The organism is Actinophytocola sp. (genome assembly GCF_009379765.1).
Classification (GTDB): Bacteria; Actinomycetota; Actinomycetes; order Mycobacteriales; family Pseudonocardiaceae; genus Actinophytocola.
This window is the reverse complement of record NZ_WHTD01000018.1, coordinates 1-57,671: the sequence shown is the minus strand read 5'-3', so window position 1 is coordinate 57,671 and position 57,671 is coordinate 1. Positions and strand designations below refer to the sequence as shown.

Sequence of the window (57,671 nt, the reverse complement as noted above, 5' to 3'; positions counted from 1 at the left end):
CCAGCGCCTCGTCGCCCGGGCGGATGTGGTTCATCGCCAGCTCGCAGGCGGCCAGCACACCGTGGCGCGGCGGGCGGTTCAGCCGCGACAGCTCGTGCGCGAACAGCGGGCCGTCGGCCAGCTCCAGCCGGGAGAACATCGCGTTCGTCGGCTCGTGCTCGCCGTGCGCGGCCAAGTGCGCGATCGACGCGTCGTCGAGGGCCTCGCGCACCGCGGCGACCGTCGCGCCGTCGCCGGTGAGGTGCACGGCGGTCGGGTAGATCTCCCGCAGCTCGTCCTCCTCGGCGATCGCCTCGGCGAGCAGCGGGCCGCGGGCGATCACCACGTGGTCGGCCTCCCCCGCGGCACGCTCCGCGGACAGCCACGCGGTCGCCGACGGCGCCACCACCACCGCCCGCCCGCGCAGCGACGGCAGGCTCCCCCACGGCACCGCGTACAGCGCGCCGGTCGGCACGATGACCAGCTCACGCCCGCCGGCGAACGCCGACAGCGGCTCGATCAGCAGCGCGTCGAGCACGTCGGCGCTGCGCCGGGCCGACTCGGTGACCACCGTGACGATCGGCGCGGCCAGGCCGTCCGGGGCCAGCGCGTCCAGGTCGGCGTGCAGCCGGTGCGCCCACTCCGCGGCCTCCGACGCCGACCCGAGCCGGGCCAGCCGGGTCCGCCCGCCCGCGACGACGACGGCGACCAGCGCGTCGCCGGACACCGCGAACGTCACCAGCGCCCGCTCCCCCAGCGCCGGGCCCACCTCCGCGAGCGTGGCGACCGGGCGCGGCCGGCCCCACGGGGTCGTGTACCAGCCCTGCCGCAGCACCTCCCGCTCCAGCGCCGCGGCCTGCTTCTCCTGCCGCCGCGCAGGCCGCCCGGCGACCCGCTCCAGCTGCACGGCCCGGCGCAGCGACCGCAGCGCGGTGACCTTCTCCGCGAGCACCGGGTCGTCGATCGCCGGCATCGGCTCATAGCGGTACACCTGCGCCCTGGTCCGCTCCAGCCAGCCGAACAGCTGCCGCGCGGAGCGGCGCGGCCCGTTCAGCACCAGGTCCACGGCCAGCTCGCCGAGCTGCTGGCCGTGGATCGCGGTGCCGCACACCAGCTCCAGCCCACCCATCCGGTCCCGCGCGCGGCCGAGCTCGACCAGCCCGCCGCGGGCCTCGGCCAGCGCCCGCCGCCGGTCGCCGCGGGCCACCGCGAGCTCGGCGCGGCACAGCCGCAGCAGCATCACGTGGTCCAGCGGGGTGGTCGCGCGCTGCCGGGGCAGCTGGTCGAGCAGCAGATCGGCGGCGGCCGGGCAACCGCGACGCAGCTTGAGGCGGACCGCGAGCATCAGCGCGAGCCCGGTCTCGTCCTCCAGCATGAGCGCGCGCAACGTCTCCGCGAGCTTGACCGCCCGCTCCGGCAACCGGGCCGGGATCCGCCCCGACGTCAGCGCGGCCGCGGTCTCCGCCCGCATCGCGACGAGTGCCGCCACCGCCGCCCAACGCGTGTTCCCGCGCCGCGTGAAGCTGCGCTCGGCCGCGCGCGCCCGCCGCCGGGCGTCGCGGACGTGCCCGTCCAGCAGCGCCGCGGCCGCTCGGGCCACCTCGGCCTCGGCCAGGTCCTGCCCGGCGCCCTGCTCGCGCAGCCTCGGGATGGCGTCGTCGAGCTGGCGCGCCGCGTCGGTGGCGAGGCCGGCCGCGAGCAGCGCCCGCGCGCGGTCCAGCTGCAACGCCGGCAGCATCCCCGTGCTCAGCTCCCGGTAGCTGCCCTCGGCCTCGTCGTAGTGGCGCAGCGCCGTCGGCAGGTCGCCGGTCATGTAGGCGACGTAGCCGAGGTTGTGCCGGGCCTTGGCGGCGAGCAGCGGGAGGTCGTACCGGTCGCACACCTCGATGCAGCGCGCGAAGTCGTCGGCGGCGAGCCCGACCTGGACCAGGAAGATGTAGGACGTACCCCGGTTCAGGTAGCCGCCGGCGAGCACGGTCGGGTCCCCGTTGCCGCTGCGCAGCCCACGCTTGAGCGCCGGGATGGCGTCGTCGAACACCTCCAGGCCTTCGGCGACCCGGCCCGCCCGGTGCAGCAGCAGCGCCCGGTGCGCGAGCACCAGACCCTCCAGCTCGGACTTCAGCGCGTCGCCGGGCAGCGGTCTCGCCCACCGCTCCGCCTCGTCCAGGCCGGCCAGCCCGGTGGCCACCGAGTCCGTCTCGGCGGCCACGTAAGCCAGGCTGACGAGGATCCGGACCCGGAGCACGGTCGCCGCGACGGCCGGATCCGCGGCCCGGTCCAGCAGCCGCAGGGCGTCGCGGAGCAACGTCCTGCCGCGGGCGAACCGGTACGCGCCCAGAGCTTCACGCGCACGGAGGTGGAGCTCCTGGGCGCGGTTGTGAATGGCGGTCAGGGTCCGAACCTTAGCGCCATCCACGGTCCGTCAGCCGCAGATCGGTGAGCTTCAGCGCGCGTCGCGCCCGCTCCGCGTCGAACGACGTGCCGGTCTCCGGGTCCGTGGCGAGCGACTCCGCCACGAGACCGGCGACCACCGGCGTGGCGAAGGACGTGCCCGCCCACACCGCGAAACCGGTACGCAGGTCGTCCGGGTCCGGCGCGGTCCGCCAGCGCGGTCCGACACCCCCGCCGTCGAGCTTGCCGAGACCGGGGAAGGCCGAACCCTCCCACTTCGGAACGGTGCTGATCAGCGCGTTGCCCGGGGCCCACCGCCAGACCCACGGGCCGTGGTTGCTGAACGCGGCGGTGGTGAAACCGGACGCGTTGAGCGCGCCCACAGCGGCCAGCAGCGGGTTGCCGGTGGTGCCGGCGGCGTCCTGGCCGAACGCGGCCGGCAGGAACGGCCGCATGGTGGCGTCGTTGCCGGCGGCCGCGACCACCAGCACGCCGAGGTCGGTGAGCCGCTCGATCGCGTCGGCGACCTGCGCCACCTCGCCGGGCTGCGCGGTCTCCGGGTAGAAGCCGAGCGACAGCGACACCACGTCGACGAGCTCGTCCGGGGTGCCGTTGGCGATGGCGTCCACCACCCGCCGGCGCAGCCAATCGAGCGCGAACAGCACCGAGCCCTCGGTGGAGAACCCGTCGGACTGCAGCACCCGCAGCGAAAGGACCCGCGCGTCGGGGCACATCTGGTGGATCAGGCCCGTCACGAACGTGCCGTGCCCGAAGTGCGAGTCGGTGATCCCCAACAACGGCTGGATCTCGTCGGCCTGGTCGTCGGGCGAGGCCAGCGGGTGCGGGCTGCCGAACGCGGGCTCGTGGGCGGCGAGTGCGGTCTGGAAGTCCTGCGACACCTCGACCACGGGGTCCGCCGAGAGCGGGCCGACGGTCAGCCAGTCGTGCTCGCCGATGCCCGTGTCCAGCACCGCGATCACCGGACGCCGGCCACCCACGAGCTCGGCCGCGGGCCGGCGCACGGGCGGCCTGCCGACCATCGCGACCGGGTTGCGGCTGCCGGTGTACAGCGCGACCCGGCCGTCGCCGCCGACCCCGCCGCCGTGGTTCACCGGGGCGCCGTCGACGTTGCCGCCGTGGTTGACCGGAGCCCCCTCGACGGTGACCGAGGCGGAGGCCACCAGGTGGTTCAGGCCGATCTTGGCGCCGCGCGCGTCCGAGCCGAAGGCGCGGCGCAGCCTCACCAGCGCGGCCCACGGGTCCGGCGGCCGGTCGGTGACCGTGTCCCCCCTGGTCAGCAGCGGGACCGGCACCGGGAGATCCGGGTGGAGCCGGCTCAGGTGCTCCCGCCAGCCACCGTTGTCCGGCGGTCTGAGCTCGACACCGAGCCCCTCGAGCGCCGTGTTGTAGTCGTTGGGCTCCTCCGGGAGCAGGGTCTGTGCCTCGCGCACCGGCAGGAGCAGGCTGTCCGCGCGGTAAGCGGTGGGCAGCGGCCACGTGCCGTCGTGCGCCCGCACGGCGGTCGACGGCTCCAGCAGTCTGGCGCGGTGGCGGGCCAGGGTTCCTGGCGCAAGGCTGATCACCTCGGGGAACCTGGTACCTCGGTCGCTCGGCCGATCGGGGGTCCCCGCGCCGCCGTTCGAGCTCGCGCTGGTCATGAATCACCTCAGCTGAGTGGGTTTGGTCGCGCACAACATACGTCGACCTTCCACCCCTTGGCGTAACACTCTGGGCCGATCGGGAAGGCCCGCTTGCCGTCAGGAGCGGGTGAGCGCGATGGTAGCGCTGCCGAGCACCACGTCACCGCCGAGATCCTCGTTGTAGAGCACGACCGCCTGGCCAGGCGCGACCCCGCGCAGCTCGCCGTCCAGCCGCACCACCAGCTCACCGTCCACAACGGACGCACGGGCGGCGGCGGTGCCGCCGTGCGCGCGGACCTGCGCGACGCAGCGGTTCTCGCCGGCCAGCGGCGTGCCGGACGGCCAGACCGGCCGACGGGCCACGATCTCGCGGACCGCGAGCTTCTCGGCCGAGCCGACCCGCACCGAACCGGACACCGGCTCGAGCGAGAGCACGTAGCGCGGCCTGCCGTCCGCGGCCGGCACCCGCAGGCCGAGGCCGTGGCGCTGGCCGACGGTGAAGCCGTGCACGCCCGCGTGCGCGCCGAGCACCGCGCCCGTCTCGTCGTCGACCAGCTCCCCCGGCCGCTCGCCGAGCCGGCGGGTGAGGAACGCCCGCGTGTCGCCGTCCGGGATGAAGCAGATGTCGTGGCTGTCCGGCTTCTCGGCCACCGCGAGACCGAGTTCGGCCGCCTCCGCGCGCACGTCGCCCTTCACCGATCCACCGAGCGGGAACATCGCGTGCCGCAGCTGGTCCGGGATGAGCGAGGCGAGCACGTAGGACTGGTCCTTGCCGTGGTCGGCGCTGCGGCGCAACGTCACCCGGCCACCGGCCTGGGACAGCCGGGCGTAGTGGCCGGTGCACACCGCGTCGAAGCCGAGCGCGACCGACTTGTCCAGCAACGCGGCGAACTTGATCCGCTCGTTGCACCTGAGGCACGGGTTGGGGGTTCGGCCCGCGGCGTACTCGGCGACGAAGTCCTCGACCACGTCCTCGGTGAACCGCTCGGCAAAGTCCCATACGTAGAAGGGGATGCCGAGGATGTCGGCGACCCGGCGGGCGTCGTGCGCGTCCTCGACCGTGCAGCAGCCGCGCGCGCCGGTGCGCAGCGTCCCCGGCCGCGCCGACAGCGCGAGGTGCACGCCGACGACGTCGTGCCCGGCGGCCACCGCCCGGGCGGCCGCCACGGCGAGTCGACCCCACCACTCATCGCCGCGAGCACTCTCATAGCTCAGACTTCCACGTGTGCCTGGGCGGCGGCCGACCGGCGCAACCCGACCAGGCCGGCGTTGCGGGCCCGGGCCACGACCGGCCCGATGGCCTCGGCGAGGGTGTGGACGTCGGCCCGGGTGGAGGTGTGGCCGAGGGAGAACCGCAGCGATCCGCGGGCCAGCGCAGGGTCGACGCCCATCGCGAGCAGCACGTGGCTGGGCTGCGCGACCCCCGCGGTGCAGGCCGAGCCGGTGGAGCACTCGATGCCCCGGGCGTCGAGCAGCATCAGCAGGCTGTCACCGGCGCAGCCGGGAAAGGTGAAGTGCGCGTTGCCCGGCAGCCGCGAGGGTGCGTCGTCCACATCGGACTGACCGGGGTCGCCGTTGAGCACGGCGTCCGGCACCGCGGCCAGGACGGCCCCGATGAGCTCGTCGCGCAGGCCCGACAGGAAGTAGGCCAGCTCCGCGGAGTTGGCCACGGCCGTGCGGACCGCGGCGGCCATCGCGGCGATCGCCGGCACGTCGAGGGTGCCCGAGCGGACCTCGCGCTCCTGCCCGCCGCCGTGCAGCACGGGCGTGCACGGCACGTCCCGGCCCAGCAGCAGCGCGCCGACGCCGAACGGGCCGCCGATCTTGTGCGAGGTGATCGTCATGGCGCTGGCGCGCGAGCCGGTGAAGTCGACCGGGATGGCACCGAGCGCCTGCACGGCGTCGGTGTGGAACGGGATGCCGTGCTCGGCGCAGGTGGTGGCGAGCTCCTTGACCGGGTTGACCGTGCCGACCTCGTTGTTGGCCCACATCACGGTGACCAGCGCGACCGAGTCGGGGTCGCCCGCGATGGCCGCGCGCAGCGTGTCGTCGTGCACCCGGCCGAACCCGTCGACCTCGAGCAGGGTCATCTCGGCGCCCTGGTGCTCGGCCAGCCACTCGACGGCGTCCAGCACGGCGTGATGCTCCACCGAGGACACGAGGATGCGTCTGCGCCGAGGGTCCTCCTGGTGCCGGGCCCAGTAGATGCCCTTGACCGCCAGGTTGTCGCTCTCCGTGCCGCCGCCGGTGAAGATCACCTCGGACGGCCGGGCACCCAGCGCCGCGGCGATCTCCTCGCGTGCCTCCTCGACCATCCGCCGGGCGCGGCGGCCGGAGGTGTGCAGCGAGGACGCGTTACCCCGGGCGGGCCGCGCTTGTGTCAGGTGCGCGGTCATCGCCGCTACCGCCTCGGGCAGCATGGGCGTGGTGGCCGCGTGGTCGAGATAGGTCATTACGCCACGAGGGTAGTCCTCGGCCGGCGACAAAAGGTCAGTGAGCGAGCTTGCGAGCGAATCGATGTCACAGGGCGACCGCGAGCGGCGACACCGAGCCTGCGAGGGGTCGTCATGAGCTTGCCCGCTCGGGCCGGAACACGAGGGCGCCCAGCAGGGCCACACCGGCGAGCAGCAGGTCGAGCGGCACGATCGCGGCGGTTGGGTGCGAGGTGGAGGCGAACGTGGTCAACATCACTCCGCCGAGGCCGACCATGATCGCCGCCATCGTCATGTCGCTGACCTGCAGCGCCGAGGAGACGAAGCCGCGGTCGCGCGGGGCGGCGTAGTCGAGGCTGAGCACGCTGATCGACGGGTAGGCCAGGCCCATCGAGCACCCGGCGACCAGCCAGAACGGCAGCACGAGCCAGGCGAGGCCCCAGTCCGGGCCGATCAGCGCGATGCCGGCGAGGCCGAGTCCGAGTGTGCCGAGGCCGAGGCGGATCAGCCGGTCGCGGGGGATGTCGACGTGCCGGCCCTGCCAGTGCGACGCGGCCGCCCAGCCGCAGGCCCCGACGGTCAGCGGCAACCCGGCCAGCGCCGGGGAGAAGCCGTGTACGGCGGTCAGCGTCAGCGGGACGTAGGCCTCGACGCCGAAGAACGCGCCGGCCAGCACACCCCTGGCCAGCACGGTCGCCGGCAGGCCGGGGCGGGCGGCGAACGTGCCGCGCGGCAGCAGCACGCGCAGTGCGGGGACCAGCGCGGCGAGTCCGGCGAGGCCGAGCCAGAGCGTGCCGAGCGAGGGATGCTGCGCGGCCCAGGACAGGGCCGAGATGCCGAACGCGGTGGCCACCGCGGCGGGCGCGACGCCGCGGCGGACCGTGCTCGGGGCGCCCTCGGCCGCCGGCAGCGTGCGGATCGTGGGCAGCAGCAGGAGCACGCCCAGCACCGCGAACGGCGCGATGCCGAGGAACACCCAGCGCCAGCCGACGTGCTCGGTGACCAGCCCGGCCGCGGTCGGCCCGACCAGCGACGGGACCACCCAAGCCCGAGTACTACGAGCTGATGTGGCAGGGCCTGAAGACCCACGAGTTCCGCCGCCGCTACCTCATAGGCCAGCCGCCACCTGGTACGTGTACCTGACCGCGCCGGTCTCGAAGCTGATCGCAGTGACCGACCTGGACGAGGCCGTAGTCGACCCCCCACGATCGCTCGCCAACATTGCCGAACGCGCCAACCCAGGTAACGGCGAGTCCGTCTACGCCTACCTCCAAGACGTCGAACTGGCCCACGCGATGCCGATTCGCACGATCCGCGAGTACCCCGGCTTCACCGCTGATGAGCTGGCGACGATGCTGGACGGGTTCCAGCCGCCACAGGGCTACACACTCATCGACAGGCACGAAGACTGGGCGCGCGTGTGCGACCAGCTCCCCGGGGCGCCGGTCGTGCGCGAGCTCGTCGTGCAGCATCCTGCCCAGCTATCCTGACTCGCCTACGCAGGACTCCCAAAGCTGTGGTGAGCTGCAAGGTAGGTGCCTGTGATCGCGGCCGAGGCGGTCGGTGCGGGAGGCCGAAGATCGGGCGGGTGCCCTGGTCGAACCTGGGTGGTTGGTCAGGCGACGGCGTGGACCCGGCGGGCCAGTGCGGGCAGGCCGGGCATCGTGGCCTGCTTGGGCGAGTCCATCAGGACGGTCACCAGTCGCCGGACGGCGTTGCGGGTACGGACCTCACCGGGCGCGGTGCGCTCGGCCGCGAGCAGGGTTCGGTACGCCTGGCCGGGTTTATCCCACTGCGCCCACGCCTGCGCGGTGTCCACGAGCAGGCGGGCGCGGCGTTCGGTGGTGGGGATCGCCGCCAGGGGCAGGCTGCGGGCGTGCGCGAGCGCGGTGCCGGCGTCACCGAGTACGTAGGCCGCGGACACCTTGTGGCTGACCAGGTTCGCGACCAGGGCACGGTGCCGGTCGTGGTCGTCGGCCAACCGGTTCGCGGTGGCCTCGGCCTCGGCGAGCAAGTCACCCGCTCGCTCGCGGTCGCCAGCGCGGGCGGCGGCGTAGGCGGCCGACAGGTGCAGCGTGCTGTACATCGCCAGGTGCTCGGGTGCCGGTCGCAGCCTGGCGACGTCCAGGTGGGACGCGGCGGCCAAGGTCAGGGCTTGCGCGCGGTCGTGGTGGCCGGCGCGGCGGGCGACCGAGGCGACCAGCCGCTGCGCCTCGACCAGCGTGAGCGAGTCTTCGGCGATGCGGGCGGCGTGCAGGGCGCGGTCGGCCGATAGCCATTCCAGGCCGGAGGCTTCCAGCTTGATCAGCGCTCGGGTGGCGAGGTTGTAGGACTCGGCGAGCACCCGCTGCACCTGCGGGTCGACCCGCTGGGCGGCGGTGGCCTCGGCGGCGGTGATCAGCGCAGGCAGCCGCGAGGCGAGCGGGAGGTAGCGGCAGGCGGTGAACTCCTGCCGGGCCACGGTCAGGGCCTCGGCCAGCACACCCGCCGGGGCCGGCGCGCCGGACTGCGCGGGACCCAGCAGCACGTCACCGAGCTGACCGGCAAGCGCCGCGGCAGGGTCGACCTCGGTGGCGCCTGCCGTCGCCGGCCAGGCGAACGTGCTGCCGGTGAGGGCGGCGAGCTGGAGGAACGCGCGTCGGCGCACCGGGTCGTCCTCCTCCGTGGGCGGGGTCGTGACCCGGCCCACCCTATGCCCCGTCGTGGTGGCTGTCCGGGAAGCCCGCTCGGTCGTGTCGCCCAGCCCGAACACCGCCGGTGGCAGGGCGAGCACGTCAGCCAACGTGCGCAGCAGCTCCACGTCCCGCAGCGGCAGCCGGCCGGTTTCCCAGCGGGAGACCTGGCTGGCCGAGTAGCCACAGCGGCGGCCCAGCTCGGCCTGGCTCCAGTTCAGCGCGGTGCGGGCGACCCGGACCACCGTGCCGGGCTCGGGACGCCGATGCAGCAAAGCCACGACCACTTCGCCGTGTGCGGTCGGTGACATGACGGCGCCTCCTCGTGAAGCGACCAGCCTTCCCACCGTAGCGGTTTCCGCCCTGGTGACCAGAGAGTTTGCAGGATCTGCACACCGTGTGCCGGACCGGCACGAACATCTGCCCGCCCGGGACGATCACCGGTTGCGTGGCAGGAGCCCCCAGCACGTCCGACCGACACGAAGGGCTCCAGTGCCGATGTATGCCTCGACCTTCCCGTCCACCCCCGCCACCGACGCCTACCTACGCTCCGGGCGGATCACCGAACTCGGCGAGACCGGCCAGGACATGGTGAACCGGATCGTCACCGCCCTGGCCGACGCCGACGCCCACTTCGACCCAGCCGGGGTGGAGAGGTTCGCGGAGCGGCTCGGGTGGGCGATGGACACCGCCCGGATTGTGTTCTCCACCCCGATCATGACCAACGCCGGTCGCTACCCGGACCGACCGTTGGCGGCATGCGCGGTGCCGCCGGTGGACCTGCGCGGCGACCTGGCCGCGGTGAAGACCGTGGTGGACGACTACCACCGGGCCGGGATGGGCACCGGGTTCAACCTCGACGACCTGGCCGACCCGGTGGGCGTGCTGCGCTACCTCAACGACATCGCCGTGGCCGGAGCCAACTCTGGGATCGAGGACCGGCCGGTCGGCAACATGGCCATCCTGTCCCTCGCGCACCCGGCGGTCGAGGAGTTCATCGGTTGCAAGGTCGGCGCCGACGCTCGCGGGGAGGAGTGGAAGTTCAACATCTCCCTGCACGTCACCGACGCCGAGATGCGCGCCGCCATCATCATGAACGGTCGGGAACGCAAGCTGCTGACCGCCGCGGCCGAGTCCGCGCACGCCTGCGCCGACCCCGGTCTACTGTTCGCCGACCGGATGAACGAGGCCAACCCCACCCCCGCCGTAGGCGAGTACGTCTCGACCGCGCCATGTGCCGAGGTAGGGCTGGTGGCCGGGGAAACCTGTCAGTTCGGCTATGTCAACCTCGGCCGCTTCCACACCGGCACTGGCGACGTCCCGGTGGACCTGGACGCCCTCGCCGACACCGTGCACATCCTGGTGCGAGCGCTGGACGATGCGATCGAGGCCAGCCTCGCCCACTACCCCAACCCGCTGTCCGCACAGGTGATGGGCGTCAAACGCAAGATCGGCGTCGGCGTGTGCGGCCTGGCGGACCTGCTGCTGGCCGCCGGCCTGCCCTACGACAGCGCCGATGGACGGCAGCTCGCCACGGAAGTGCTGGCGTTCGTCAACTACACCTCCAAGCTCGCCTCGATGCGGCTCGCCCGCACCCGCGGCGCCGCCCCAGCCGTCCACAGCGGACTGTCCCGGTACGCCGATCCTGGCTTCCTCAAGAGGTTCGCCGCGCTCCCGGTCCGCTCCGTGACGACCGGAGAGTGGGGCGCGCTCGCGCACGAGATCGCCACAACTGGGATGCTGCGCAACTCCTCCACCATCGCCGTGCCGCCGACCGGGCGCAGTGCCCCGGTCGTGGGCGCCTCGACGGGGATCGAACCGCTGTTCCGGCTCACCGACCCGCACCTGCCCGGCCACCTGCACCCCGCCGCCCGCGCCACTCTGGAAGCGGCGAACCGCACCGACCTGCTCGGCCACGTCATGAGCCACGGGCGGCTGCCCGACAACGCCGACGTCTCCCCGTACCTGGCCGCAGTACTGGCCACCGCCACTCAGATCGCCCCAGGCGGGCACCTGGCGATGGCCGCCGCCGTGCAGGCGTGCGTGGACGAAGCCGTGTCCAAGACGGTGAACCTGCCCGTCACGGCCGCGGTCACCGAGGTGTACGACACCTACGTGGCGGCGTGGGAGGCCGGATGCAAGGGCATTACCGTCTACGTGGACGGCTCCCGCCAGGTCCAGCCCAAAGCACTGTGATCGGCGGTTCGACGGATCTCCCCGAGGTGACCATGACACAGACGACCCAACAGGCCGAGCAGGAGTACGTGTTCGACACCAAGCACGACCGCTACCCGGTAGCCGTGCACGTCATCCTCACCCGGCCCACCGACGAGCGAGTGCTGCTCATGCGCCGAACCGGGTCCGGCTACGCCGATGGACAGCTCGGCCTGCCAGCCGGGCACGTCGACCTCGGGGAGACCCCCACCGCCTGTGCCGTCCGGGAGATCGCCGAGGAGTTGGGCGTCCAGCTCGACCCCAGCGCTCTGGAGCCGGGCGGCACGATGTTCCGCCGCTCCCTGGAGCCGCGGGTGGACATCTTCTTTGTCGCCCATGCCTGGACCGGCACCCCCCGGATCCGCGAACCGCACAAGTGCACCGAACTCGTGTGGGCCGACCCCGACGATCTGCCCACGGACGCGCTGGACTTCATCGGCGTCGCCATCACCAACGCCCGCACTGGGCGCCATTTCCACGAGCACGGCTGGGAAACAGCGACCGTGTAGATCCACCGGGGTGATCAGCCCGGAGCCCGACCGCGCGAAACGGAACCGCTGGCGGCACGCATCCGGCCAGGTCAACGTGGCGGAGCCGTGCCGGCGGTCAGCGGCGATGGGGTGACCAGCATCCGCGGCCGTCTACGAACAGGACCACTGCTGCCTCCGCTGCCACGGCCCGGCCGACACGCATCCCGGCGGAAGACTCGGGGAGCATTCACCGTCGGCACTCGACACAAAGATGATCGGGCACGTTCCCGACAGCTCGATTGCCGACCCCACACGAGTGGCACGGCGAATGGAACTACACCATCAGCCCGACCGACACACCCAGTTGAGCGTGTTGTTCATTTCCAAGCCCTAACCATGACACGTCGATGAACTGTGGCTGACGGTTCAGCCCTTGCGCTTCGCGGCTTCCTCGGTGAGCTGCGGCGCGACCTTGAACAGGTCGCCGACGACACCGAAGTCGGCGATCTCGAAGATCGGCGCCTCGGGGTCCTTGTTCACCGCCACGATCGTCTTCGAGGTCTGCATGCCGGCGCGGTGCTGGATGGCCCCGGAGATGCCCAGCGCGATGTACAGCTGCGGCGAGACCGTCTTGCCGGTCTGGCCGACCTGGAACTGCGCCGGGTAGTAGCCGGAGTCGACCGCGGCACGCGAGGCGCCCACGGCCGCGCCGAGCGCGTCGGCGAGCTTCTCGATGACCTCGAAGCTCTCCGCGCTGCCCACACCGCGACCGCCGGAGACGACCACGGACGCCTCGGTGAGCTCGGGCCGGTCACCGCCGACGGCCGACTCGCGGCCGGTGACCCTGGCCGCCTTGGCCGGGTCGACCGCCGGGACCTCGACGGCCTCCTCGACGGCCGCGCCCTGCGCCTGCTCGGCCTCCAGCCCACCCGGGCGGACCGAGACGACCGGGGTGCCCTTGGCGACCTTGGACTTCACGACGAACGCGCCACCGAAGATGGACTGCGTGGCGGTGACGTCACTTCCGGAGCCCTCCAGGCCGACCGCGTCGACCAGCAGGCCGCCGCCGATCCGCGCGGCCAGCCGACCGGAGACCTCCTTGCCCTCCGCGGTGGCGGCGACCAGCACGGCCGCCGGGGACGCGGAGCCGACGAGCGCCGCGAGCACGTCGACCTTGGGGGTGACGAGATAGCCGGCGGTGTCCTCGGACTCGGCGACGTAGACCTTCTCGGCGCCGTAGGAACCCAGCGCCTCCTTGAGCTTGGCGGCGTCGCCGGGCGAGCCGACCACGACCGCGCTCGGCTCGCCGAGCACGCGGGCCGCGGTGAGCAGCTCGAACGTGACCTTCTTGACCTCGCCGTCCAGGTGATCGACGAGGACCAGGACCTCAGTCATTGGTTTCCCTCTCTCAGATCAGCTTCTGGGCAACGAGGTACTCGGCGATCTGCACGCCGCCGGCGCCGCCGTCCTCGACGCGCTGGCCGGCCCCGCGCGGCGGCTTGGGCGCCGCCTCGACGACCGTGGACCACGCGTTGGCCAGGCCCACCTCACCCGCGTCGATGCCGAGGTCGGCGATGCCGAGGGTCTCGACCGGCTTCTTCTTGGCGGCCATGATGCCCTTGAACGACGGGTAGCGCGGCTCGTTGATCTTCTCGCCGACGCTGACCACCGCGGGCAGGCTCGCCTCGAGGTGGGTCAGGCCCTCGTCGGTCTCCCGGGTGACCTTGATGGTCGAGCCGTCGACGGTGACCTCGCGGGCGTGGGTCAGCTGGGGGTAGCCGAGGAGCTCGGCCAGGATCGCGGGGATCGCGCCGCCGCCGCCGTCACTCGCCTCGTTGCCCGCGATGACCAGGTCGACGTCCTCGACCGTGCCGATGGCGGCGGCGAGAACCTTGGCGGTCTGCAGGATGTCGGCGCCGTGCAGCGCGTCGTCGACGACGTGCACCGCCTTGTCGGCACCCATCGAGAGCGCCTTGCGGATGGCGTCCGCGGCCCGGGCGGGACCGACGGACAGGACGGTCACCTCACCGTCGTGCGCCTCCTTGATCTGGAGCGCCTCCTCGATGGCGCGCTCGTTGATCTCGTCCAGCACCGCGTCGGCGGAGTCCCGGTCCAGGGTGTGATCCCCGTCGCTCAGCTTGCGCTCCGAATAGGTGTCCGGCACTTGTTTCACCAGCACGACGATGTTTGGCATGGGTCTGCTCCGACCTCCCGATGACGAGCCCATTCGCTTTGCGCGACCAGAGAATACGAGGTTGGCCCGACCCTGCCACGCCGGCCGCGCCGTGGCACGGTGTGATTGGCCACCAACATGTTACTAACCAGTAGCTTAGCGGTCCCGTCATTGTGATCCAGGTGGAGGTGACCGCGCTCACCCGAATGGGTGAGTTACCGTGTATACATGCCTGGCCGTGTTGGTTTGGTGACCGACTCGACCTCGAGCATCCCTGCGGCGTTGGCGGCACAGTGGGGAATCACTGTCGTCCCGATGCAGATACAGATCGGCGAACATGTGCGGGCCGAGCACGTCGTGCCCAAGGATTTGCTGGTCAGGGCGCTCCAGGAAGACGTGAAGGTCACCACCGCTCCCCCTGACCCGGCGGGATTCCTGTGGGCGTACCAGGATCACGCCAACCGCGGTGTGGACGAGGTCGTGTCCGTGCACATCTCGGGCCGCCAGTCGGAGACCGTCGAGGTTGCCCGGCAGGCGGCCGCGCAGGCGCGCATCCCGGCCCACGTCGTCGACTCGGGCACGACCGGGATGAGCCTGGGGTACGCGGTGCTCGCCGCGGCCAGGGTCGCGGGCGCCGGCGGCGGCCCGCGCCGGGTGATGGACTCGCTCGCGCGCCGGCTCGACTCCAGCTCGGAGCTGATCTACGTCGACACCCTCGAGTACCTGCGCAAGGGCGGCCGGATCGGCGCGGCGACGGCGATGCTCGGCAGCGCGCTGTCGCTGAAGCCGCTCCTCACGATGGTCAACGGCCAGGTGGCGCCGCTGGAGAAGGTGCTCGGCGGGGAGCGCGCGCTGCGCCGGTTGGTGGAGGCCGCGGTCCGCAAGGCCGCCGGGCGCCAGGTGGACATCGCCATCGAGCACTTCGGCGCGCACGCCAAGGCGAGCAAGGTCCTGTCCCGGCTGCGGGGTCGCATCCCGGAGGCGCGCGAGATCACGTTCACCGAGGTCAGCTCCACGATCGGGGTGCACGTGGGCCCAGGCGCGGTCGGCATCACCATCTCACCGACCTAACGTGATTCCTACCCCGTAGTAACCTGCCTCGGTGGTATCCGAGCCCGTCGTCGCGCAGCTGCCCCTCACCGGTGAGCGGACCGTGCCCGGGATCGTCGAGGAGAACTACTGGTTTCGCCGGCACGAGGCGGCCTACCTGGCACTGCGCCGGTACTGCGCGGCCGCCGTCGTGCTCGAGGCCGGATGCGGGGAGGGGTACGGGGCCGACCTGCTCGCGGCCGGCGCGCGGCTCGTGGTCGGGCTCGACTACGACGTGCTGACCGCCGCGCACGTCGCCCGGGCCTACCCGTCGGTGCGGGCGGTGCGCGGAAACCTCGCCACGCTGCCGCTGCGGGAGTCCACTGTGGACGCCGTGGCCAACCTGCAGGTGATCGAGCACCTGTGGGACCAGGCCGGGTTCCTGCGGGAGTGCTCGCGGGTGCTGCGACCCGGCGGCCGGTTGCTGATCACCACACCCAACCGGATCACGTTCTCGCCGGGGCGGGACACGCCACTCAACCCGTTCCACACCAGGGAGCTCGCACCGTCCGAGATGGACGAGCTGCTGCGCGGGGCCGGCTTCACCGTCGAGTACCTCGGCGGGCTGCGGCACGGGCCCCGGCTGCGGGAGCTCGACGCCGCGCAGGGCGGCTCGATCATCGACGCGCAGGTTCGGGTCGCGGTCGACGGGACGCCGTGGCCCGACGCGCTGCGGGACGCCGTCGCGTCGGTGCGTGCCGCCGACTTCGTCCTCGGGACCGAGGACCTGGAGTCCTGTTTGGACATCGTCGCCGTGGCGGGCCGCGCATGACGGCGCCGGAGGGCTCGTTCTGCCTCGTACTCCACAGCCACCTGCCCTGGCTCCCCAACCACGGCACCTGGCCGGTCGGCGAGGAATGGCTCTACCAGGCCTGGGCGCACTCCTACCTCCCCGTGGTCGACCTCGCCCGCAGGCTCGGCGCCGAGGGGCACCGCGACGTCCTCACCCTCGGCGTGACCCCGGTGCTCGCCGCGCAGCTCGACGACCCGTACGCGCTCCGGGCGGCGCACGACTGGCTCGGCAACTGGCAGCTGCGGGCCCAGTACGCGGCGACCCGTTGGCAGGGCGACGATCCGCTGCTGCGCGACCTCGCCGCCGCCGAGTACCGGGCCGCGGGTGCGGCGCTCGCCGAGTTCGAGACGAGGTGGCGGCACGGGTTCTCCCCCGTGCTGCGCCCGCTGGTCGACGACGGCGTCGTCGAGCTCCTCGGCGGGCCGGCCACGCACCCGTTCCAGCCACTGCTGCGCGAACCGGTGCGCCGGTTCGCGCTGCGGGCCGGGCTCGACGACACCGCGCGGCGGATCGGCCGGGCACCGCACGGCATCTGGGCGCCCGAGTGCGGCTACGCGCCCGGGATGGAGCACGGCTATGCGGCCGCGGGCGTGCGGCGGTTCCTGGTCGACGGCCCCGCGCTGCACGGCGACACGCACGCGGCCCACCCGGTCGGCGACTCCGACGTCGTCTGCTTCGGCCGCGACCTCGAGGTGACCTACCGGGTCTGGTCGCCGAAGGCCGGCTACCCGGGCGACCCCGCCTACCGCGACTTCCACACCTTCGACCACCCGAGCGGGCTGAAACCGTCGCGGGTCACCGGAAAGCACGTGCCGCCGGACCGGAAACGGCCGTACGACCCGGTACTCGCGGCCGCCGCGGTCGCCCGGCACGCGGACGACTTCGTCGCCGCGGTGCTCGCCCGGCTGCGCTCGCTGCGCGCGCGGCACGGCACGCCGGGGCTCGTGGTCGCCGCCTACGACACCGAGCTGTTCGGCCACTGGTGGCACGAGGGGCCGGCCTGGCTGGAGGCCGTGCTGCGCGGGCTGCCGGGTGCCGGGGTCCGAGTCACGACCCTGCGCGGCGCGCTGGCGGCCGGGCACGTCGGCGCGCCGGTCGAGCTGCCGGCGTCGTCGTGGGGCTCGGGCAAGGACTGGCGGGTGTGGGACGGCGAGCAGGTGTCCGACCTGGTGGCGGCGGGCGCGGCGGTGCAGGACGAGCTGCTCGCGCTGCCCGCCCAGGACCCCGCGTTCCGCGATCCGGCACGCGACCAGCTCGTGCGCGAGGCGTTGCTGGCGCTGTCGAGCGACTGGGCGTTCATGGTCACGAAGGACTCGGCGGCCGACTACGCGCGGCGTCGCGCGAAGGTGCACGGCGACCGGTTCGGCGAGTTGGCGAGCCTGGTCCGGGCGGACCAGCGGTCCCGGGCGCTGTGGCGGGCCGGCGAGCTGCGGGCCGAGGACGGACTGTTCGGACACCTGGACGCTCGGGAGCTAGTGTCGCGTGACCCTGAAACCTTTACGCCGCTGCGGCCAACGCGGCCCCTGGCCGCGTTGGAGAAAAGCCCAAGTACATCCAGTACGAGCGACTTTCCTCCACCTTGCCAGGAACCACGTGGATCCACAGCGGACGCAAAGGAACAGGATCACGCGACACTAGTGTCCCCCGCCAGGAGTTCGTCACTCGATTCGCCGGCCCAGCTTCCTGCTGGCGGCGTTGCCGGTCCGCCCGAGTACAACCCGGTACGAGGACGAACCGGCGCCTTGCCAGCAGAAACCTGGACTCACCGACTCAAGCAACAGACTCCCGGCGGAGGGCACTAGCATGCGCGTGCTGATGTTGTCGTGGGAGTACCCGCCGGTGGTGGTCGGGGGGCTCGGGCGGCACGTGCACGCCCTGGCCCGGCACCTCACCGCGCTGGGGCACGAGGTCGTCGTGCTGTGCCGGCACGAGTCGGGCACCGACGCGGTCACCCACCCGACGGCGGACACCGTGGTCGACGGCGTGCGGGTGATCCGGGTCGCCGAGGACCCGACGCACCTGCTGTTCGAGAAGGACCTCGTGGCGTGGACGCTCGCGATGGGTCACGGGATGATCCGCGCGGGCCTCGCGCTGCTGGACGGCTGGCGGCCGGCCGTCGTCCACGCGCACGACTGGCTCGTCACGCACCCGGCCATCACCCTGGCCGAGCACGCGGGCGTGCCGCTGGTCGCGACGATGCACGCCACCGAGGCCGGCCGGCACAGCGGGTGGCTGTCGCAGCGGCTGAACCAGCAGGTGCACTCGGTGGAGTGGTGGCTCGCCAACCGCGCGGACGCGCTGATCACCTGCTCGTCGGCGATGCAGGCCGAGGTCGCCCACCTGTTCGAGCTGGAGCCCGCCGAGATCGCGGTGATCCACAACGGCATCGAGCCGCGTGGCTGGCGGGTGTCGGCGGCGGCGGTTCGGGCCGCCCGGGCCCGGCACAGCCCCGACGGCGCGCCGCTGGTGCTGTACTTCGGCCGGCTGGAGTGGGAGAAGGGCGTGCACGACCTGCTCGCCGCGCTGCCCCGGCTGCGCCGTGCCCATCCCGGTGCGCGGCTGGTGGTGGCCGGGCAGGGCGTGCAGGCCGCCGCGCTGGTGGAGCAGGCGCGCAAGCTGCGGATACGGCGGTCGGTGGACTTCGTCGGCCACCTGCCGGACCGCTCGCTGGTGGCGTTGCTCGCGGCGGCCGACGTGGTGGTGCTGCCGAGCCGCTACGAGCCGTTCGGCATCGTCGCCCTGGAGGCGGCCGCGGCGGGCGCTCCCCTGGTGGCCTCGACCGCGGGCGGTCTGGCCGAGCTGGTCGTGCACGGTGAGACGGGCCTGTCCGTCGAACCCGGCGACGTCGACGGCATCGTGTCGGGCGTGTGCACCGTCCTGGCCGACCCGACCGCGGCGGCCCGCAGGGCCCGCGCCGCGAAGGCCCGCCTGGGCACGCAGTTCAGCTGGGCGGGCATCGCCGAGACGACGGCGTCGGTGTACCGCGCGGCCTCTGTGCGCGAGCATCCCGTGCTCGGTCGCCCGAAGATCGCCACGGGCAACGCCTTCCACGGCTAGAACCGACCGAAGCCGGGTCCCCGGAACGCCATTCGCCGCTGGAGTCCGGGTTGATCTCGGGGGATACCTGATGGCCCAGCTGACTGCCCCGAACGACGCGCTCGGGGCAGTCACCGTCCCGAGCGCGTCGTTCGAGGCATCGGGCACCAGCGGTGGGTCAGCGGCTCTCGAGGGTCTTGCGCAGCGCCGCCGCGGCCTTGCGGGACATGTCAGCCACCGCCGCGCGGCGCTGGGCGTCGGCCTCGTAGTCGGTCCGCCGGTCGCGCACGACCTTCGCCGGGATGCCGGCCGCCACCGCGTAGTCCGGCACGTCATCCTTCACCACCGCGTGCGCGCCGATCACCGCGCCGCGGCCGATGCGGGTGCCCTTGGTGACCGTGACCTTGGTGCACAGCCACGTGTCCGGCCCGATCCGCACCGGCGCCTTCACGATGCCCTGGTCCTTGATCGGCTGGTGGATGTCCGACGTGACGTGGTCGAAGTCGCAGATATAGACCCAGTCGGCGACCAGCGCGGCGTCGCCCAGCTCGATGTCCAGATAGCAGTTGACCACGTTCTGCCGCCCGAACACCGCCTTGTCACCGATGCGCAGCGAGCCCTCGTGACACCGGATGGCGTTGCCGTCGCCGATGTGCACCCAGCGGCCGATCTCCATCCGGCCGTAGCCGGGCCGGCAGTGGACGTCGAGGTCCTTGCCGAGGAACACCATGCCGCGCAGCACGATGTGCGGGTTGGCGAGCCGGAACCTCAGCAGCCGCCAGTACCGCACCAGGTACCACGGCGACCACGCCCGGTTGCGGACCACCCAGCGCAGCGAGTCGATCGTGAGGAACCTCGCCTGGTCGGGATCCCGGCGGGACCGCCACCACCCGCGAACCCGGTCCGCCACCGGCGCGCCCCACATCGACGTCATAGCCGGTGACCGTACCTTGCTGACATGACCGAGCCCACCGAGACCTCGGAGCCGGCCGACCGGCATGCCAGCTGGCTGGAGCTGTTCTTCGACCTCGTCGTGGTGGTCGCGGTGAACCAGCTCGCCCACCTCGTGCACGGGAGCGACGACGGCACTGCGCACCATGGTCCGGATGCCCTGCACATCACCACGTTCTTCGCGCTGTACCTGGCGATATGGCTCGTGTGGACCACGTTCACGCTGTACTCCAACGTGGTCGCCGACCGGGTCCGGGTGCGCTCGATGTTCCTCGGCATGGCCGGCATCGCCACGATGGCCGCCACCATCTCCGAGAGCATGGGCGACCGCGCCAACCTGTTCGCCGCCGCATACCTGGTCACCAGCGGCCTCGGCGCCGCCAGCTTCAGCCGCTCGGGGCAGATCCTGCTGTCCTGGGGCGCGGCGACGCGCAACGCCGGGCTCGTCCCGTGGGTCGTCTCGTTCTGGGTGGACCACCCGTGGTGGAAGCTGTCGCTGTGGATGCTCGGCCTCGCGATGTCGCTGTGGTTCAGCGTGTTCGCCGGCCGCGGCGACGGCGAGCAGCTGCTGGCTCGGCTCAACGAGCAGCTCGCCCGGCGCAGCAGGCGCGAGCGGGAACGGCGCGCGCCGCAGGGCCGGCCGGCGCCGGACCGGCCGACGCTCGTGGCCGCCCGGGTCGACGCCGCGCACCTGGGCGAGCGGCTCGGACTGTTCGTGATCATCGTGCTCGGCGAGGCGATGCTGCAGCTCGTCGGCGCGGTGTCGGAGATCGAGGACTGGGCGCCGGGCGGCGGCCTCGGCTGGCTGCTGGTACTCGCGGCGGCGTCCGGGTTCGGGCTGATGATCGCGTTGTGGTCGCTGAACGTGCGCTACGGCTTCGCCGAGGAGACCCGGCTCCCGCCCCGGCTCGTGCTGCCGGCGCACTTCGTGGCGATCGCGGCGATCACCACGGTCGCCGCCGGGCTCGGCTCGGTGGCGGCCGCGTTCGACGAGCACCTGCCGGGCACGACGGTGTGGCTGCTGTGCTCGGGGGTGTCCGGGTACCTGCTGGTGATCACGCTGCTGACCAGGTCGACCCGGCGCTGGCCGGTGAGCGCGGCGGCGGTCGTGCTGCCGCTGGTGGTCGCGGTGCTCGCGGGCCTGCTGCCCGCGGCGGTCGTGGCGGCGGCGCTGTTCGTGGCGGCCGCCGGGCAGGTCTGGAACCTGCGCGGGGCGCTAACGTCAGGTGCATGACCGCACTGATCATCGACACCGACCCCGGCGTGGACGACGCCTTCGCGATCGCGTTGGCGTGCTCGAGCCCGGAGGTGGACCTGCTGGGCGTGACGACCGTGTTCGGCAACGTCGGGCTGGCGATGACCACGCGCAACGCGTTGCGGCTGCTGGCGTTGTACGGCCGCGAGGACGTGCCGGTGGCGGCGGGCGCGGACCGGCCGCTCGTGTTCCCGCACCCGCACCGGGCCCGGTACGTGCACGGCGAGGACGGGCTGTCGGGGCTCTCGGACTCGCTGCCGGCGCGGGCGACGGGCCTGGCCTCGACCGACGCGGTGTCGCTGCTGGCCGCGCTGCTCGACCGCGCGGCCGAGCCGGTGACGATCGTCCCGATCGGACCGTTGACGAACATCGCGCTGCTGCTGGCCGTGCACCCGAGCCTCACCGGCAAGATCGCCCGGATCGTGATCATGGGCGGGGCGATGGCCGGCGGCAACGTCACGGCGGGCGCGGAGTTCAACATCTGGAGCGATCCGGAGGCGGCGCGGCGGGTGCTCACCGAGGAGGAGGTGCCCACGGTGCTGGTCCCGATGGACCTGACCGTCCGGTGCGCGGTGGACCAGGCGTGGCTGGACCGGCTCGCGGCGAGCGGGGAGCGCGGTCGCACGCTCGTCGACCTGACCGCGGTCTACCGGGCGCACTACCGCAAGTCGCTCGGCCGCGACGGCACCGTCCTGCACGACGCGGTGGCCATGGCGGAGGCGATCAGCCCGGGCATCCTGAAGACGACGCCGCTGCCGCTGGAGGTCGAGTGCGGCCAGGGCCCCGGCCGCGGCATGGTGATCGCCGACCGCCGCACGACGGCCGCCCGCGAGGCCTCCGGCGAGCGCGGCGGCCGCAGGGTGGACGTGGCACTGGACGCGGACCTGGACGGGGTTCGGGAGCACATGATCACCCAGCTGATCGGTTGACCATTCGCGGCCCGAGGCTGGCCACCGGCAAAAGTGCGAAATTCGAGTTATAACACAATAGCTATATATACAATAGGCACGCAGGATGCGCGCCTATCACGCTTCGATTCTTTAGGTTTTAGTCTGGTATTCAGTCCTTTTGCGGTGCTTCGACCACTGCTACGCTCGGTGAGCGCAATGCTACGAGTGGCACGCTGGAGGCCCGCCTTATGTCCACCCGCAGCAAGACCGGCCTGCTCCTTCCGCTCCTGCTCGTCGGTGGTGCCGTGCTGTACTTCGGCGGTGGCGAGGTCAAGGACGCCGTAGGTGGTCTGTTCGCCAGCGATCCGGTCATCGTGGGCTCCGGGGACGCACAGTTGCTGGTGGCTGATGGTGCCGAGACCGAGGTGGAGCAGTGTTCGGCCGCCGTGGTGCTGGCGGAACGTCAGTGCGGCGATCTCAAGGTCGTCATCATGGACGCCGCCAAGATGCCCTACATCACCCGCAACATCGCCCTGGCCTGGGGCGAAGGCTATGACTACATCCTCACCAAGGACGCCAAGAGTCGCGCGGCTAACTACAACCGGTCCTGCCGTAAGACGTTCGTGAAGAAGTACGCCGATGGCTCGTGCGATGAGTACGAGTTCGCCTCAACGGTCCAGGGTGGGAACGGTGCCAGGACAGAGGAAGTACCCAGTCGCGAGCAGGCCTGCCAGGGTGGCACGCTGAGTACGGCGTATCGCTATCAGGCCATCGCCGATGGCGACGATTTTCTCGTCGTGATCAGCAATCCGGGTAGCATCGCCACCGCGCCATACCAGGGACAAGACACCGCCGAGGACAAGACATCATGTGGCAGCTAGCCGAAAAGTACTCCTGGGCCGACAAGGACCCGGACTTCGTCTGCACCATCGCCGTGGTGACGGACATCTCGGCCAGCGACCTGGTACGCATTTACGGCGGCGACACCGACGACGTCACGCTCTTAGCTTTCAACGACGCATGGCCGGCGCAAGCAGACTTCGGCACTCGCTTCAATGTCCAGGTGTTCACCGACGACACGTTCACGGTGGCGATTGAGCCGAACGGCTGGACCGGAGATGTGCCGGAAATTGCACGGCGTGCGTCGGCGCACGGCCACTTCGTCAGCGCCTACTGGAGCATGTCCGGCGGCTCGCGCATCACCGAGGCCACGACTGGAAAGGTGACCGCCCACTTCGATCCGTTCGCCGTTGGCTATCCGGGCGGCATGGGTGACCTTCAGCCGAACTGGGTGGAAGATGCCCCCTTCGACCTTGACCGGCCGAACGCTTCCTGCCTGGCGGCTGTCGAGCTGCGTACCGGACTCGAAATCAAGGCAGAGTGGTTCGGCCGCGAGCTACCGACCTACCGCATCCCGGACCCTGACACTCTCTTGAAGGACGTGGCGAATGCCAGGCTGCCATAACAGGTGAAGGCCGCCTACTCCAACCCCCGTAGTCCGTCACGCACTCGTCGTAGCACCTCCGGATCAAGGTCAGGCTAGAACCGACATGATTGTCGATGCCGTGATGAGTCATCCGCGACAGATGGATGTGCCCTCCTGGGTCAGAAGCTCAACTACTGTCAGCCCCTCCTGCGCTACTGTTCGTAACGCTACCCACCGTGAGCAGTGTGCTACGACCCGCGTCATCCGCGAGTTCGGCCGGACCACAACGAGCGCACGGTCAGCCTGCGCATGGAACGGCAACGCCGGCTGTTCGCCGCCGACCGCCCGCTGCGACTTGCGGCCATGCTCGAAGAAGTCGTACTCGACCGCCCGATCGGCGGCAGTGACGTCATGCGTGGCCAGCTCGAACACGTCCTCCAACTCGTCGAACACGAGAACATCGAGGTCAGGGTGTTGCCGACGGCGATCGGTTCTCATGAGGCGCTGGTCGGGCCGTTCACGGTGCTCGACTTCCCCGAAGCGCAGAGCATCGCGTACGTCGAGCAGGTCAACGGCGCAATCTACGTTCAGGATCAAGATCAGGTGAACGGGTACACTAGAACCGTCAACCGGCTGCGTGAGGTCGCGCTGTCGCCGGAGCAGACCGTGGACATCATCCACTCGCGCCTCACGACGTAGACCCGATCACGGAGGAAGCCATGTCCACCCCAGGCCGCCGCGATGGGTGGCGGAAGTCGTCGTTCTCGGACACGGGCAACGGCTGCGTCGAGATCGCCTGCACGCTGAGTGCGGTGCGCGACTCCAAGAACCCCGAGGGGCCCCAACTAGGGCTTGACGTCCGGGCGCTGGTAGGCGCGGTCAAGGCGTGGCGCTACCAGGGCTGATCCTCAAGACACGCCAAGACAGCCCGCCGATACGAGCGGGGCTGTCTTGGTCGAGCGGCGCACCGTCCAGTTATCGAGGAAGCGTTGCTTGATCGGCCGGTCGGTGGTCAGGACATCCTCCGGGGTCAGCTGAAGCACGTCTTGGATCTCGTTGAACGGGAGAACGTCGAGGTCAGGGTGCTTCCCACAGGCATCGGCTACCACGAGGCGCTGATCGGGCCGTTCACCGTGCTGGACTTCGCCAAAGCGCAGAGCGTCGCCTACGTCGAGTTGGTCAACGGAGCCGTCTACGTCCAGGATCAAGATCAGGTTAACGGGTACAATCGAACTGTCGACCGGCTGCGTGAGGTTGCGCTGTCGCCGCAGGAGAGCGCGGAGGTCATCCACTCGCGCCTCCCGACGTAGACCTGATCACGGAGGAGCCATGTCCACCACAGACCGCCGCGACGAGTGGCGAAAGTCATCGTTCTCGGACCAGGGCAACGGCTGCGTCGAGGTCGTCCGCACGCTGGGTGCGGTACGCGACTCCAAGAACCCCGAGGGGCCGCGGCTGGCTCTCGACGTACAGGCTCTGGTGAGTCTGATCAAGGACGGGCACTACCAGGGATAGCCTGACAAACAGCGCAACAGCCCGCAGACTGTCGGGCTGTTGCGCATTCAGAGAGACTTTGATTCCGGTGGCCGAGCCTCGGCCTCCCCAGCGGAAGGCCACGCGGCTCACCTCCCCCAAAGCCGATTCCGGGCGCACCACGAGCGCCGAGGGCCGGTATCAGGTTCTCTCCGGCTCGCAGACGAAGGCCGTGGGAGTCCGGCCGATCCTCGTGAGCACCACCGTCACCTCGTTGGGGCCCTTCAGCTTCAGGCGCGGACGCAGCGTGTTCGGGTCGATGTCGAGGCCGCGAACCAGGATCTCCAGGCGGCCGACCTCGCGGCGGCGCAGCTCCCGCCGGAGCGTCTTCTCGCTGTAGTGACCGTGCCCGAGCACCCGGAACGCCCGGACGCCCGGCGGCGGTGTGTCGCCGGTCAGGTAGGCGATCCGCTCGTCCAGCTGGCCGAGACCGTGCCGAGTCGCGTACTGGCGCACCAGGCCGGCCCGCACGACCGCGCCGTCGGGGTCGACCAGCCACTCCCCCGGCTCGCGCACCGGGCAGTCGTCCGGCTCGGCGTCCGTTACCGTCCACTCCGGACCGCCGGAGCGCAGCACCGTCGCCCGGCGGGTGACCGTCGCGAGGGACCCGGTCCACAGGCACGCCTCGCGCACCTGACCGTCCAACGAGACCAGCTCCACCTCGCCCGACCACGGCAGCGCCGCGAAGTCCATGCCTGGCGCGCACTTCACCGCCAGGTCGGCACCCCGCCACGCGCCGGCCAGGCCGTCCAGCGGCGGGAGGAAGTCCGCCGGGCGCCACGTGCGGCGGCCGGCCGAGTCGCGGCGGGCCGGGTCGGCGAACACCGCGGCGCCACGGGTCACCGGGCGCAGCGCGTCGGCCCGCACCAGGGTCGCGGCCGGGACGTTGTGCCGCGCCATCGCCAGGCGGACCGGGTCGAGGTCCGAGCCGACGCACCGCGCGGCCACCGCCACCAGCGCGGCCAGGTCGACGCCGACCGAGCAAGTCACGTCGTGCACGTCGCGGCCGGCGAACCGGCGCGCCCGCAGCCGGGCGACCGGCGACGGGGTCGCCTGCTGCAGCGCGGCGCCGGTGAGCAGCCACGACGCCGGATCGTCCACCTTGGACACGGCCTTGCGGCGCAACAGGACGGTCTCCAGCACCGGAGCGGCACCGGCACCCAGCAGCCGCCGGGCCGTGGCCACGTCCGCCAGGTAGCTCGCCGGCGTCAGCGCCAGCCCCGCCACCGAGTCCAGCGCGGACGAACCGGCGGACGAGCACAGGAACGCGACGTCGGCCGGGGTGAACTCGTAGGTCACCGAGCGGAGCTTGCGGAGCGAGCCACGGTCACGGCGGAGCTTGCGGAGCGACCCATGGCTACGGCGGAGCTTGCGGAGCGAGCCACGGTCACGGCTTGGTCCCGGTGACCAGCACGTTGTAGAACAGGTCCCGCGGCGCGATCCTGTGCAGCACGTTCTCGTCCAACCAGGACAGTCGCAGCCACGACTTGTACGCGAACATCCGCCAGCCCAGGGTCAGCTTCTCCTGCGGCACCGCGGCCTCGAACGTCCGCACCGGCCAGCCGAACAGCGCCGCCGCGAGCTCCTCGGTGACCGCCCGGACGTCCGACGCGCCGGCCTCGCGCGCGTCCCGCTCCAGGTCCGTGGGATCGAAGGTGTGGATGTCGACGACCGCCTCCAGCGCGGCGGCGCGGGACGACTCGTCGAGCTCGGCCTGCGGGCGCCGCCAGCCGGTGAGCCCGGGCAGCTTCGTGACGTTGGTGGTGAGCCACCAGGTCAGCTGGCCCAGCTTGCGCGCGTACGTGTCACCGATCTTGGTCGGCTCGCCGGCGAACGCGAACCGGCCACCCGGCTTGAGCACGCGCAGCACCTCACGGAACGCGGCCGGCACGTCCGGGATGTGGTGCAGCACCGCGTGCCCGACCACGAGGTCGAACGTGTCGTCGTCGTACGGGATCCGCTCGGCGTCGGCGACCCGGCCGTCGACATCGAGGCCGAGGTGCTCGGCGTTGCGGAGCGCCACCTCGACCATGCCCGGCGACAGGTCGGTGACCGAGCCCTGTTTGGCCACCCCGCCCTGCATCAGGTTGAGCAGGAAGAAACCCGTGCCGCTGCCCAGCTCCATCGCCTTCGGGTACGGCCATTCCTCGTCGCCGGCCACCGCGCGGAACCGGCCAACGGCGTAGTCGATGCACCGCTCGTCGTAGGAGATCGACCACTTCTCGTCGTAGGTGTCGGCCTCCCAGTCGTGGTAGAGGACGTTGGCCAGCTTGGGATCCGAGCGCGCGGCCTCGACCTGCTCTCGGGTCGCGTGCGGATTCGGTGCGGGATCACGTGCCGCGTCACTTGCCACTGAACGTCGCCTTCCCCGGACCGTTCTCGACGAACGACTGCATTCCGGTCTTCTGGTCCTCGGTCGCGAACAGTGCCGCGAACAGGTGGCTCTCGAGCCTGAGCCCGCTCGCCAGGTCGCCGTCGAGCCCGCCGTCGATGGCGGCCTTGGCGGCGGCCAGCGCGCGGGCCGCGCCGCCGGTGAACTTCTCGGCCCACTTCCGGGCCGCGGCGTACACGTCGTCCGGTGCCACGACCTCGTCCACGAGCCCGATCGCGAGCGCCTCGGCCGCGTCGACGAACCGTCCCGTGTAGACGATGTCCTTGGCCTTGCTCGGCCCGACCAGCCGGGCGAGGCGCTGGGTGCCGCCCGCGCCAGGGATGATGCCGAGGAGGATCTCCGGCTGGCCGACCTTGGCGTTGTCGCCGGCCACCCGGCGGTCGCAGCACAGTGCGAGCTCGAGACCGCCGCCCAGCGCGTAGCCGGTGACCGCCGCGACGGTGGGCTTGGGGATCTCGGCGACCGCGGCGAACGAGGAGGACAGCGCGCCCGCCCGGTTCGCCATGTCCACATAGGACAGTCCGGCCATCTCCTTGATGTCCGCGCCGGCCGCGAACACCTTCTCGCCGCCGTAGACGACAACCGCGCGGACGTCATCGCGCCGGGTCGCCTCCTGCGCGGCCGCCCGGATCTCCTCCTGGACCTGCTTGTTGAGCGCGTTCATCGGTGGGCGTTCCAACCGGATGGTGCCGATGCCGCCGTCCACCTCGAGCCTGACGAACTCACCCACGTCGCGCGCCTCCCTACCGATCGGTCAACTTCCGGACAAACCTAGTCGGCGTTTGCGCGACGTGCGAAGTACCGGTCGCCGATCCGGTCCAGCGCCAGCCGCTGGCCGAACGTGGCGGACAGGTTGTCACTGGTCAGCACGTCGTCCAGGAGGCCCTGCGCGACCACGCCACCGTCGGAGACCAGCAGCAGGTGGGTGAAGCCGGGCGGGATCTCCTCGACGTGGTGGGTGACGAGGATCGTGGCCGGCGCGTCGGGGTCGCGGGCCAGCTCGGTCAGCCGGGTGACCAGGTCCTCGCGGCCGCCGAGGTCGAGGCCCGCGGCCGGCTCGTCGAGCAGCAGCAGCTCGGGGTCGGTCATCAGCGCGCGGGCGATGAGCGTGCGCTTGCGCTCGCCCTCGGACAGCGTGCCGAACTCGCGCTCGGTGAGGTGCGCCACGCCGAGGGACTTGCACAGCTGCTGCGCGCGGCCGGTGTCGAGCTGGTCGTAGTCCTCGCGCCAGCGGCCGAGGACCGCGTAGCCGGCACTGACGACGACGTCGAGCACGCGCTCCCGCGGCGGCACCCTGGCGAGCAGCGCCGCCGAGCAGAAGCCGATGCGGGTGCGCAGCTCGAACACGTCGACCCGGCCGAGGCGCTCGCCGAGCACGTGCACCCGGCCCGTCGTGGGGTGCAGCTCGGCGGCGGCGAGCCGGAGCAGGGTGGTCTTGCCCGCGCCGTTCGGGCCGAGGACGACCCAGCGCTCGTCGAGCTCGACGCTCCAGCTCACCCCGGCGAGCAGGTTGGTGGTGCCGCGCCGGACCCCGACGTCGGACATGTGCACGACCAGATCGTCCAGTTCCTCACCCGTCACGGTGCCCATTCAACAGGAGGCCTTTGCCGGGCCGTGCCCTCGGTTTGCCTCGGTGTGCAGTGACGGTTTCGCCGCACCGCTTCGTCCGGTTTGACTCGGTGGCCGGAACGGCTGGTGGAGGCGGCAATGCGGACATACTCGGGGCTGGGCTTCGACCCGACCCCCGGCGAGGCGGCGGACGTCGACGTGGTGCTCTCGCGGGTCGAGCACGCGCTCGGGGTGCTCGACTGCTCGGCCGGTGGCCTGCGCCGGGCGGTGCGCGCGGGCGGTTGGTCGGGTCCGGCGGCGGCCGCGTTCCGCGCCGCCACCGGTGCGTTGCCGGCCGGGCTGGACGGACTCGCGGCGGCACTGCGGGCGACCACGCGGACGCTGGCGGGGTGGCAGTCCCGGCTGGTGGCCAACCAGCGGGAGGCCGAGCTGCTCGATCTCGTAGCCCGGCGGCTGCGCGCCGAGCTGACCGCCTCCGCCGACGACCGGCCCGTGGTGCGCGAGGAGCTGGCCCGGGTGCTGGACCGCGCGCGGCGGCTGCAGGCACGCCACCTCCGGCAGGCCGACGACGCCGCCCGGGCGGTCCGGTCCCTCACCGGCGCCGGGGTCACGGCGGGTTGGCCGGAGGGGTCGGCCGGCCTGGCGGCCCGGTGGTCGGACCGGGTGACGGCGTGGTCGGGCGGCGTCGCGCTGGGCCTGGCCACGCCGATCTGGCCGGGCAGCGCGGTCCCCGGCACCCCGCTCCCCGCCGGCGACCTGGCGGCCGTGCCCGGCCTGTCCGGTGCCGACGGGTCCGGCCCGCCGGACGGACCGCGCTTCCCGGGCCTGCCCGGCGGGCCGAGCGTGCCTGAGCTGCCCGGCGGGAAGGGAACGCCCGGACAGCCGGGCGGGCCGGATCTGCCTGGCGTGCCCGCGATGCCCGGCCTGCCCGGCCTGCCCGGCGTTCCCGTCGACGCCGCGGCACCCGGCGTGCGCGAGGAACCGGGCGGTCCGGGGGCGACCACGAGCGCCGGGTGGCTGGACATCGGGACCGCCCCGGCGCACCGCATGCCGGACCTACCGGCACACCGCCCGGCCGAGCCGACCGCGACGACCCACGCCGTCGGCTCGGCCACCCCCGCCGATGCCGAGCCGCACCGCCGGCTCGGCACCGAGGGGCGGGACCTCGACGCACCCCGCCGGCACGCGGAACCGCTCGCGCGGACCGGCGAGCGCCCCGCACGGATGGAGCGGATGGAACCACCCGGCAGAGCCGAGCCGCACGGCCGCGGCCACCCGAACCGCGGCGATCCCGGCCGCGATGCCGGCAGCGGCGACTCCCCGGTCCACGTGATCCGCGATGCCGCACCCGAGAACCAAGCAGGTGCAGGCGGCGGCCCGGTCGACGCCGCGCCATCGCCGCCGGTGGCGGCCGGCACGAGTCCCGAACCGGTACGGCCGGAGGTCGAGCCGGCGCCCGCCGACCGGACCGTCGAGCAGCAGGCCGCCCCACCCGCGCCGGAGCAGCGGCAGCCCGGACAGCCGGCGCAGCCCGTCGAGCGCCCCGCCGAGCAACCGGCCGAACGGGCCGCCCCGCGCGGGGTCGCGCCCGAGCCCGGGCGGTTCACCATGGCCGACCCCGGGGCTCGGCCGGCGCCGGCGGCGGGCGGGAGCACCCCCGCACCAGGACACGCGGTCGCGGGCAAGGACCGGGACGACCCGGATCTCCTGGCGGTCATGGTCGGGCCCGTCGCCGGGGACGGCGAGGCGCCGGTGCGGCGGCGCGAGCGGCTGCGGGCCTTCCTCCTGCACAAGCCGGACGCGCGGCCGGTCCTCGCCATCGTCGTGGCCGGCCGGGCGCCGCTCCTCCGCACCGGTTTGACCCCCTGCGCGGGCGGCTTGCCCGGCTGCGCAGGAAAGGTACCCGCGGCCGACGCCCCCACCGTCTACTGAGCACAGCACACCTGATCGGGAGTGCCCTGAACGACGCGCTCGGGACGCTCAACGTCTCGAACGACGCGTTCGAGGCGTCTACTGAGCACACACAGCAAGAGGAGGAGCGGATGGGACAGGGCTACGTCGTCGACGAGGCCGGGCTCGCGGCGCGGGTGGGGGAGCTGAACGCGGTCGCGAGTGAGGTGGAGAGCGTGCTCGGCACGCTGGGCGCCCAGGGCTGCGACCTCGGGCCGGGCGAGATCAGCGCCGCGGTCGCCGAGGTGATGGACGAGTGGTCGTCGAACCTGGGCGACATGCGCGACAAGATCGGCAAGACCGCCGAGAACGTCCGCAACGCGCTGTCGAACTACCAGACGCTCGAGGACGTCAACGAGACCCGGATGCGTGACCTCGCCAACCGCCAGGTCGTCGACGACCAGCTGAATGTGCTGCGCGGCGCGGCCGTCGTCACGCTGGCCGAGCAGCAGCGGGGGACGAAGTGACCAGGAGCTTCCCCGCGCTCGGCTTCGACCCGACCCCGGGCGAGCCGGAGTCCGTGCAGGCGGTCCTGCTGTCCATGTCACGCGCCATGCGCACCATCGCGGCCACCCTCCCCCGGCTGGAGGAGGCCTGCTCGATCACCGACGACGCCGACTGGGGCGGCAGCGCCGCGGAGGAGTTCAGCGACCACGGCGACGACCTCCCGCAGGGCCTCGGCAAGGGCGCCGAGGCGATGGGCACGGCCGCCGAGGCGCTCGCCGAGTGGGGCGCCCTGATGAAGGCAAACCAGGACAAGGCCGAGGACCTCGAGGACAAGGCCAAGAAGCTCAAGAAGCAGATCGCCGAGGCCGACGACGCGGTCACGAGCGCCGCGTCGGCAGTCCCGCGCGACCCGGGCAACCCGCACTACGGCGCGCGCTACGACGCCTACCTCGGCGCGGTCGACGCGGCCGCCGACCTCGACGCCAAGCTCGAGCAGGTCGTCGACGACGCGCACCGGCTCGAGGCCAAGCACCTTCGCGAGGCCGACGCCGCCGCCGACGGCATCCGCAGTGGTCCCGACGACGCGTTCGAGCCGGAGAACGACGCCTGGTACGTCCAGACCCTCGACGGCGTCTCCAAGGTCTCCGGCATCGTCTCGGCCGCCACCGCCGCGGCGGCCGCCGGGCTCGCGCTCACCGGCGTCGGCGCGCCCGCGGCGGCCGTGCTGGGCACGGTCTCCGCCGGGACCGCGGGGGTGAGCGCGCTCGCCGGCATCGGCCAGCGGGTCGCCGGGTCGCGCAACGCGCCGAGCAACCTCTCGCTCGCGCTCACCGTGGTCCCCGGCCGGACCGTCACCTCCGCCGCGGTCGGCGGGGTCAAGGGCCTCGCCAGGCCGGTGCTCGGCGCGAGCCGGCTCGGCAGCGGCGCCAAGGGGGCGGCGCGCGGCGCGGCCGACGGGTTCACCACCAGCGGCCTGCCCAAGCTCGTCAAGGACGTGGCCGAGACCGGGAGGTACGCGCGGCAAACCGGCTCGCTGCGCGAAGGCCTGAAGCTGAAGGTCGCCACCGACGGCGTGGGCCAGGTGCTCAAGGGTGACGCGAAGCTCGCCGGTGAGGCGTTCAGCAGCTCCGTCGACGCCACCGCGCGGACCATCGACGCGAGCGGCGGCCACCTCTCCGCGGCCGACAAGCGGGAGCTCGAGGCACTGAAGCTGCTGGCCAACCCGCGCGGCGACGCGGCGCAGAACGCGGTCGTCAACACCGTCCGGGACGAGCTCAACGAGCGAGACAAGAAGTAGGGCCCGATGCGCCTCGCCATCCCCGACACCGTCCACCGGATCCCGCTCGACCAGCCGGAACGCGCGATCCGCGAGTTCGCCGCGCTCATGGGCGCGCTACGTGACCTGCCTGCCTCGGCCGCCGACCTGGAGCCGATCGCGACCGAGGCGGTCGAGACCGCCCGCCGCGAGGGCGCGTTCCTGATGGCCGTGGTCACCCCGCCGGACGCCGCGCCCGCGGTGCTCACCGGCGTGGTGCTCGAGGTGCCGCAGGCTTGGGACCCGGACACCGCCGAGTCGCTGCGGGACGCCATGGAGGACGTCGGCGGCCCGGACGTGCGGGAGACCGTCGCCCTGGAGACGGGCCTCGGGCCGGCGGTCGTCGCGCAGCGGATACCCGGCGTGGAGCAGGCCAGGGAGCGGCGGGCGCTGACGCTGCAGCTGCAGGCGTTCGTCCCCGAGCCGGGGTCGGGCCGGATGCTGCTGCTCACCCTGGCCTGCCCGTCGACCCATGGCTGGCCGGCGCACCAGGAGCTGTTCGCCCGGCTGGTCACCTCGGCACGGCCGGACGACGCGCACGAGCACGGGTCCACACCGGAACCCGTGCGGCGGCGGCCCGCACCGGCCGTCGACAGGACCGGTGACCAGGCTGGTGACGAGTCCTTCGAGGAGCACACTTACCGGGTCTGAACCGATAACGGGCAAGATGGATGGATGCCCTCCGTCCACGTGCACCCCGGTCACCCGTTCCCCCTCGGCGCCCACCCCGAGGCCGGCGGGGTGCGCTTCGCGGTGGCGTCGTCCATTGCGGACGCCGTCGACCTGTGCCTCATCGCCGAGGACGGCAGCGAGCACCGGATCGGGCTCACCGAGCGCACGTTCGGCATCTGGCACGGCCTCGTTCCCGGCGTCACCCCGGGTCAGCGCTACGGCTACCGGGTGCACGGGCCGTACGACCCGGCCCGCGGGCTGCGCTGCAACCCGGCCAAGCTCCTCGTCGACCCGCACGCGCGGCGGATCACCGGGACGGTCACCGACCTCGAGGCAACCCTCGGCTACCGCGCCGACCCGATGACCGGCCGGGCGTCCCACACGGACTCGCTCGGGCACGTGCCGCTGTCGGTCGTCACCTCGCTCGGCGGGCCGGACACCGGTGCCAAGCCGGAGACACCGTTCGAGGAGACGGTGATCTACGAGCTGCACGTCCGCGGGTTCACCCGGCGCCACCCGGACGTGCCGGCCCACCAGCGCGGCACCTACCTCGGGCTCACCCATCCGTCCGTCGTGGACCACCTGCTGCGGCTCGGGGTCACCGCGGTCGAGCTGATGCCGGTCCACTCGTTCGTCGACGAGCCGCCGCTGCTGCGCACCGGGCGGCACAACTACTGGGGCTACGCCACGCTCGGCTTCCTCGCCCCGCACAAGGGCTACGCGAGCGAGCCCGGCCGGGAGACCGCGGAGTTCCGCACGATGGTGGCCGCGCTGCACGCCGCCGGCATCGAGGTGATCCTCGACGTGGTGTTCAACCACACCGGCGAGGGCGGCGTGGCCGGGCCGACGCTGTCCATGCGCGGCCTCGACGCACCCGCCTACTACGTGCTCGACCGCGACGGGTCCGATGTGGACATCACGGGGTGCGGCAACACGCTCGACCCGGCCTCCCCCACCGTGGTCCGGCTGGTCACCGACTCGATGCGGTACTTCGCCGGCGAGCTCGGCGTCGACGGGTTCCGGCTGGACCTGGCGAGCGCGCTGGGCCGCCCGCACGGCGGTCCGTTCGACCCGAACTCGCCGCTGCTCACCGCGATCACCACGGACCCGGTGCTGTCCCGGTGCAAGCTGATCGCCGAGCCGTGGGACGCCACCGGGGACGGCTACCGGGTCGGCGGCTTCGCTCCACAGTGGACGGAGTGGAACGGCCGGTTCCGGGACGGCGTGCGGGACTTCTGGCGCGGCCGGGTCGGGGTGCGCGACCTCGCCTACCGGCTGTCCGGTTCCGAGGACCTGTACGCGTTCAACACCCGCAGGCCGTGGGCGTCGCTCAACTTCGTCACCGCGCACGACGGCTTCACGCTGCGCGACCTGGTGTCCTACGACGACAAGCACAACGAGGCCAACGGCGAGGGCAACCGGGACGGCACCGACGACAACCGCTCGTGGAACTGCGGCGTCGAGGGCGCGACGGCCGACGAGGCGGTGCTCGCGCTCCGCGACCGGCAGGCGCGCAACCTGCTGGCCACGCTGCTGCTGTCCACCGGAACGCCGATGCTGTGCGCGGGCGACGAGCTGTGGCGCACGCAGGGTGGCAACAACAACCCGTACTGCCTGGACGACGAGACGTCCTGGTTGGACTGGACACCCACGTCGCGGGCCGAGGACATGCTCGCGTTCGCCCGCAAGGTCATCGCGCTGCGGGCCGGGTCGCCCGCGTTGCGCCAGCCCGAGTTCTTCGACGGCCGGCCGTCGACCACGGGCCGGCCGGACCTGGTGTGGCTCGCCCCGGACGGCGACCGGATGACCGGCGCGGACTGGTTCGACGAGGAGCGGCGCACGATCGGCATGTGGCTCGACGGCTCGACGTCGCTGTCCCGCGACCGCGAGGGCGAGCTGGTGCCGGACGACTCGTGGCTGCTGCTGATGCACGCCGGCCCGTCCCCCGTCGACGTGACGCTGCCGGGCGGCGAGTTCGGCGAGAAGTTCGTGCCGGTGCTGGACACGGGCGTCCGGCGGGGCACCCCGGCCGTGGAGGCGGCCCTTCCCCCGAGGACGACCCTGACGATGCCGCCGCGGAGCCTGCTGCTGTTCCGGACACCCCGGGCCGCGTAGCGGGGTCGGCTCGATCCCGGCTCGGGCGGTACCACGACGTGGGACGAGTAGCCCACGTTGTGGCAACGTGTCAGCATGCTCGGCATGTTCCGGTCGCTGCACAGCTGGCGCGATCGCACGGTGGACCTGCTGCTGGTCGCGTCGTGCGAGTGTACCGCGGCGCGCTGACCCCGCTGACCCCGCCGCACCTATCATCTCTCCGGAGCATTCCCGTGTCCACAGTGACCGCCGAGCTGCACCCTGCCGTCTCCCCGTCCCTCTCCGCACTTCTCCGCCCGTACAGTCCACAGTGGACCCCGGACGAGCTGCGCGACCTGGTCACCCGGGTCGGCGCGTCCTTCTCCGGCCCGCTGCTCGACCTCGTCCGGTTCGCGAGCCCCCAGCGCTGGTGGGCGCGGCTGGCGCTGACCGAGGAGGTGGAGCTGTGGTTGCTGTCGTGGCTGCCCGGCCGGCGCACCGAGCCGCACGACCACGGCGGCGCGTCCGGCGCGTTCACGATGGTGCTGGGCTCGCTGTCGGAGACCTACCGCTACCCCGCGCGGGCCGGTCGGGCACCGCACGCACGACACCGGCTCGGCGATCGGCTTCGGCGCGGGCCGCGCGCACCAGGTGTGGAACACCGGGCCGGCGAAGGCGGCCGGCGTGCACGCGTACTCCCCGCCGCTGGTGCAGACCCGGGAGTACGCGAGCTTGCAGGACATTCCCGACCACATCCCGCCACTGCCGCCCGCGCGGTCGCTGGCCGCACTGCGCTTGGCGCCGGTCGAACCGTGAGCCGCATCGATCACGTCCTGACCGAGGCGCGTGCTTCGCTGTCGCGTGTCTTGCCGTCCGAAGCGGCCGCGCTGCAGGCCGACGGCGCGCTGGTGGTCGACCTCCGACCGGTCCACAACCGGGCGGCCGAGGGCGAGATCCCGGGCTCGGTGCCGATCGAGCGCATCGTCCTCGAATGGCGCCTCGACCCGCACGGCGACCACCGCATCGACGGCGTCACCGAGGACACCGTGGTCGTCGTCGTGTGCAACGAGGGCTACTCGTCGAGCCTCGCGGCGCGGGACCTGCGCGCGCTGGGCCTGCACCGGGCCACCGACCTGGTCGGCGGCTTCCGCGCATGGCACGCGGCGGGCCTCCCGGTCCGCGAGGGCCCGACCAAGGCCGTCACCTGACCACGCGGTAGCGCAGGTGCGTCACCGCCGGGGAGCTGATCACCTCGGCGGGCGCCAGGTGCACGTCGAGGCCGGCGAAGAGGCTCGCGCCGCCGCCGAGGGTGACCGGGACGAGGTTGATGAACACCTCGTCGACGAGCCCGGCCCGCAGCGCCTGCCTGGCGAGGTCGGCGCCCATCAGGACGACCGTGCGGTCGCCGGCGGCCGCGCGGGCCTGGTCGATCGCCGACGGCACGCCGTCGACGAAGGTGAACGTGCCGCTCTCCTGCGCCAGCTCGGGCCGCTGCTCGTGGGTGACGACGAACGACGGCGCCGGGTAGGGCACGTCGCCCCAGTGCCGCAGGCCGACGTCGAAGGTGCGCCGGCCGATCACGACCGCGCCGGTGGCCGCTCGGGTTCTGGCCATCAGCTCGACGTCCGTGGGTGATGGGTCGGCGAACATCCACTCGTGCAGGCGCTCGCCGCCCTCCCCCATCGGCTCGTCGGCCGCGACGTTCGGCCCGGCGACGTAGCCGTCGAGCGACATGCTGACCAACAACAGGACGGTGCTCATGGGGTGCCTCCTCGGTCGGGGTGGTCGACGGTCGGACCACCCGCGACGCCGAATCTCATCGCGAGCGCCTCGATGAGGTCGCGGCGGCCCTCGGTTGGGGTGGGGTGCCACGGGCAGGCGATGGACAGCGCGGCCACCCGGCCGGTGGCGACGATGCGCCGGACCGCCGTCACGACCGTGGCGGTCGAGGGGCCGTCGGGGGCCGGGAACAGCAGGCCGGGCAGCTCGGCGCTGTCGATCACGTCCACGTCGACGTGGAGGACCAGGGGTCCGTCCGGCGGCTCGACGTCGGTCACCGGGCAGTGGCGGAGGTCGCTGGCGGCGAGATAGTCGGCCTCCGCCGGGTCGAGGTCGCGGGCGTCGACCAGGACGGCGCGGCGCTCGGGGATCGGGCGGAGGCCCAGGGGCTCGGCCACGCGGTCGGCGTGCGCGCCCAGCACCAGGCGCAGCGCGAGCCCGCCGAGGTAGCCGGACGTGCTGGACTCCAGCGTGTGCACGTCGCCGTGCGCGTCGAACCACACGATCGCCGGGTCGGCGCCCGCCCGCTGCACCCCGGCGACCACGCCGAGCGCCACGAGGCAGTCCCCCGACACGACGACCGGCGCGGGATCGGCGGCGACGGTGGCGGCGACCGCGTCCCACAACGCGACCAGCCGCGGCCACCGGTCACCCGCCGGCAGGTCCGTGGCGACCGTGACGCCCGCGGGCACCGGCAGCGTCCCCTCGGGCAACGCCGTGTCCTGGTGGAACGGCACCACGATCATGTCGGCCTCCTCGCCACGAACAGGACGGCGCCGCCGTCCCCCTCCGGTACGAACTCCTCGTGCTCGACCTCCACGCCGGCGCCCGCGAGCCAGGCCCGGTTGGTGGCGGCGTCGGCGTGGCTCCACCACATCGGCACACCGCCACCGAGCCAGTCGTCCTCGGTGCCCGTCCACGCCGTGTGCCCCATCGTCGCGGCGAACAGGCCGCCGGGGCGCAGCCAGGTCGCGACCCGGCCCAGCAGTGCGGGCTGCTCGTCGAGCGGCACGTGGATGATCGAGTAGAACGCCACCACCGCGTCCACCGATCCGTGCTCGAACGACACGGCCGTGAGGTCCTCCCGCACGAAGGTGGCGGCCGGCACCAGCGCGCGGGCCCGCCGGACCTGCTCGGCGCTGAAGTCCACCCCGGTGACCCGGTGCCCGGCCGCGGTAAGCGCGCGGGCCACGGGCACCCCGCTGCCGCAGCCGAGGTCGACCACGGTCGCCGCGGGAGGAAGGGCCGAGGTCAGCGAAGCGAGCCACGGAGCGTACTTCCGGTCGGCACCGTACGTGTCGTCGTATCGCCGGGACAGCGCGTCGTAACCCTTGCGGACCAGCGCTTTCCGATCGTCCACCCCGGAACGGTAGCGGACCGCCCCGACATTGCCCTTTCGGCTGTCCCCGCAGGCGGGGGAACCGCCACCGCGCGGCGTAACGTCTGCTTCTCGTGAGGATCATTCGCTTGCTCGCCGCACCCGGCGCGATCGCGACGATCGTGGCCGTCGTCGCGATCGTCGTCGTCGAGTGGTCGGGCGGGGTGGCCGAAGGGCTCGCCGGCGCGGTCGTCGGGCTGCTCGTGGTCCTCGCCGCCAGCCAGGTCGGCCTGCTCCTCAGCGTGCCGCTGGTCGGGATGCGGGTGCAGCGGGTCGTCATCGGCATGGGCCCCCGGCTCGCGGACTGGAGCCGCCCCAACCGCGCGGTCGCCGTCCGCGCGATCCCGGTCGTCCTGGCCGTCGGCGTGCGGGCCACCACGGCACCGGTGCGCAAGCGGATGTGGTGGTCGGCGCTGTGCTCGGCACTAGCGGAAGTCGCCGTCCTCGTGCCGGCCGCGGCCAACGTCGACGGCGGGGCGTTCGCGCACGGGTTCGCCGTCGCGTGCGTCGCCGAGTTCGTCTACGGAATGCTGCCGCGCCGCTCGGCCGTCGGCACCTCGACCGGCTGGCTGCTGTTCCGGCTGCCCTTCGTGAGCAACGAGCACGCCCGGCAGCTCGAGGCCGCGCCGCTGGTCGGCGAGACCATCGACGCGGCCCGTGGCGGCGACCTGGCCGCGGCGGAGCGGCTCGCCATGGCGCTGCGTGAGGCCTATCCCGACCTGCGCGCCGCGCTCAGCGCGCGGATGTCCGTGCTGGAGGCCCAGGGCCGCTACGTCGAGGCGATGATCCTCGCGGTGAAGCTCGCCTCCGACGCCGAGCAGGAACCCGACGAGGCGGCCGGCTCGTTCGCCGCCCTCGCGAGCCTCGCGTGCTTCAGCGTCGAGGCCGGGCACCTCGACGCCGAGCTCGGCCTGTCCACGGCCAACCAGTCGCTGGAGAACGCGACCACCCTCGGCTACCCGAGCTACAAGCTCAACGGCGTGCGGGCGCTGGTGGCGCTGCTGCGCGGCAACCTCGACGTGGCCATCACGCTCGCCACCAGGGCCGCCGACGCCGGCGACAGCCTCCTCGGCCGCGCCGACGACCTCGCCACGCTCGCCCGCGCCCACATGGCCTCCGGCGACAACCAGACCGCGCGGCAGGTCATCACCGAGGCTGAGAAGCTCGCCTCCTGGTGGCCCCGGGTCGCGAGCACCCGCAGCCGCCTGGAGGTCTGCTGAAGCTCGCGAGTCCCCCGAAGGCGTCGCAGCCTGCGTGACGATCCTGCCGTAGCCGCGGCCCGCAGCAGCTGAGGGGACGACTCGTTTCCAATCCAGTGCCACGTGCAGGGTATCGCTGCGCGCAGGCTCTTGATAGAGACCGACTATTCATCAGGCATGCTTCCTATACCGGGCGGAGGATCGCAGTGCGTGCCGCGGAGGCGAGGATGCTCTGGGTTCGGACGTGCAGCCCGAGGCGGTTCCAGTGGAAGATCACGAGGTAGCTGATGATCTCGCGGAGTCCTCGTCGCAACGTGCCCTCGCGTGCGGCGATGCCGAGGGCTCGGCCGGTTCGGCGGAACGCCTCGGCCCAACTGGCGGCGGGGGCGAGCGGGCCGTTCTCGCCGAGCAGCGGGCCGTCGGGTGCGGTGCTGGTGAGCAGCAGGGGTTTGACATCGTCAGCCATCGCAGCGATCTTGCCGGTCGGGATGTCGCCGGGGAGTGGGCGTTCTTGAGTGAGGCGGTGCCAGACGTCGCCTTGCTCGTACCACTCCAGGTTGGCGGCGCGCATGAGCGTGCTGCACAGCAGCAGGGACAGCTCCCGGCGGCCGAGCGTGGTTTCGTCGCTGCGGAGCATGGTGACGATGGCGCGGCTGTCCGCGCATAACAGGTCGTGGGCGATGTCCATGCCGGGGTTGCCGCCGAACGCGGCGGTTTCCGGTTCATAGATGCCGGGCCACCACCCGGCGATCTGGCCTCCCGCGGTGAGCTGGTCGAGAGCGGCAGAGAGATCCGCTGTCATTGCGTGTCCAGCCGGGCCGGGTCGGAGCCGTAGCCGCCAGCAGGGGTGTTTCCGCATGAACCACCAGGCGGTGATCAAGCCGTCGGCTTCGGCTTGCAGTAGCAGTGGCGCAAGGTGGTCGGCGACAGCTAGCTCGACCAGGTCCCAGTCGGTGAAGCGGATGTAGACCTGCCACCAACCTGGGTCGGTGTGGCGCTCGAGTGCGCGCTGGCCGGCCTGCCGGTAGACCTCGATGGCGTCGGCCAGTGCCGCAGCTTGCATGCCTACTTTCGATGCGGCGTCGGCCAGCGGCGTGCCGGTCAAGACCTTCGCGATGGCGGTTTCGATGATCTCGACGGTGGTCATGTGATCAGCAGGCATGCGTCCCATCCTGAGATCGGCGCGGTGTTGCGCGCGGCGGTGTGTGCGGCGAGAGCGAGCCCGGCGACGCCGGTGAGGAGTCCGGGGTCATCCCGGTTGCCAGCGTCGGCGTGGTGTGTGAGCGATGCGACCAGTCGCGGCAGGTGGCGGCTGATCTCGGGTGTTAGCGCGTCCTGGGCGGCTCGCCAGGCGGTCTGGTACAGCCCGGCCCAGCGTGGCACAGGCCGTGGTCGGTGATGCCGGAGAGCTGGCCGGCGTCGAACAGGCACGCCGCGATGGCGTGCTCGGCCATGCGTTGCCGCGCCGCGTCGCCGGTGGCGATGGCGGCGATCTGCTGGGCGCGGGCAATGCCGGGAGTTCCGTAGCACCAGCTCGGCCGGAACGGGCCGCGTTGCCGTGACCGGCCAGTGCGCTGTTCGCCTCGGGTGATCCACTCCGGCCACCAGGAGCCGGGTTCCTCGTCGTGCCGCCAGGCGTCCAGGTGCGTGCTGATGGTCGCGATGGCATCGCGATGTCCGTCGACGGTGACGCCATGCCGCAGCGCGGTGCCGAGGAGCGCCAGCACGCCGGAGATTCCGTGTGCGACGCCGTGATTGGCGTGTCCGCCGGGTGTGGGCAGGGTGCTGTCTGGGTCGCGGGAGACCCACCAGCCGGGGAGGCCATCGGCGCGCGGTGTGGTCAGGCGCACCAGATAGTCGAGGATGCGTCCGAGCGCGTCGGTTCCAGGCGCATGCCGGAGCAGGAGCTGCCCGATCCCGGCCAGACCGGAGAACAGGTCGTACTCGACGAATGTCGTTGCCTCGCCGCACTGAGCACGCGCCACGGCGGCGTCGACCCGTCGATGTGCCAAAGCGGCGACGCCGGAGTCCACGGTGGACAGCGCCCTGTCGTAGCGGCGGACGTGGTCGGCTTCGGCGGCGTGCAGGATGAAGGAGAGCGCCGGTGCGCCAAGGTAGAGACTGGTGTCGTCGGCCGCACTGATCCCACGAGCGGTCGCTGTGCTCACCCAGGCGTGCGCGGTGCTCCACGATCCCACTCCTGCGAGAGCGCGTTCGATGTGCAGCAGGGCGACGCCGGCCGCGCCCTGAGCGAGAGACTGCTCTCGTCCTGTCTTGTCGTCGGTGTCGTGCGTGGGAGTGGCCAGCTTCGCGGCGAGCGTCTCGGCGAGCTGGGCGGCATCGTCCGTGGCGGTCACGACGTGCCTTGGCGGCTGAGGGCAAGCCGGCGCTGAGCGACAGCGCGGGCGAGGCGGTTGGTGACCTTCTCCACGCCCGGATCGACGCCGACAGCCCGGAGGTGGTGCTCGTGCAGCAGGGTCCGCAGCACCAGCTGGCCGTCACCGTCCTGGAGGAACCGGTCTCGGTACGCGGCGAGCGCGGCCCGGCGCTGGTCCCACACGCGCGTCACGGTTTGACCATCCGGAAGACGCTGAGGTCGCGCCCAGCCATCGGCATCGACCAGCCCCAGCGCCGTCTCGCTGAGTCCGCGGTCCAGCTTGCCGTGCTCTTGCGGGAGGAGATCGAGCATGCGGCGTAGCCCGACTTCGGGGATCGGGGCCAGTGAGGCGGCCAGGTCCGCCAGGGACGCCGCGGCGATGGCCTGGTTGGGCGTCCCGGTGCGGGTGGCCCACCAGAGCTGGGTGATGGCCGCTGCCGAGTCCGTCGCCAACACGTCTTCCACGGCGTCCTCCGCCTCCGCACCGTGGCCGAATGCGCCGCGCGGCGGCTGGTACGCGCCGAGGTTGAGGTCCGCGAGCAGGCCCGACGCGCGGAGAGGTGCCGCCCAGTCCGCGATCTGGGCGGCGGCGGTCCCGTAGTCCCCCGCTGCGCGAAGTCGCAAGCACAGCACCAGGTGCTGGTCCCTGTCCGGGCGGGCAGGGTCGTGGTGGCGCCAGAACCACCACCGGATCACGGGGTTGTCGGTGTCCGCGAAGAGTTGGGGCAGGTGATTGCTGAGGATGTCGTCGAAGCGCAGCGGGTGACCGTGAAGGTGAGCGCGCAACACTGATGAACGCCCTGGGAGCAGGGCGTCGGATCGGGTCACCGTGCGCAGCGGCGCTGTCCTTGGGCGTGGTGGCGTATCAGGGCTCGGGACGGCGGTGAGCGGGACGACCAGTTCGCAGGCCCGGCCGGCCCACGCGCGGCTGTCGTGGGCGCCGGCTTCGCGGAGTTCGACCATTCCGGTGCGGTTGCGCTCCAGCCGGGTGCGCAACAGGGTCCGGTCTCGGCGGTCGTCCAGGTCGAGCGGTAGGCGAAGGTCGCTCTCGCACAGCACGACGGTCGAGGGAACGCGCCACCGGTCGCGCCACGTGCTCAATGCGTCGTCCCACGCCGTGGTGCCAGTGCGTGCCGGAGGGAGGTCGGTGGGCTTCAACAGCCACCGGGCCGCAGACAGGACGACGCGGCCGTAGCGGATGCGGGGGTGGAACGGCAGGTCGTGGGCAGCTCCGAACCCGATCGGGCCGAAGGCGCCGCACCGCGCGGACGCCACCTCGGCGAGAAACCGCGCCAGGGGCGGGGTTTGCGTGCTGGTTTCCAGCGCGTGCGGGATGTGCGGCTGGATGCGTTCCCCGGTCGAGATCCGCACCAGCGACATCTGCGTGGTGTCGGCGGTGACCGCGAGGTCACCCATCCGGATCACGGTCTCGTCATCGCCGCGGTGCTCGGCCAAGGAAATCACGTGCGACAGCAGACGAGGCGTGCGGGTGATGTTCTCATTGTGCTCGCGGCGGGGCAGAAACGACAGCTGCGCCGCGATGGTGTGCTCGCGCGTCGGCATGTACGTGGTTGCCAGGCGTTGCCGGTCCTCGTCGGGTAGAAGGTGGGCGAACCGTCCGGCCACGCTGTTGGCGTGCATGGGCGCCCCGGTGATCCAGAGTTGGAACTGGCCGCGCTCCAGCGCGTCGAGACAGACGGCGTGGAGCTGGAAGGCCAGTTCCACCCGCGCAGGCGTCACCATCTTGGCGTGGTCGCCGACCCTCAGGTCGCCGATGACCTGCTCGGTCAGCGTGATCTCAGTGCGGCCCTCGGCGGTGGCTTCCTGGATCAGCGTCAGCAGGGTGACATCGCGTTCTGTCAACAGGTGCGCGGCGCGGGGCCGGGGCGCGCCGAGGAACCCGGCCGGATACCCCAGGCCGGAGTCGGCGACCACGTCGCGCACGGCGACGACCGCTCCGACGCCGTAGCGGTCGAGGAACTCAGCGTGGAAGTCCTTCCAAACCGGGTCGCCGAATGGAAACGGCGTGAGCCGCAGCAGCACTGTTGCGGCAGCCTCCGCCTCGTTCAAGACCGCCTCGGGAACCGTGAGCTTGCCGGCGAGCACCACGTCCACGGCCAGCACTCGTCCCGGAACATCGCGCACCGCACGCATGCGTTCCGCAACGCTCTCCAAGGCCAAGGAGTAGTCCGGCGGGAGCGCCCAGGACCTGAGCGAGGACAGCTCCTCACGGATCGCGCCGAGCTGTGTGACCAACTCCGCGAGGTCCGGCAGATCCTCGGCGCCCACGGCTTCCAGCTCGGCAACCAGGTGCGCCAGCGGATCGACGGTCGTCATCGGCGCGCGCAGGCTGGTGATCAAAGCACGACTGGCGACCAACTCGGCGAGTAGACGTTGAATCTTGTCCGCTCCTGCGGCGGGGAACTGCTCCCCGACGCGTTGGGTCAGCTCAGCGACAAGGACCGGTGCGGCCGCGCCGGCTAACGCGGCCGCCACCGCCTTGGTGCGGCGGACGGAGGAGTCCAACGCCGCACCGCGACGCGGTTGGCTTTCGTCGGGCCGGGCGGGAACAACGAACCGGTCGCCGCGCGTGAATCCGGCGTCGTTGACCACCACAGGCAGGCGTGGCAGCAGGTCGGGGCGCTGCTCCAGGCCGTCGATGATCTCGCCCAACCACCGCGCGCCCGCCCGCGCCGCCACCTGATGTTCCTCGCCGAGCCGCGCAGTCGCCGGAGTGTCCGCTGACGCGGCGGCCACCCCGGCGAACAGGCCGAACGGGGTGGCGCGCCGCTGCCAGCGTCGGAGATAGGACGAGGTCGTGATGAGCACGCGTCGAAACTGACGGGCATCGACGCGGTCGCCACCAACGATGGCATCGACCTGTTGCGACAGCGCCGGGCTGGCAACCCGCAATGCGGTCCGGACCTCGGCACGTCGCCACAGGTGTGCCAACCACACACGGCCCGCACCGAGGGCGTCCTCGGTGTCGAGGTCGACTGACTCGGGCAGGTCCAGCCCGCCCGGATCGGTGCTGGCTCGCGCCATCACCACACCTGCGTGCCGGAACAGCATCCGCCTCGCGCCCACCGCCCGCCTCCCGTCCTACCTCCCCAACCGCCGCTCGACGTCCGAGCGGTTGAGTGACGTTGCTGGTACAGGCACTGCCGCAGGTCGAGCCACCGCAGTTGTCGTCGGTGTTGCACGACATCTTGGCGAGCGGAAGGCTGTCCTCGATCACCCGCAGATCGAGCGAGAACTCGTCGACCTCCTCAGCGGGTGGTGTGAGGGCCAGGGTCATGCTGAATCACTCTCCTTGTGTTTCTTCCTGGTTGCCCTGGCCGGTCGTGGCGCTGGTCGCCGCTGGCCAGGAGATCGTGACGCGGTGGTGCCGCTTGTTGATGACCAAGCCCTCTGGCAGCCGTTCGTCAGGCGTGTTGAGAGGCCAGACGCCGAAGTTCGGGCCGGGGCCGTGGCGTTGCTCGCGGTCCCAGATACGGACCTGCTCGGCCATCGCCTCGGCGAGGTCCGTGGCGTGCGGACCGAACGCGTGGGCGCCGAACTCGGAGACACCCGGTTCCACCCGGCGCGTGGTCAGGTAGGCCACCGAGTCGCCGACGACCGCCGCTGAGTCGAACCACAAGTTGTCGTCGTCGACCAGAACGGAGCGTTGATCGGCGTCGGCCCGGAGCTTGCCGAAGCCGGGGAACGCCGTGGCCAGCCAGAGTTGCAGCGTCTCGAACGACTCCGTGCCGCCGATCGTCACGCCGGTCCACGCCTCGGCCCGTGTTGTATCGAGGACACGGTCCATGTCCGGTACCCGCTCGCCGGGCCAGCCGTCGTCGAACCGGAGCGCCACTCTGGTGCCGCGCAACGGCACCAACCGCTCGCGATTGGCCCCCGCGCCCTGCATGGCGACGAACCCGCAGATCATGGCCGACCGACTCACCAAGTGGTCACCCTCGCGCTCAAGCTCCAGCGAGCGCGTCAGTCCGCGCATCCGCAGCGGGACCACCAGACGTCCGCCCGGCGCGAGCTGGTTCACCCATGCCGGAGGGATGTCCCAGGCACCGACCGTGACGATGATCCGGTCGTACGGAGCGTGCTCCGCGACACCGTTCTCGGCGTCGGCGAGAACGACGTTCACCCGCGCATAGCCGGCCGCGTCGAGCAGACGCCTCGCCCGCTCGATCACGTCCGAGTCGATGTCCACGGTGGTGACCTGCCCCTCGGGACCGGTCAGCCAGCTCATCATCGCGGCGTTCACGCCACCGGACCCGATCTCCATCGCGGTCATTCCAGGACGGATGTCGGCCTGCTCCAGCATGGAGCCCTGCAACTGCGGCGAGGAGACCGTGCTGATCGGAACCCCCCGGTCGTCCCGCTTCACGTGCACCGCGTCGCGGGGGTCGTAGGCGTCCTCCAGCGGCGCCCCCGGCGTGAACAGGTGCCGAGGCACCGCCCGAAACACCTCGGCGACCCGATCGCTCTGAACCGCTCCCATCTCACGCAGCGCGCCGATCATCGCTTCCCGCAACTCGTCGGCCCGCGAACCATCAACCATCGTCATACTTCGAACAGTAGCCACACGACTACACCTTTCTGTGGAGACGTCACGGACCCAGTCTCGGCGCGCCCGCGAGCGGCCACCCCGATGACCGGACCGGCCAGCAAGCCGACCGGTGGACATGGCGGTCGGGGTCGCCAAGTCCACCGGAACCAGGCCGCTGCTCATGGGCTCATCACGCGTGCTCGGCCGGTCAGTCGGGCGCACTGATGATCTCTGTGCTCGCGTCCGTCGGATCGTGGTTCGGCGACGGGGCCGCCAAGATGTCGCTGGCGAGGCGGACGAACCGCCGCAACGCCCGGCGGCGTTGGAACACGAATGTTGTCGTGTCATGCGGCCATCCCAGGTTGAACACGAACGCCCGATCCCGGGTGACCGATGCCTCCATCCGACAATCCGGGATCTCCACCATGACCGATGCTTCCGGTCGCCGACGCTTCATGCCACGTGTGCCTTGGCTTCGGGGCACTTCGGGTCAGCATCGGCCTGCTCCCGCGCGCGCAACTCATCCACCTCCGCGATGGCACGAGCGCCGAGTTCGAGGAACTGCCGCAATGCCTCCACCTCGAAACTCACGTCGAACTCGCCGATCGGATCACCACCGGCCCAGAACTCCACGATGTCCTTGTCGTGCACCCGGAACCGCATCGGACAGCCCGCATCGACCCCCACCGACACAAGCGTCACAAACACCTCAGACATGATCTAAATCAATCTCCCTCATCAACATCGAAGCCCGCCAATACATGTGGGCCAGGTTGCTACTTTCCTAATTCTCGAATGGACCTTCGATCTAAGTGCGCAATGCGCCGACTCGGCGCCGAATCACTAACGACGAGTTCCTGTCCCGGAAGTAGTGAACGGAGCGGAGAAGGTCATGGACCTAGTGTCGTGAGTTCGAGGTTGTTTGACGTTTGCCGGGGATCCAGATCGTTCCTGGCGAGGCGGAGGGAATCCCTCATACCGGGTCGTATTCGGGGTTCCCACAACGCGGCCAGGGGCGATCTGGGCCCGGCAAACGCAAACGTTCCTCGGACTCACGACACTAGCCATCACGCAGACCTCCGGGCCGACGACGTTGGGACCCGGACCGGCGCGGGAGCGCATGGGAGGACCTGCGGAGGTCGCGGCTCAGAACCGCACCGGTCCGGTTGCCTAGCGGCGAGACGTATCGAGTCGCACGGCCGCGTGTGGTGTGCGGGGTAGCCGCATGTCCCACATGGGACGCCGTGGGCTTCGAAGTAGTTGCCAGTCACGCACCTACCGTCGCGATGATCTTCGGCGACTTCTACACCAGCGGATAGACCTACTCGGCCTAGACCTGCTCGGGCTGGTGATCGACGCTGGAGGCGGGTACCGCGGGGCCCACATGGGATCGGAGACCTCAATCACCATGGCGTCGCCTCGGGCGTTACCGTGAGGAGCTAACCGGTAACGGCATGGAAAGGGGACGATGACCAGCGACGCAGGGCACCGCTGCCGCTCATGCGGGTGCATGTTGCGCCGAGGGCACCTCGGCGTCCTGTGTGATCCCTGCGCACGTGCCGCCCGTTCCTACGGCCAGTGCCCGGTCCCAGACGGCTTCTACGACACGCCGGCCATGCGTAACGCCCTGGCCAGTTACGACTTCGGCACCGTGTTCCGGGCGGTTCGACTCCAGGCCAAGCTCTCGCAGGAGGAACTCGGGTTCCTGATCGGGCTGCACCAGCCTCGCGTCTCCGCCGTCGAACGCGGCGAACATCAACTCCGCGACATCGCGGTCGTCGCCCGCATCGCTGCGGCGCTGGGCATTCCGGTGGCGCTGCTGGGCTTCCACTCCTCACCCGCCGGTAGCGTGAACGGCGAGGAGGTGAGTTGGGTGGATCGCAGGGACTTCTTTGGCGCCGTCGCCGCCATCACCTTGGATGCCGGCGTCCATCCCGAGCTGGAACGGCTGGAGACACTGCTGCCGGTCCGCAGCGACCCACCGCCACCCCGCCGCATCGGCGCCGCCGATGTGGAGGCCATCCAGGAGACCACGGCGGCGTTCCGCCTGTCCGACTACCGGCACGGGGGCGGACTGTCCCGGGCGGCAGCAGTCGCGCAACTCGGCTACGTGCTCAAACTCCAGGATGCTCGGTGCTCCGACCAGGTGCGCGCTCAACTCCTGCTCGCCACCGCCGACCTGGCCATGGCCGCCGCGTGGATGACCTACGACGTGGAGCAGAACGAAGCCGCACGCCGGCTGTGGATGATCGCGCTGGACACCGCTCGTCGCGCCGATCACCCGCGCAGTGCCGACCTGACCGTGATCCTGCTGCTCGACCTCGCGCATCAAGCGCTGCACCTGGGCCGACCGGACGAAGCACTGCGGCTGGTGCAGCTCGGCGCGGCGACCGCGACGACCCGCAACTACCCCGTCAGCGCCAGTACACGCAGCTACATCGCCGCGACCCTGGCCTGGTGTCACGCATCGCTCGGCGACGCCGAACCCTGCCAGCGCGCGCTCGGCGACGCCCAGCAGTTCTACGCCGACGCCGATCCCGCAACTGCGCCGCCGTGGGCGGCTCACGTGATCCCTGCGGAGATCGCCGCGCAGCATGGACACTCGTTCTACCTGCTCGCCAAAGCGGCACCGAGCTATGCACCGATAGCCGTCGAGCACCTGCGTGTCGCGGTTGAGAGCTTCGGGTCGGCCTACGCGCGTTCGCGGGCCGTCAATCTACCTGGCCTGGCGGGAAGCTACTTCTACGTCGGGGAGGTGGACTCCGCGGTGGCCGCCGGCCATGAGGCCGTGACCGAGATCAGCACCTTGTCCTCGAAGCGGGCCTACGCCCGGCTCCAGGTGCTGGCGGACGCGGCGGCGCCATTCGGTCACGACTCCGGTGTCGCCGAGCTGCGCCAGTGCATTCGCGAAGCGCTGGCCACGGCCGCCTGACACCCGCGACGATCAGCTCATGCCGGAAGGTCTTCCTGGGCTGGATGCGCTCGCGCAGGTGTGCCGCGCGTTCGGCCTGAACGACCGCGATGCGCGTCTGCTGCACCATCGATCCAACGCGGTCTACCTGCTTCCCCACGAGCAGATCGTCGCCCGCTTGGCCCCGGCCACGGCTCTTCGGCGGGAGCGCGCGGCCACCGTGATCGCCTTGACCCGCTGGATATCCACGCGGCCGAGTCCCATCGCCCTGCCCCCCATGCCAGGCAACCAGCCGGTCGTCGCCGACTCGGCGGTCGCCACGTTCTGGCCGTACCGGCCGACGACACCACCGCCCACCCTCGGCGACCTAGCGGGTCTGCTGCGACAGCTCCACGAGTTGCCAGCACCGCCCTTCTCCGTGCCCCGGTACCGCCCGTTACACCGGCTCGACGAAGCCCTGGAGATCGACCAGCGCCGGCACCAACCAGCGCTGACGGCCGAGGATCGGGCATGGCTCGGCGCCCGAGCCAGGACGTTGGTCGACGCCTTCGCCAAGACGACCTTCCCGTTGGCGATCGGGCTCGTGCACGCCGACGCGCACCGCGAGAACCTTGTCCGGCGCGGGGATGGCTGGGTGCTGATCGACTGGGACCAGGCATGTCTCGGGCCGCGCGAACTCGACCTCCTCGCCGGCCTGCCCGACCACTTCCACGAAGCCGAGGCGGACCGGACCGCCTTCCTCAGTGCGTACGGCTACGACTTGACACGATGGCGAAACTGGACGCTGCTCCGCGACATCGCAGAACTGCACTCGGTGGCGTCCTACATCCGCCTCGCGCCCGGCAAGCCCGCCGCAGCCGAGGAGCTTGCAAGACGGGTGACGTCGCTGCGCTCCGGCGATCGGTCCGTCAGATGGCGAGCAGTCTCATAACCGCAGCCAACTGCCGGTGCCCTCCGCAACATTCACCGTGGCATCACGAAGCAAACTGGGAATCCGTCGGTCGCGTCAAGGTCGAGCGGCGCGGTCTCCCGGTTGCGCGCCGGCATCGCGAGCGACGCGATCGTTATGCCGGCCATCAGCGCGTCCGCGCGTTCCTCCGGACTCGCCGGACTCCACCCGCTCCAACAACCGCTCCCACCCCGACCGACGCACCCCCGCTTCCACGCCGACAACCCGTCGGACAGCAGCTCACCCAGCGCGCCGCCCATCCGATCGATGACCGTCGCGTTATCCGCCCACTGGTCCTCGATCTTCTCCAACTCACGAGTGTTCGGGTTCCACGACAACCGCGCATACAAGTCGAACACCGGCACCTCACGCGCCACACCCGGCCGCCGCTGACCTGCACTACCCCCGCCTGACCTGCCCATACCCCGAAATTCGTCACCAATGAGGGTCCGCCTACCCGACCCGCGAGTCCCCGTTCCCGAGTGTTGGACTCGCGCGGGCGTTACCGGGGTCAGTTGGCCACTACTACGCGGCCCAGCTCGACCGGGCTCGCCAGGAGCTCGTGGCGGGGCAGGACCCTGGCCGTCGCGCCCAGGGCGCCGGTGTGCGGGAGCGGGATCTCCGCCTCGTAGGTCCCGTCGCCCACAGGCTCCATCGGCGCGGTGACCACGTCGTACAGCTCGTCGCTGTCCGCGACCCGGCCGACGACCACCTGGACCTGCACGTCCGACGGAGCGAGCCCGGCCAGGTCGACCGACGCCCGCACCCGCACCCGCTCACCCAGCACCGGCGTGCGCCGGCCGTCCGGGTCGATGCTCAGCTCGCAGTCGGTCACCCGCACGTAGCCCCACGCCCCGGCGAGCCGGTCGCGGTACTCGGCCAGCCCCCGCGCCGCGCGGAAGTCGTCGGCCCTGGCCAGCTCGACCGCGGTCGCCGCCGGCTTGTACTGGGACACGACGTACTCCCGCACCATCCGCGACGCCTGCACCTCGGGCCCGAGCGAGGCCAGCGTGTGCCGGACCATCGCGAGCCACTGCACCGGCACGCCGCCGGACCGCTCGTAGAACAGCGGCGCCACCTGCCCGGCGAGCAGCTCGTAGAGCGCGGCCGCCTCCAGGTCGTCGCGGCGCAGCGGGTCGTGCACGCCGTCGGCGGTGGGGATGGCCCAGCCGTTGCTGCCGTCGTACAGCTCGTCCCACCAACCGTCCCGGATGGACAGGTTGAGCCCGCCGTTGAGCGCGGACTTCATGCCGGACGTCCCGCACGCCTCCAGTGGCCTCGTCGGGTTGTTCAGCCACACGTCGCAGCCCCAGTACAGGTACCGGGCCATCGACATGTCGTAGTCGGGAAGGAACGCGATCCGGTGCCGCACCGACGGGTCGTCGGCGAACTTCACGACCTGCTGGATCAGCGCCTTGCCGCCGTCGTCGGCCGGGTGCGACTTGCCAGCCACCACCAGCTGCACCGGCCGGTCGGAGTGCAGCAGCAGCGCCCGCAGCCGGTCGTGGTCGCGCAGCATCAGGGTGAGCCGCTTGTACGTCGGCACCCGCCGGGCGAACCCGACGGTGAGCACGTCCGGGTCGAACACCGTGTCGGTCCAGGCGAGCTCAAGCGGCGACGCGCCGCGCTGCAGCCACGCCTCCCGGACCCGCCGCCGCACCTCGGTGACGAGCCTGCGGCGCAGCGCGCAGCGCAGGTCCCACAGCTCGGCGTCGGTCACGTGGTCCATCCGGACGTCGTCGGCGACCAGCCGCGCCATCTCGCGGGCGGTCCACGTCGGACCGTGCACGCCGTTGGTGACCGAGGTGATCGGCACCTCGTCGGTGTCGAACCCGGCCCACAACGCGCCGAACATGTCCCGGCTGACCTCGCCGTGCAGCTTCGACACACCGTTGGCGCGCTGCGCGAGCCGCAGACCCATGTGCGCCATGTTGAACATGCCGGCGTTCTCCTCGGCACCCAGTGCGAGGATCCGGCGGAGGTCCACGTCCGGCAGCAGCGAGCCGTCGCCGAAGTAGTGCTGCACCAGGTCGATCGGGAACCGGTCGATGCCGGCCGGCACCGGCGTGTGGGTGGTGAACACGGTCCCCGCGCGCACCGCGGACAGCGCCTCGTCGAACGACAGGTGCTGGCCCGACATCAGCTCACGGAGCCGCTCGAGCCCGAGGAAGCCGGCGTGGCCTTCGTTGGTGTGGAACACCTCCGGCTGCGGGTGCCCGGTGAGCTCGCAGTACGTCCGCACCGCCCGCACCCCGCCGACGCCGGCGAGGATCTCCTGCCGGATCCGGTGGTTCTGGTCGCCGCCGTAGAGCCGGTCGGTGACGCCCCGCAGGTCGTCGTCGTTGCCGTCCACGTCGGAGTCCAGCAGCAGCAGCGGCACCCGGCCGACCCGCGCCTTCCAGATCCGCGCCCGCAGCACCCGGCCGCCGGGCATCGCCACGTGCACCAGGATCGGCGCGCCGGATGGCTCGACCAGCGGCTCGAGCGGCAGCCCGCTCGGGTCGATCACCGGGTAGTGCTCGACCTGCCAGCCGTCCAGCGACAGCGACTGACGGAAGTACCCGGACCGGTAGAGCAGGCCGACGCCGATCAGCGGCACGCCGAGGTCGGAGGCCGCCTTGAGGTGGTCGCCGGCCAGCACGCCGAGCCCGCCCGAGTAGTTGGGCAGCGCCTCGGTGACGCCGAACTCCATCGAGAAGTAGGCGATCGACTCGGGCATCCGGTCGTACCGGCCGTTGCCCTCCGGCCCGTGCGCTGCCAGCTCGTCGCGACGCTGCTGGTACCAGCGGGCGCCGGTGAGGTAGAGGCGCAGATCCTCGGACAGCTCGGCGGTCCTGGCCAGGAACTCCTGGTCGGCGGCGAGCTGCTCCAACCGGCTGGCCGGAACCTCGGCGAGCAGCCGCAGCGGGTCGCCCAGCCGATCCCAGATCCCCTGGTCGATGGCCGCGAACAGCTCCTGGGTCGGCGGATGCCAGGTCCACCGGAGGTTCGTGGCGAGCGTGCCCAGCTCGGCCAAGGACTCCGGCAGCCCGGCGCGCACGGTAAAGCGGCGTACAGCTTTCACGTCGGTCGACCCTATCGGCAGTCGATCCGGAAATTCACGGCGGCGGGCGGTGTGCGCTCCGACCGGACCGGGCAGACTTCGGGTGGTGGGGGACGATCTTCGGTGGTGTGCGCCTGTGCAGGGAGGATGTGACCGGTGAGTGGTCGACTGGGCATCGACGACCTGTCCCCTGTGGTCAGCTGTGGCCGCTACCCGGCGAAGGCGGTGGTGGGCGAGCACATCCCGGTGCGGGCGACGGTCTGGCGCGAGGGGCACGACGCGGTGGGCGCGACCGTGGTATGGCGTGGGCCACACGACGAGGTCGAGCGGCAGACCCGCATGACCTGCGACGACCCGAACACCGACCACTGGGTCGCCTCGATCTCCCCCGACACGGCCGGCATGTGGACCTACCGCATCGACGCCTGGAGCGACCCCTGGGCGACATGGCGGCACGCGGTCGAGGTCAAGGTCGGTGCCGCCCAGGGCCCCGACGAGCTGGCCAACGACCTGGAGAACGGTGCCCTGCTGCTCGACCGGGCCGCCCGCCGGTTCCCGCACAACGGCGAGAAGCGGCTGCTCGTCGCGGCGGCCACCGCGCTGCGGGACACCACGCTGCCGCTGCCCGCCCGGATCGCCGAGGCGCTCGCCGAGCCGATCCAGAAGTACATGCTCGCCAACCCGATCCGCGACCTCGTCACCCGAGGGCGCAAGAACCAGCTGTGGGTCGACCGGTCGCGGGCGCTGTTCGGCTCCTGGTACGAGCTGTTCCCCCGCTCGACCGGTGGCGTCGACGAGTCGGGCAAGCCGGTGCACGGCACGTTCGCCACGGCCGCCAAGGAGCTGGACCGGGTCGCGGGCATGGGCTTCGACATCGTCTACCTACCGCCGGTCCACCCGATCGGGGCGGTGAACCGCAAGGGGCCCAACAACAGCGTGGTGTCGGTGCCGGAGGACGTCGGCTCGACGTGGGCCATCGGCTCGGCGGAAGGCGGCCACGACGCCATCCACCCCGCGCTCGGCACGTTCGAGGACTTCGACGCGTTCGTGGCTCGGGCGCACGAGCTGGGCATGGAGGTGGCGCTCGACCTCGCGCTGCAGTGCGCGCCGGACCACCCGTGGGTCACCGAGCACCCGGAGTGGTTCACGATCCGTCCGGACGGGACGGTCGCGTACGCGGAGAACCCGCCGAAGAGGTACCAGGACATCTACCCGCTCAACTTCGACACCGATCCCGAGGGCATCTACGCCGAGGTGCTGCGCGTGGTGCTGCACTGGGTGAGCCACGGGGTTCGGATCTTCCGGGTCGACAACCCGCACACCAAGCCGCCGAACTTCTGGCACTGGCTGATCCACCAGGTGAAGGCCGCCGAGCCGGACGTGCTGTTCCTGTCCGAGGCCTTCACCCGCCGGGCCAGGCTCTACGGGCTCGCGCGCCTGGGTTTCACCCAGTCGTACACGTACTTCACCTGGCGGACGCACAAGCACGAGCTGGTCGAGTTCGGCGAGGAGATCGTCGCGCACGCCGACGAGGCCCGGCCGAACCTGTTCGTGAACACCCCGGACATCCTGCACGCGTCGCTGCAGTACGGCGGACCGGCGATGTTCGCGCTGCGGGCCGCGCTGGCGGCGACCCTCTCGCCGACGTGGGGGGTGTACTCGGGCTACGAGCTCTACGAGCACGAGGCGGTGCGCGAGGGCAGCGAGGAGTACCTGAACTCGGAGAAGTACGAGCTGCGCCCGCGCGACTTCGCCGAGGCCGTGGCCGACGGGCGGTCGCTGGAGCCGTGGATCGCCCGGCTGAACGCGATCCGGTCCGCGCATCCCGCGCTGCACCAGCTGCGGACCCTGCGCTTCCACCCCGTCGAGAACGAGTCGATGCTGGCGTACTCGAAGACGGACCCGGGCGGCAAGGACACGGTGATCGTGGTCGTGAACCTGGACTCCTACCACGCGCAGGAGGGCACGGTCTGGCTGGACCTGCCGACCCTTGGCCTCGACTGGGGCGAGCGGTTCGCGGTGCGCGACGAGGTGAGCGGCCACACGTGGGACTGGGGCCAGGCCAACTACGTCCGCCTGGAGCCGACGCAGGCGGTGGCCCACATCCTGACCGTGATCCGCTGAGCCGGGCGGCCGGGCGGTCGGGCCCAACCGGTAATTGTCACCCCGAAACCCTTGTGTGACAAGGACTTACCAAGTCACGCAGAGCGACGTACGGTCCGATGCATGGCACGTCAGCAGCCGTGCCCCCTGCATCGAAAGGTTCCGCATGTCCAAGCCCCGAACAACGGGTGCCTTACTGGCGCTCGCCCTGTCCGCGTCCGCGTTCGCCGTCCTGCCGGCGGCGAGCGTGGCCGCCGCCCCCACCACATCCTCCGTCGAGTGCGCGGCCGATGAGGGCTCAGCCGCCCGGGTCCGGCCGGGCGCCCACGCGCACGAGCGCAACGAGGTGTCCCAGAAGGAGGTCGCCGCGGTCGACGCGCAGATGCGCTCGCGCCTGGCGAGCAAGAAGCCCGTCGCGGCGGCGGCGATGAACGTGTCGGTCGTCTTCCACGTCGTCTACGCCTCGGACGGCACGGGCAACGTGTCGGACTCGGCCATCAACGCCCAGATCGCCGAGATGAACCAGGACTTCGCCGGTCAGGAGGCCCCGGGCACCGCGGCGAACACCGAGATGCAGTTCACCCTCCAGGCCGTGCGGCGCTGGCAGAACGACGCCTGGTTCAACGACCCGGACAGCGCGAGCGGCGAGGCCGCGCTCAAGACCGCGACCCACGAGGGTGACTCGCGCACCCTCAACATCTGGTCGACCAACACCAGCTACCTCGGCTACGCCACCTTCCCCTGGTGGTACGCCGCCGACCCGGAGCTCGACGGCATCGTGATCCAGTGGGGCTCGCTGCCCGGCGGGCCGATCGACAACTACAACCTCGGCAAGACCGCCTCGCACGAGGCGGGCCACTGGGCCGGGCTGTACCACACCTTCCAGGGCGGCTGCAGCAAGGACAATGACCTGGTGGCGGACACCCCGGCCCAGCGGACGGCGACGAGCGGCTGCCCGGAGGGCAAGGACACCTGCAGGGGCACCACCGGTCTGGACCCGATCCACAACTACATGGACTACTCCTACGACCCCTGCTACAACCAGTTCACCCCGGGCCAGGCATCGCGCATCCTGAGCGCCTGGACGGCCTACCGAGCCTGAGCTCGCTCCACAAGCGACGGTGCCGCCGGGCCGGTGGTCCGGCGGCACCGTGCAAGATCTCGGCACAGCGGTGACCATGGAGAAGAGCGCCGGGGAGGACCTGGCACCATGATCGCAAACCACGTGACGACGACGCCGCGTGCCCGAGGAGTTAGGTGAGGGAACGGGGATGACCGAATCTCCCGAGACGACACGTCCGGACGCCGAACTCGGCCTGGACGGCGTGCCGCACACGGGTGAGTCGCTCACCTCCGACGGTCACCTCGTCGAGCCGCAGTCCGGCGAGTTCGGGCACGCGCGCTCGGCACCCAAGGCACCCGACTGGTACAAGACCGCGGTCTTCTACGAGGTGCTGGTCCGCGCGTTCAACGACTTCACCAACGACGGCACCGGCGACCTGCGCGGCCTCGCCGACAAGCTGGACTACCTCCAGTGGCTCGGCGTGGACTGCCTCTGGCTCCCGCCCTTCTACGCCTCCCCGCTGCGCGACGGCGGCTACGACATCTCCGACTTCCGCGCCGTGCTCCCCGAGTTCGGCACCGTCGAGGACCTCGTGCACCTCCTCGACCAGGCCCACCGCCGCGGGCTGCGGGTCATCACCGACCTGGTGCTCAACCACACCAGCGACGCCCACCCCTGGTTCCAGGAGTCCCGCCAGCACCCGGACGGCCCGTACGGCGACTACTACGTGTGGTCCGACACCGACGAGAACTACCCCGACGCGCGGATCATCTTCGTCGACACCGAGTCCTCGAACTGGACGTACGACCCGGTCCGCGGGCAGTTCTACTGGCACCGGTTCTTCTCCCACCAGCCCGACCTCAACTACGAGAGCGCCGAAGTCGCCGACGCGATGATCGACGTCCTGCGCTTCTGGCTCGACCTCGGTATCGACGGCTTCCGCCTCGACGCCGTGCCC

Annotated in this window: 48 protein-coding genes and 5 pseudogenes (1 of these 53 running past the window's edge); 28 read left to right on the top strand and 25 right to left on the bottom strand. The window is 71.7% G+C overall.

All coding sequences use genetic code 11. From position 1 onward, the window contains the following. From GEV28_RS08060 to GEV28_RS08040, 5 genes and pseudogenes are all read right to left on the bottom strand, one after another. A protein-coding gene (locus GEV28_RS08060) for a CHAT domain-containing protein (protein WP_291410236.1) crosses the window boundary here: on the bottom strand, nt 1–2,395 show its 5' portion. Its footprint begins 200 nt before the window's first position; only the first 2,395 of its 2,595 coding nucleotides appear in the window; its start codon is at nt 2,393–2,395; its stop codon lies beyond the left edge, outside the window. Next, nucleotides 2,382–4,028: a S8 family serine peptidase gene (locus tag GEV28_RS08055; RefSeq protein ID WP_291410234.1), complete on the bottom strand. Its 1,647-nt coding sequence runs from the start codon at nt 4,026–4,028 to the stop codon at nt 2,382–2,384. The genes GEV28_RS08060 and GEV28_RS08055 overlap by 14 nt, the downstream gene beginning before the upstream one ends. Nucleotides 4,029–4,127: 99 nt before the next feature. Further along, nucleotides 4,128–5,218: pseudogene (gene mnmA, locus GEV28_RS08050) on the bottom strand (tRNA 2-thiouridine(34) synthase MnmA). Nucleotides 5,219–5,221: 3 nt separating this feature from the next. Then, complete coding sequence (locus GEV28_RS08045) at nt 5,222–6,463, bottom strand: cysteine desulfurase family protein (protein ID WP_291410231.1); 1,242 nt, start codon at nt 6,461–6,463, stop codon at nt 5,222–5,224. A gap of 112 nt (nt 6,464–6,575) precedes the next feature. Further along, nucleotides 6,576–7,484 (bottom strand): MFS transporter, encoded by a 909-nt coding sequence (locus GEV28_RS08040; RefSeq protein WP_291410229.1) that lies wholly within the window; start codon nt 7,482–7,484, stop codon nt 6,576–6,578. A gap of 91 nt (nt 7,485–7,575) precedes the next feature. Between GEV28_RS08040 and GEV28_RS08035 the strand changes: the two genes are divergently transcribed. After that, a complete protein-coding gene (locus tag GEV28_RS08035) occupies nt 7,576–7,932 on the top strand; it encodes a hypothetical protein (protein ID WP_291410227.1) in 357 nt (118 codons plus the stop codon). Between the two features lie 125 nt (nt 7,933–8,057). Here the strand turns inward: GEV28_RS08035 and GEV28_RS08030 are convergent, their stop codons facing one another. Then, nucleotides 8,058–9,425: a helix-turn-helix transcriptional regulator gene (locus GEV28_RS08030; protein ID WP_291410225.1), complete on the bottom strand. Its 1,368-nt coding sequence runs from the start codon at nt 9,423–9,425 to the stop codon at nt 8,058–8,060. A 187-nt stretch (nt 9,426–9,612) separates the two neighbouring features. On the opposite strand from GEV28_RS08030, the gene GEV28_RS08025 reads away from it, so the two are divergent. Together GEV28_RS08025 and GEV28_RS08020 are read left to right on the top strand one after the other, a co-directional pair. Further along, nucleotides 9,613–11,310: a hypothetical protein gene (locus GEV28_RS08025; protein WP_291410223.1), complete on the top strand. Its 1,698-nt coding sequence runs from the start codon at nt 9,613–9,615 to the stop codon at nt 11,308–11,310. A 32-nt stretch (nt 11,311–11,342) separates the two neighbouring features. Then, nucleotides 11,343–11,837, top strand: a complete 495-nt coding sequence (locus GEV28_RS08020) for an NUDIX domain-containing protein (protein ID WP_291410221.1) — start codon at nt 11,343–11,345, stop codon at nt 11,835–11,837. Nucleotides 11,838–12,224: 387 nt separating this feature from the next. On the opposite strand, the gene GEV28_RS08015 is transcribed toward GEV28_RS08020, so the two are convergent. Beyond that, entirely contained in the window at nt 12,225–13,193 is a 969-nt protein-coding gene (locus GEV28_RS08015) for an electron transfer flavoprotein subunit alpha/FixB family protein (RefSeq protein ID WP_291410219.1), read from the bottom strand. A 13-nt stretch (nt 13,194–13,206) separates the two neighbouring features. Then, on the bottom strand, nt 13,207–13,992 hold the full coding sequence (locus GEV28_RS08010) for an electron transfer flavoprotein subunit beta/FixA family protein (RefSeq protein WP_291410217.1): 786 nt from the start codon (nt 13,990–13,992) through the stop codon (nt 13,207–13,209). 207 nt (nt 13,993–14,199) lie between these two features. Here GEV28_RS08010 and GEV28_RS08005 point away from each other — a divergent pair, with 207 nt between their 5' ends. The 4 genes and pseudogenes from GEV28_RS08005 (at nt 14,200) to GEV28_RS07990 (ending at nt 18,910) form a co-directional block, all read left to right on the top strand. Then, nucleotides 14,200–15,042, top strand: coding sequence for a DegV family protein (locus GEV28_RS08005; RefSeq protein ID WP_291410215.1), 843 nt, complete (start codon nt 14,200–14,202; stop codon nt 15,040–15,042). Nucleotides 15,043–15,073: 31 nt separating this feature from the next. Continuing rightward, nucleotides 15,074–15,832, top strand: coding sequence for a bifunctional 2-polyprenyl-6-hydroxyphenol methylase/3-demethylubiquinol 3-O-methyltransferase UbiG (locus tag GEV28_RS08000; protein WP_291410212.1), 759 nt, complete (start codon nt 15,074–15,076; stop codon nt 15,830–15,832). After that, nucleotides 15,829–17,337: pseudogene (locus GEV28_RS07995) on the top strand (1,4-alpha-glucan branching protein domain-containing protein); the annotation flags it as partial. The gene GEV28_RS08000 and the pseudogene GEV28_RS07995, both read left to right, overlap by 4 nt. A gap of 319 nt (nt 17,338–17,656) precedes the next feature. After that, entirely contained in the window at nt 17,657–18,910 is a 1,254-nt protein-coding gene (locus GEV28_RS07990) for a glycosyltransferase family 4 protein (protein WP_291410210.1), read from the top strand. Between the two features lie 157 nt (nt 18,911–19,067). Here the strand turns inward: GEV28_RS07990 and GEV28_RS07985 are convergent, their stop codons facing one another. Then, nucleotides 19,068–19,823 carry an acyltransferase gene (locus tag GEV28_RS07985; RefSeq protein WP_291410208.1) on the bottom strand — a complete coding sequence of 252 codons (756 nt, stop codon included), beginning with the start codon at nt 19,821–19,823 and terminating at the stop codon, nt 19,068–19,070. 24 nt (nt 19,824–19,847) lie between these two features. On the opposite strand from GEV28_RS07985, the gene GEV28_RS07980 reads away from it, so the two are divergent. From GEV28_RS07980 to GEV28_RS07945, 8 genes and pseudogenes are all read left to right on the top strand, one after another. Then, nucleotides 19,848–21,074 (top strand): low temperature requirement protein A, encoded by a 1,227-nt coding sequence (locus GEV28_RS07980; protein WP_291410207.1) that lies wholly within the window; start codon nt 19,848–19,850, stop codon nt 21,072–21,074. Continuing rightward, a complete protein-coding gene (locus tag GEV28_RS07975) occupies nt 21,071–22,024 on the top strand; it encodes a nucleoside hydrolase (RefSeq protein WP_291410205.1) in 954 nt (317 codons plus the stop codon). Before GEV28_RS07980 ends, GEV28_RS07975 begins: the two co-directional genes overlap by 4 nt. A 209-nt stretch (nt 22,025–22,233) precedes the next feature. Then, entirely contained in the window at nt 22,234–22,866 is a 633-nt protein-coding gene (locus tag GEV28_RS07970; protein WP_291410203.1) for a NucA/NucB deoxyribonuclease domain-containing protein, read from the top strand. Further along, on the top strand, nt 22,854–23,450 hold the full coding sequence (locus GEV28_RS07965; protein WP_291410201.1) for a DUF6461 domain-containing protein: 597 nt from the start codon (nt 22,854–22,856) through the stop codon (nt 23,448–23,450). Before GEV28_RS07970 ends, GEV28_RS07965 begins: the two co-directional genes overlap by 13 nt. A gap of 204 nt (nt 23,451–23,654) precedes the next feature. Beyond that, on the top strand, nt 23,655–24,110 hold the full coding sequence (locus tag GEV28_RS07960; RefSeq protein WP_291410199.1) for a DUF5753 domain-containing protein: 456 nt from the start codon (nt 23,655–23,657) through the stop codon (nt 24,108–24,110). Nucleotides 24,111–24,130: 20 nt separating this feature from the next. Continuing rightward, complete coding sequence (locus GEV28_RS07955) at nt 24,131–24,316, top strand: DUF397 domain-containing protein (protein ID WP_291410198.1); 186 nt, start codon at nt 24,131–24,133, stop codon at nt 24,314–24,316. 66 nt (nt 24,317–24,382) lie between these two features. Next, a pseudogene (locus tag GEV28_RS07950) lies at nt 24,383–24,721 on the top strand (DUF5753 domain-containing protein); the annotation flags it as partial. 19 nt (nt 24,722–24,740) lie between these two features. Beyond that, on the top strand, nt 24,741–24,926 hold the full coding sequence (locus GEV28_RS07945; protein WP_291410196.1) for a DUF397 domain-containing protein: 186 nt from the start codon (nt 24,741–24,743) through the stop codon (nt 24,924–24,926). 159 nt (nt 24,927–25,085) lie between these two features. Here GEV28_RS07945 and GEV28_RS07940 read toward each other — a convergent pair whose 3' ends face one another. The 4 genes from GEV28_RS07940 to GEV28_RS07925 form a co-directional block, all read right to left on the bottom strand. Further along, on the bottom strand, nt 25,086–26,243 hold the full coding sequence (locus tag GEV28_RS07940; protein ID WP_291410194.1) for a class I SAM-dependent methyltransferase: 1,158 nt from the start codon (nt 26,241–26,243) through the stop codon (nt 25,086–25,088). A gap of 88 nt (nt 26,244–26,331) precedes the next feature. After that, a complete protein-coding gene (locus GEV28_RS07935) occupies nt 26,332–27,297 on the bottom strand; it encodes a class I SAM-dependent methyltransferase (RefSeq protein ID WP_291410192.1) in 966 nt (321 codons plus the stop codon). Then, nucleotides 27,287–28,066 (bottom strand): enoyl-CoA hydratase-related protein, encoded by a 780-nt coding sequence (locus GEV28_RS07930; protein WP_291410189.1) that lies wholly within the window; start codon nt 28,064–28,066, stop codon nt 27,287–27,289. Before GEV28_RS07930 ends, GEV28_RS07935 begins: the two co-directional genes overlap by 11 nt. A 41-nt stretch (nt 28,067–28,107) precedes the next feature. Next, on the bottom strand, nt 28,108–28,881 hold the full coding sequence (locus GEV28_RS07925; RefSeq protein WP_291410276.1) for an ABC transporter ATP-binding protein: 774 nt from the start codon (nt 28,879–28,881) through the stop codon (nt 28,108–28,110). A 162-nt stretch (nt 28,882–29,043) separates the two neighbouring features. Between GEV28_RS07925 and GEV28_RS07920 the strand changes: the two genes are divergently transcribed. The 7 genes and pseudogenes from GEV28_RS07920 to GEV28_RS07890 all read left to right on the top strand — a co-directional run bounded on the left by GEV28_RS07920 (nt 29,044) and on the right by GEV28_RS07890 (nt 36,570). Beyond that, nucleotides 29,044–30,837 (top strand): hypothetical protein, encoded by a 1,794-nt coding sequence (locus GEV28_RS07920; RefSeq protein ID WP_291410187.1) that lies wholly within the window; start codon nt 29,044–29,046, stop codon nt 30,835–30,837. A 110-nt stretch (nt 30,838–30,947) separates the two neighbouring features. Further along, nucleotides 30,948–31,322 (top strand): WXG100 family type VII secretion target, encoded by a 375-nt coding sequence (locus GEV28_RS07915; RefSeq protein ID WP_291410185.1) that lies wholly within the window; start codon nt 30,948–30,950, stop codon nt 31,320–31,322. Then, entirely contained in the window at nt 31,319–32,599 is a 1,281-nt protein-coding gene (locus tag GEV28_RS07910; RefSeq protein WP_291410183.1) for a putative T7SS-secreted protein, read from the top strand. Before GEV28_RS07915 ends, GEV28_RS07910 begins: the two co-directional genes overlap by 4 nt. A 6-nt stretch (nt 32,600–32,605) precedes the next feature. After that, nucleotides 32,606–33,268 (top strand): hypothetical protein, encoded by a 663-nt coding sequence (locus GEV28_RS07905; RefSeq protein WP_291410182.1) that lies wholly within the window; start codon nt 32,606–32,608, stop codon nt 33,266–33,268. A gap of 24 nt (nt 33,269–33,292) precedes the next feature. Continuing rightward, a complete protein-coding gene (glgX, locus tag GEV28_RS07900) occupies nt 33,293–35,404 on the top strand; it encodes a glycogen debranching protein GlgX (protein WP_291410180.1) in 2,112 nt (703 codons plus the stop codon). A gap of 206 nt (nt 35,405–35,610) precedes the next feature. Next, nucleotides 35,611–36,178: pseudogene (locus tag GEV28_RS07895) on the top strand (cysteine dioxygenase family protein). After that, nucleotides 36,175–36,570 carry a rhodanese-like domain-containing protein gene (locus GEV28_RS07890; protein ID WP_291410178.1) on the top strand — a complete coding sequence of 132 codons (396 nt, stop codon included), beginning with the start codon at nt 36,175–36,177 and terminating at the stop codon, nt 36,568–36,570. Before GEV28_RS07895 ends, GEV28_RS07890 begins: the two are co-directional and overlap by 4 nt. On the opposite strand, the gene GEV28_RS07885 is transcribed toward GEV28_RS07890, so the two are convergent. From GEV28_RS07885 to GEV28_RS07875, 3 genes are read right to left on the bottom strand one after another with little or no spacing between them, the layout of a single operon-like run. Next, nucleotides 36,563–37,123, bottom strand: coding sequence for a dihydrofolate reductase family protein (locus GEV28_RS07885; RefSeq protein ID WP_291410176.1), 561 nt, complete (start codon nt 37,121–37,123; stop codon nt 36,563–36,565). The genes GEV28_RS07890 and GEV28_RS07885 overlap by 8 nt on opposite strands. Further along, entirely contained in the window at nt 37,120–37,887 is a 768-nt protein-coding gene (locus GEV28_RS07880; RefSeq protein WP_291410174.1) for an arginase family protein, read from the bottom strand. Before GEV28_RS07880 ends, GEV28_RS07885 begins: the two co-directional genes overlap by 4 nt. After that, nucleotides 37,884–38,501, bottom strand: coding sequence for a class I SAM-dependent methyltransferase (locus GEV28_RS07875; RefSeq protein WP_291410172.1), 618 nt, complete (start codon nt 38,499–38,501; stop codon nt 37,884–37,886). Before GEV28_RS07875 ends, GEV28_RS07880 begins: the two co-directional genes overlap by 4 nt. 92 nt (nt 38,502–38,593) lie before the next feature. Between GEV28_RS07875 and GEV28_RS07870 the strand changes: the two genes are divergently transcribed. Next, on the top strand, nt 38,594–39,739 hold the full coding sequence (locus GEV28_RS07870; RefSeq protein WP_291410170.1) for a hypothetical protein: 1,146 nt from the start codon (nt 38,594–38,596) through the stop codon (nt 39,737–39,739). A gap of 163 nt (nt 39,740–39,902) precedes the next feature. Here GEV28_RS07870 and GEV28_RS07865 read toward each other — a convergent pair whose 3' ends face one another. The 7 genes and pseudogenes from GEV28_RS07865 to GEV28_RS07835 all read right to left on the bottom strand — a co-directional run bounded on the left by GEV28_RS07865 (nt 39,903) and on the right by GEV28_RS07835 (nt 47,361). After that, the gene (locus GEV28_RS07865) at nt 39,903–40,865 is read right to left on the bottom strand and encodes a thiopeptide-type bacteriocin biosynthesis protein (RefSeq protein WP_291410167.1); all 963 of its coding nucleotides are present in this window, start codon (nt 40,863–40,865) and stop codon (nt 39,903–39,905) included. A gap of 178 nt (nt 40,866–41,043) precedes the next feature. Further along, the gene (locus tag GEV28_RS07860) at nt 41,044–42,075 is read right to left on the bottom strand and encodes a lanthionine synthetase C family protein (RefSeq protein WP_291410165.1); all 1,032 of its coding nucleotides are present in this window, start codon (nt 42,073–42,075) and stop codon (nt 41,044–41,046) included. Beyond that, entirely contained in the window at nt 42,072–45,167 is a 3,096-nt protein-coding gene (locus tag GEV28_RS07855) for a lantibiotic dehydratase (protein ID WP_291410163.1), read from the bottom strand. Before GEV28_RS07855 ends, GEV28_RS07860 begins: the two co-directional genes overlap by 4 nt. 88 nt (nt 45,168–45,255) lie before the next feature. Next, a pseudogene (locus GEV28_RS07850) lies at nt 45,256–45,393 on the bottom strand (FxLD family lanthipeptide); the annotation flags it as partial. 6 nt (nt 45,394–45,399) lie between these two features. Then, nucleotides 45,400–46,662, bottom strand: coding sequence for a methyltransferase, FxLD system (fxlM, locus tag GEV28_RS07845; protein WP_291410161.1), 1,263 nt, complete (start codon nt 46,660–46,662; stop codon nt 45,400–45,402). A 190-nt stretch (nt 46,663–46,852) separates the two neighbouring features. Then, nucleotides 46,853–47,071, bottom strand: a complete 219-nt coding sequence (locus GEV28_RS07840) for a hypothetical protein (RefSeq protein WP_291410159.1) — start codon at nt 47,069–47,071, stop codon at nt 46,853–46,855. Between the two features lie 26 nt (nt 47,072–47,097). Continuing rightward, complete coding sequence (locus GEV28_RS07835) at nt 47,098–47,361, bottom strand: hypothetical protein (protein ID WP_291410157.1); 264 nt, start codon at nt 47,359–47,361, stop codon at nt 47,098–47,100. Nucleotides 47,362–48,259: 898 nt separating this feature from the next. Between GEV28_RS07835 and GEV28_RS07830 the strand changes: the two genes are divergently transcribed. Then, nucleotides 48,260–49,576 (top strand): helix-turn-helix domain-containing protein, encoded by a 1,317-nt coding sequence (locus GEV28_RS07830; RefSeq protein ID WP_291410156.1) that lies wholly within the window; start codon nt 48,260–48,262, stop codon nt 49,574–49,576. A 19-nt stretch (nt 49,577–49,595) separates the two neighbouring features. Further along, nucleotides 49,596–50,486 carry an aminoglycoside phosphotransferase family protein gene (locus GEV28_RS07825; RefSeq protein ID WP_291410154.1) on the top strand — a complete coding sequence of 297 codons (891 nt, stop codon included), beginning with the start codon at nt 49,596–49,598 and terminating at the stop codon, nt 50,484–50,486. A 32-nt stretch (nt 50,487–50,518) separates the two neighbouring features. Here GEV28_RS07825 and GEV28_RS07820 read toward each other — a convergent pair whose 3' ends face one another. Together GEV28_RS07820 and glgP are read right to left on the bottom strand one after the other, a co-directional pair. Then, nucleotides 50,519–50,863 (bottom strand): hypothetical protein, encoded by a 345-nt coding sequence (locus tag GEV28_RS07820; protein WP_291410152.1) that lies wholly within the window; start codon nt 50,861–50,863, stop codon nt 50,519–50,521. Between the two features lie 152 nt (nt 50,864–51,015). After that, nucleotides 51,016–53,568 (bottom strand): alpha-glucan family phosphorylase, encoded by a 2,553-nt coding sequence (gene glgP, locus GEV28_RS07815; protein WP_291410150.1) that lies wholly within the window; start codon nt 53,566–53,568, stop codon nt 51,016–51,018. Nucleotides 53,569–53,703: 135 nt separating this feature from the next. Between glgP and GEV28_RS07810 the strand changes: the two genes are divergently transcribed. The 3 genes from GEV28_RS07810 to GEV28_RS07800 form a co-directional block, all read left to right on the top strand. Further along, nucleotides 53,704–55,671, top strand: coding sequence for a maltotransferase domain-containing protein (locus tag GEV28_RS07810; RefSeq protein WP_291410148.1), 1,968 nt, complete (start codon nt 53,704–53,706; stop codon nt 55,669–55,671). Between the two features lie 145 nt (nt 55,672–55,816). Continuing rightward, the gene (locus GEV28_RS07805; protein ID WP_291410146.1) at nt 55,817–56,752 is read left to right on the top strand and encodes a zinc metalloprotease; all 936 of its coding nucleotides are present in this window, start codon (nt 55,817–55,819) and stop codon (nt 56,750–56,752) included. Nucleotides 56,753–56,921: 169 nt separating this feature from the next. After that, on the top strand, nt 56,922–57,671 hold a 750-nt coding region (locus tag GEV28_RS07800; protein WP_291410143.1), incomplete at its 3' end, for an alpha-amylase family glycosyl hydrolase.

Bases quoted from the DNA above. Each gene is read 5' to 3' on its own strand.
- GEV28_RS08055 (WP_291410234.1), bottom strand. From the start codon at position 4,028: ATGACCAGCGCGAGCTCGAACGGCGGCGCGGGGACCCCCGATCGGCCG.
- GEV28_RS08045 (WP_291410231.1), bottom strand. From the start codon at position 6,463: ATGACCTATCTCGACCACGCGGCCACCACGCCCATGCTGCCCGAGGCG.
- GEV28_RS08030 (WP_291410225.1), bottom strand. From the start codon at position 9,425: ATGTCACCGACCGCACACGGCGAAGTGGTCGTGGCTTTGCTGCATCGG.
- GEV28_RS08025 (WP_291410223.1), top strand. From the start codon at position 9,613: ATGTATGCCTCGACCTTCCCGTCCACCCCCGCCACCGACGCCTACCTA.
- GEV28_RS08020 (WP_291410221.1), top strand. From the start codon at position 11,343: ATGACACAGACGACCCAACAGGCCGAGCAGGAGTACGTGTTCGACACC.
- GEV28_RS08015 (WP_291410219.1), bottom strand. From the start codon at position 13,193: ATGACTGAGGTCCTGGTCCTCGTCGATCACCTGGACGGCGAGGTCAAG.
- GEV28_RS08010 (WP_291410217.1), bottom strand. From the start codon at position 13,992: ATGCCAAACATCGTCGTGCTGGTGAAACAAGTGCCGGACACCTATTCG.
- GEV28_RS08005 (WP_291410215.1), top strand. From the start codon at position 14,200: ATGCCTGGCCGTGTTGGTTTGGTGACCGACTCGACCTCGAGCATCCCT.
- GEV28_RS07990 (WP_291410210.1), top strand. From the start codon at position 17,657: ATGCGCGTGCTGATGTTGTCGTGGGAGTACCCGCCGGTGGTGGTCGGG.
- GEV28_RS07985 (WP_291410208.1), bottom strand. From the start codon at position 19,823: ATGACGTCGATGTGGGGCGCGCCGGTGGCGGACCGGGTTCGCGGGTGG.
- GEV28_RS07980 (WP_291410207.1), top strand. From the start codon at position 19,848: ATGACCGAGCCCACCGAGACCTCGGAGCCGGCCGACCGGCATGCCAGC.
- GEV28_RS07975 (WP_291410205.1), top strand. From the start codon at position 21,071: ATGACCGCACTGATCATCGACACCGACCCCGGCGTGGACGACGCCTTC.
- GEV28_RS07970 (WP_291410203.1), top strand. From the start codon at position 22,234: ATGTCCACCCGCAGCAAGACCGGCCTGCTCCTTCCGCTCCTGCTCGTC.
- GEV28_RS07965 (WP_291410201.1), top strand. From the start codon at position 22,854: ATGTGGCAGCTAGCCGAAAAGTACTCCTGGGCCGACAAGGACCCGGAC.
- GEV28_RS07955 (WP_291410198.1), top strand. From the start codon at position 24,131: ATGTCCACCCCAGGCCGCCGCGATGGGTGGCGGAAGTCGTCGTTCTCG.
- GEV28_RS07945 (WP_291410196.1), top strand. From the start codon at position 24,741: ATGTCCACCACAGACCGCCGCGACGAGTGGCGAAAGTCATCGTTCTCG.
- GEV28_RS07925 (WP_291410276.1), bottom strand. From the start codon at position 28,881: ATGTCCGACGTCGGGGTCCGGCGCGGCACCACCAACCTGCTCGCCGGG.
- GEV28_RS07920 (WP_291410187.1), top strand. From the start codon at position 29,044: ATGCGGACATACTCGGGGCTGGGCTTCGACCCGACCCCCGGCGAGGCG.
- GEV28_RS07915 (WP_291410185.1), top strand. From the start codon at position 30,948: ATGGGACAGGGCTACGTCGTCGACGAGGCCGGGCTCGCGGCGCGGGTG.
- GEV28_RS07905 (WP_291410182.1), top strand. From the start codon at position 32,606: ATGCGCCTCGCCATCCCCGACACCGTCCACCGGATCCCGCTCGACCAG.
- glgX (WP_291410180.1), top strand. From the start codon at position 33,293: ATGCCCTCCGTCCACGTGCACCCCGGTCACCCGTTCCCCCTCGGCGCC.
- GEV28_RS07885 (WP_291410176.1), bottom strand. From the start codon at position 37,123: ATGAGCACCGTCCTGTTGTTGGTCAGCATGTCGCTCGACGGCTACGTC.
- GEV28_RS07880 (WP_291410174.1), bottom strand. From the start codon at position 37,887: ATGATCGTGGTGCCGTTCCACCAGGACACGGCGTTGCCCGAGGGGACG.
- GEV28_RS07865 (WP_291410167.1), bottom strand. From the start codon at position 40,865: ATGACCACCGTCGAGATCATCGAAACCGCCATCGCGAAGGTCTTGACC.
- GEV28_RS07855 (WP_291410163.1), bottom strand. From the start codon at position 45,167: ATGCTGTTCCGGCACGCAGGTGTGGTGATGGCGCGAGCCAGCACCGAT.
- fxlM (WP_291410161.1), bottom strand. From the start codon at position 46,662: ATGACGATGGTTGATGGTTCGCGGGCCGACGAGTTGCGGGAAGCGATG.
- GEV28_RS07840 (WP_291410159.1), bottom strand. From the start codon at position 47,071: ATGGTGGAGATCCCGGATTGTCGGATGGAGGCATCGGTCACCCGGGAT.
- GEV28_RS07835 (WP_291410157.1), bottom strand. From the start codon at position 47,361: ATGTCTGAGGTGTTTGTGACGCTTGTGTCGGTGGGGGTCGATGCGGGC.
- GEV28_RS07830 (WP_291410156.1), top strand. From the start codon at position 48,260: ATGCGTAACGCCCTGGCCAGTTACGACTTCGGCACCGTGTTCCGGGCG.
- GEV28_RS07825 (WP_291410154.1), top strand. From the start codon at position 49,596: ATGCCGGAAGGTCTTCCTGGGCTGGATGCGCTCGCGCAGGTGTGCCGC.
- GEV28_RS07805 (WP_291410146.1), top strand. From the start codon at position 55,817: ATGTCCAAGCCCCGAACAACGGGTGCCTTACTGGCGCTCGCCCTGTCC.